Here is a 53,361-nt window from a genome sequence, read left to right on the forward strand (position 1 = left end):
ATCAGGTCGTTCCAGTAGGGCGCGGCAAAGAGGGGCTCGTCCACAAGGTCGATCAGCCCCTCTTCCTCGGCGGCGGTCACGTCCAGGATCATGTCCCCGATCGCCACGCCGCAGCGCGGCTCGTCCTCGCCGACAGAAAAGACCCCGTAGGGCAGGTTGTTCAGCGGGAAATCGCAGGTCTCGGCATTGGCGCTGTCGAGCCAGCTTTTCATCAACGGCATGAAAGGATCCTTCGTCGTTCACTTGCCCCCACGGTGCGCCCCCGCGCGCGCAAGGGCAATGGCGCAATCCGCCAACCCGCCGCCGGGAGACCGAAGGAGCAGGGCGGCCCGGCATCTTCCGGCGCAGCCCTTTCTTCATCTTTGCAAAAATACCTCATCCGAGCCATCCGACCGCGCTACCGCCGGGGCAGCGCGGCCGGCAGGCTCATTTCTTCCCGGGCGTGCCGTCGAACTTCTTCTCCAGGCTGTCCCAGCAGTCGATGTAATCGTCCTGCAGCGGCGCCTCCTGCGCGGCGAAGGCGGTGAGGTGCTGGGGAAACCGGGTTTCGAACATGAAGGACATCGTGTGGTCCAGCTTGTCGGGGCCCAGGTTGGCATTCGACGCCTTCTCGAACGCGTCCCGATCCGGCCCGTGCGGCAGCATCATGTTGTGCAGGCTCATGCCGCCCGGCACGAAGCCCTGCGGTTTCGCGTCGTACTGGCCATAGATGTTGCCCATCAGCTCCGACATGATGTTCTTGTGGTACCAGGGCGGGCGGAACGTGTCCTCGGCCACCATCCAGCGTTCGCGGAAAAGCACGAAATCGATATTCGCCGTCCCCGGCACGCCCGAGGGCGCGGTCAGCACGGTGAAGATCGACGGGTCCGGATGATCGAACAGGATCGCGCCGACCGGGCAATAGGTGCGCAGGTCATACTTGTAGGGCGCGTAATTGCCGTGCCAGGCGACGACGTCGAGCGGGCTTTGCCCGATCCGGGTCTGGTGGAACTGGCCACACCACTTGATCGTCAGGGTCGAGGGGACCTCGCGGTCCTCGTAGGCGGCCACCGGCGCCTTGAAGTCGCGCGGGTTGGCCAGGGCATTGGCGCCGATCGGGCCGCGGGCCGGCAGCTCGAACTTCTGGCCGTAATTCTCGCAGACGAAGCCGCGGCAGGGGCCTTCCAGCACCTCGACCCGGTAGACGAGGCCACGCGGGATGATGGCGATCTCCTTCGGCTCCACGTCGATGATGCCCAGCTCGGTCGCGAAACGCAGCCGGCCTTCCTGCGGCACCACCAGCAGCTCGCTGTCGGCGGAGTAGAAATATTCGTCCTCCATCGAGGCGGTCACCAGGTAGATATGCGCCGCCATGCCGACCTGGGTGTTCACGTCGCCTGCGGTGGTCATCGTGCGCATGCCGGTCAGCCAGGTCAGGGCCTCGCCCGAATGCGGCACCGGGTCCCAGCGGTACTGGCCCAGCGATCCCACCTCGGGATCCACGTTCGGGGCCGAGCGCCAGTAGGGCAGGTCGATCCGCTCGTAGCGGGTCGAATGCTTGACCGAGGGGCGGATGCGATAGGTCCAGGTCCGCTCGGGCGGGTTGGCGGTGAAGGCGGTCCCCGAAAGCTGTTCGCCATAAAGGCCATAGTTGCATTTCTGGGGCGAATTCATGCCCTGCGGCAGGGCGCCGGGCAGCGCCTCGGTCTCGAAGTCATTGGCCCAGCCGGGCATGTAGCCCTCGGTCGTGCCGACCGGGGTGGCCGCCTGCACCATGCGATGCGGATCGGGATGTCGGTTCATGGCGGGTCGTCCTCCTCGTGTTTCTGCCCCGAGGTATTGGTTGATTTTGTAACTAACAAGGGCTAGCAGGCGCCATGATGGAAAACCCCGACTTCGACCTGCGGGACTTCGTGCCCTACCTGCTGAACCAGGCGGCCGAGGCGAGCTCGCTGGAATTCCAGCGGCTCTACAAGGCCCGCTACGGCATGCTGCGCGCGGAATGGCGGGTGCTGTTCCACCTTGGCATCTATGGCCGCATGACGGCGCGCGAGATCTGCGATCGCAGCGCCATGCACAAGACCAAGATCAGCCGCGCGGTGCAGAAGCTGGCCGACCGGCGGTTCCTGACCCGGGATCCAAGCGACCTGGATCGCCGGGCGGAACATCTGGAACTGACGGCGGCCGGAAGCGCGGCCTATCGCGACCTCATGGCCGCCGCGGCCGATTACGATGCGCGTCTGATGCAGGGGTTCACGGCGGAAGAGACCGCGCTGCTGCGCCAGATGCTGCGCCGGCTCGCCGCGATGCGGTGAGGCCGCCTTCGGGCTGAGCCGTGGCAGACGAAGGCCGCGGAGCCGGATTGTGCGACGGGTCCGGGGCGCTGTCGGGCGGCGGCTAGAAATCCACGCTCACGCCGGGCAGGTTCAGCGTCTTGAGCAGTTCGCGAAGCTCCTGCCGGGCGGCGATGTTGGACATGTTCAGCTGCCGCACGCCGATGTCGCGCAGGTCCAGCAGGGTCAGGCCGCGCGGGAACAATTCGCGGAAGATGACCCGTTCGGAGAACCCCGGGCCCACGCGAAAGCCGACGCGCTTGGCGAGCATGTCGAGCGCGGCTTCCATCTTTTCCTTGTTGGTCATTCGCTGGGCGCCGACCCGGTTGCGGATCACGATCCAGTCGATCGGCTTCAGCCCGGCGCGGGCACGCAGCTGGCGCGCGTTCCAGACCATCTCCGAGTAGACCGAGGGGCCCAGGATCTTCTCGCCCCGGCTGTCGATCCGCGCAAGCAGGTCGAAATCGACGAAACTGTCGTTCAGCGGTGTGATCAGCGTGTCGGCCAGGGAATGGGCCACCTGGCTCAGCCGGGTGTGAGACCCGGGGCAGTCGATCAGGATGAACTCGTGCCCCGGCTCCATCTGCGCGATCGCGGCCGACAGGCGCTGATCGTAGATGTTCTCGCCGTCCTTTAGCGTGGCGGGGTCGATCTCGGGCAGGGGAAAACTGTCGGGGCAGGGCAGGTCCAGCCGCGAGCGCGCGGAGAAGCCCTGGCGGTTCTCGATGTAGCGGGCGCAGGATTTCTGCCGCAGGTCCAGGTCGAGGACGGCAATGGAATGGCCCAGTCGCGCGAGGCCCGTGGCCACGTGCATCGAGACGGTGGATTTGCCTGCGCCGCCCTTCTCGTTGCCGACGACGATGATATGCGCCATGTCCGCTTCAGTCTTTCCAAAGGCCCTTAGGACCTTCTCTATATGGTGCGCCCCTGTCGATGAAAAGCGGTGGCGGCCCGTGTGGCGATCGCAACGCCCAAGTGTTGCGGGGGTGGTTCGGTTCCTGTGCACCGGGCCATGTTGCGTCCCCGGCCGCGCGGCCCACGGGAGTGGTCGGATCGCCGGTGCGGCTTCGGGTCAAGCCGGGTCCGGCGTGGCCTTGTCCGAGACGGTCCGGGGGCCGGGCCAGGGCAGGCGGGCGGGGCGCCGTCAGGCGGCGTGCGCGGTGTCGAACGCGTCCAGAAGCGGACCGATGAAGGGCACATAGGGGCGCCAGCGGCCGCGATTGCCATTGTAGATCTTACGCCGCACCTGGTGGACGCTGGCGGTCAGCACGGCGCGGTCGACCGTTTCGGGATGAAGGCAATCGTCGCTCCATTCCAGCCCGCACCAGTCGACCACGCCGCGCATCGTGGGTTCGGGCGCGTCGACGATATCCTCGTAGCGCAGGGTGCGGATCCGATCCGGGAAGCACTGCGCCCAGTGGGCGGTCAGATCGCTGTAGAGGCGGTGGTAATGGACCAGGTCGGACAGCCCGTAGGCAAAGCCGTTGCCATGGGAGGAGAAGCTGGTGGTGAAGTTGGACCAGCAGGTCTCGACCGGGTCGCGGCGGACATGCAGAACGCGGGCGTCCGGCAGCGCCTTCAGCAAAAGGCCCACCCAGCGGAAGTTCAGCGGCATCTTGTCCAGCACCACGGGCGCGCCGCCCGCCACGGCGGTCAGCCCGCTGCGCAGTTCGGTGGCGTAATGCGCCATCTCCTCGGCCAGGGGGGCCGGCCGCTGCTCGGCCTCGAGCCAGCGCATAATGTCGAGCGAGAGCCGTTCGACCATGGTGAGCTCGCCGGCGGCATGGGCGCCGGGCGCGGCCGAGAGCATCTGTTCGGTCAGGGTCGTGCCCGAGCGGGGCAGGCCGACGATGAAGACCGGGCGCACGCCTTCGGTGACCCCGGTGATGTCGGGCGTGTCGTCCGACATGCGGCGGATGGCCCGGAACAGCGCATCCTGGTTCGCGGGGCTGTACTGGATCAGCTCGCGCCGCTCGGCATTGGCGCGTTCAAGGTGGTCGTAGGCGCGGGCCGGGTCCGTCCCGATCCGATCGAGAAGGCGGAACATGGCGAAGTTGGCCTTGGAGCGGTCCTGCAGCTGCAGTGTTTCCTTCCGCAACAGCTTGCGGGTGCGTCGGACGAGGTCGTCGGTGTCGCCCTCGTGCGCGAGGGTGACGAGGTTGAGCAGCGCATGAACATTGTCGGATTGCTCGGCCAGCGCGGCGCGATAGCGGTCGCGCGCGGCGGAGCGGTCGCCGGAGGCCGAGCAGATGACGCCGATATTGGTCAGGATCTGGCTGCGCTCGCGGGCGCTGCCAGCGTGTCTGAGCGCCTGTTCATGGGCGCCGAGCGCCATGTCCGACCGGCCCATGTCGCGCAGGACCTGGCCCAGCTGGTCCAGCGCGCGGCTGTTGCCCGGATCGCGGCCAAGCGCCTGGGTCAGCGCCTCGTAGGCGGCGGGGCCGTCGCCCATGCGCTGGTGGCAATTGGCCAGCAGCATCCAGCCCGGCAGGCTGTCCGGCGCGATGCGTGTGGCCATGCGCAGACATTCCTCGGCTTCCTTCAGGCGCAGCATCTCGATCAGGGTGCTGCCGCAATTCTGCCAGAGCCCGGCGTCGGCCGCGTCTTCCTCCAGCCGTTCGCGGTAGATCGTCAGAGCCTCCTCGGGGCGGTCGAGCATCCGCAGGCAGGCGGCGCGCAGCTCGCGCGTGGGTTTGCAGGTGGGGTCGTCTTCGAGGATCCCCTCGGCGGCCAAGAGTGCCTTGGAAAACTGTTTCTTGTGATAGAGCGCGTAGATCCATTGCAGGTGATCGGTGCCCTGTCGCCCGGCCGGAGCGGCCGTGGCGCTGATCAGGCTGCCCGTGCCCGAGGCGCCGAAGGCGGAGCCGGTCGCGATGCCGGGGCCTTGATCTGCGTGGCCCTGACCTGCGGCGCCCTGTCCTGCGGAAGTCTGTCCTGCGGAGCCCTGTCCCGGGCTGGCATCGGCCGCCACGCCCGCGCGGTCCAGTGCGGCCAGGGCCGCCTGAGCCTTGCGGTTGCCCGGGTAGGCGGCGAGGATCTCGACATAGATCTCTCGTGCGCGGACCGGGTCACCGCGCTTGGCGGCGGTCTTCGCGTCCGCCAGTTGTCTTGCGACCGATTTTCCCGAACTCGCTTTTGCTGATGTCACCCGACTCGTCCTGCGCCGTTGTCACTGGGGCGCAGACTGGGGCCAGAAGGTTTCCAAACCGTCACCGGAAACGAAAAACGCCGCCCCGGGGGGCGGCGTTTCGACGTCGAAAGAGCAATGGCTCAGAAGCCAAGCCCTTCGTATTTCTTCTTGAATTTCGAGACGCGGCCGCCCTGGTCCATCAGGCGGGTATTGCCGCCGGTCCATGCGGGGTGCGACGTCGGATCGATGTCGAGCGACAGCTGGTCGCCTTCCTTGCCCCAGGTCGATTTCATCTGGAGCACGGTGCCGTCGGTCATCTTGACGTCGATGAGGTGGTACTCGGGATGGGTATCTTTTTTCATCGTCCAGGTCCTCAGGCTTCGGCGCCGCCGGCCTTGTCGGCCTTGGGCTTGTAGTTGGAGACTTCTGCGATCCGGGCCGACTTGCCGCGGCGCGAGCGCAGGTAATACAGCTTGGCGCGGCGCACCTTGCCGCGGCGGACCACGGTGATGCTGTCGATGTTGGTCGAATACAGCGGGAACACGCGTTCCACGCCTTCGCCGAAGGAGATCTTGCGCACGGTGAACGTGCCGGCAATGCCTTCACCGTTCTTGCGGCTGATGCAGACGCCTTCGTAGTTCTGCACCCGGGTGCGCGTGCCCTCGGTCACCTTGTAGCCGACGCGAATGGTGTCGCCGGCCTTGAAATCGGGAATGTCCTTCCCGAGCGAGGCGATCTGTTCCGCCTCGAGTTGCGCGATCAGGTCCATCTGATCCACTCCTAAATCTGCTCGCGGTTTTGTCCGCGAAGGTCTGGCGCCTCAGAGCTCCGGTCTTCTGTCGGGTCCGCCGCAGCGCCCGCCGGAGGGTTCAGGACACGTTTCTTTCGTCACGTCTTGCTCTGGTGGGCCGGCCGGGTGTCCGGAGGAAGAAATCCGGTTCGCGGCAGAACAGCCCGAGCGCCGGTGCCCCCGAAAGGGGCCCGGACCCGCGCGATGTACAGGGAGTCGCCGGGTGGATCAACCCGTTTCGTGCAGGGTCGGGCCAGGGTGTCCCGCCTCGGTCCGGCCGGTCGGCCCCGTCGCCGGCCGTGACCGGCCGTCTCCGTATCCGAGGCGCTCAGCCGAAGACGTCGGACCATTCGGGATGGCGGCCATATTGCGCCTTCACGAAGGGGCAGAGCGGGATGACCTTGTAGCCGGAGGCGCGGGCATCGGCCACCAGCGCCTCGACCAGCGCGCGGCCCACACCCTTGCCCTTGAGCTCTTCGGGCACGCCGGTGTGGTCGGCGATGACCAGGGTCGGGCTGGTCTTGGAGAAGGTCAGTTCGGCCTCGTGGCTCTCGACAACGGCGACGAAACGGCCCTTCGTCTCGCCCTCTTCGCGGGTTACTGTGATGTCGGTCATTCGGTGCCTTCCGTGGCAGGGGCGGTGAAGCCCGCTTTCTTGTGACTGCCGTCGCAGAACGGCTTGTTGGCCGAGTGCCCGCAGCGGCAGAGAAAGGCGCTCTTGCAGGTGGTGACGCGGCGGCCGGAGGCGGCGACGATCTCGAGGTTGCCGGAGACGCGGACCGGGCCGTCCTCGAACGCGGTCAGCTCGATGGGTCCGTCGCGGGCCTCGAGCTCGGCCTGTTCGTCGCGGGTGTCGGGCTCTCCGGTGGCGGCGAAGCCGGCCTTTTCGTGGCTGCCGTCGCAATAGGGCATGTTCGACGACGCGCCGCAGCGGCAGATCAGGGTGCGCTTGCGCGGCGGCTCGCCGGGGATGCGCAGGTCGGCGCGGAATTCGTTCGGGCCGTTTTCCCAGGTGCGCAGCGCGTTGACGCGGGGGACGGGCTCGTCCTGGCCGCCATCGTGGCGCGTGTAGCTCAGCGCGCCGGAGGGGCAGGCGTCGATCACGCGGGCGATCTCTTCGGTGGGGGCCTCTTCGGGGAAGATCCAGCCGCCCCTGGTGCCGGGGCGGAAGACGTCCGGCAGGCCGAGGACGCAGCGGCGGGCGTGGATGCACGTCTTGCCGTCCCAGTGGACGGTGATCGTATCGCTTGAGGTGTCGGACATGGCGGGGCTCCTGTCGGAAAGCTTGGCTGTCCCCGGAAACCTAGCCCGGATTGCCACGCGACCAACGCGGAATCCTACCGCGCCGGCTTGCGGCCCCGGTACTCTGCCCAGAGATCGGGCCGGCGGGCCTTGGTGATGGCCTCGGCCTGGTCCTGGCGCCACGCGGCGATGCGGCCGTGGTGGCCGGACATCAGCACCTCTGGGATGGGGTGGCCCTGCCACTCGGCCGGGCGGGTGTAGTGCGGATGTTCCAGCAGCCCGTCGGAGAAGCTTTCGTCCACCGCCGAGCTGGCGTTGCCGAGCACGCCGGGCATCAGGCGGACGGTGGCGTCGATCAGCGCCTGCGCGGCGATCTCACCGCCGGTCATGACGAAATCGCCAAGCGAGACCTCCTGCACGCCGTAATGCTGCAGGACGCGTTCGTCGACGCCTTCGAACCGGCCGCAGATCAGGGTCATGCCGTCGGTGCGGGCGAGATTGCGCATCATCGGCTGGTCCATGCGGCGGCCGCGGGGCGACAGGTAGATCAGAGGCCAGTTCGGCGTGGTGCCGGCCATGGCCTGTTCGATCGCGGGGCCCAGCACGTCGGCGCGCAGAACCATGCCGGCGCCGCCGCCGGCCGGCGTGTCATCGACATTGCGGTGCTTGCCGATCCCGAAGTCGCGCAGGTCGATGGTCTGCAGCTGCCAGAGCCCGTCCTTCAGCGCCTTGCCGGTGAGGCTTTCGCCCAGCACGCCGGGGAAGGCGGAGGGGAAGAGGGTGATGATCCGGGCCTGCCAGACGCCGTGCAGGTCCGGCGTCGCGGTCATCAGCTCGCGCGGCTTGGCCGAGACGCGCACGGCCTTGCGGCCGAGGGACCGGCCGGGGGAAGGCGTGTCGCTCATCTGGACCTCTCGGGGACGGGGCGCATGGCGGTCAGAACAGACCGTCGGGCGGATCGGCGACGATCCGGCCCGAGGCGAGATCGACGGTGGGCACGGCGGCCAGGGTGAAGGGCAGCAGCACGGTGTTCTTCAGGCCGGGGCCGTGGATTTCCAGCAGGTCGGAGGCGCCGTGGTTGAGCACCGATTTGACCCGGCCGAGCCGCGTGCCGCCGGTGTCGAAGACATCGAGGCCGATCAGGTCGGCATGGTAATATTCGTCGTCGGGCAGCTCGGGCAGGCGGTCGCGGCCGACATAGAGGCGCAGGCCCTTCAGCGCATCGGCCTGTTCCTTGGTCGAGACCCCGCCGAGGCGGGCGGCGAAACCGTTCTTGACGCTGCGCACGAGGCGCACGTCGTATGTCGTGGTGCCGTCCTCGGACGCGAGCGGGCCGTAGGTGGCGATATCGTCGGGGATGGCGCAGAAGCTCTTGAGCCGCACCTCTCCGCGGACGCCGAAGGAGCCGGCGATGGCGCCGACGCAGACCCGGTCGGCGGTTTCGGGGCCGGGTGGCGAACCGGCAGTCGGGCCGGATGTCGGGGCAGCCGCCTTGCCGGCGGTCTTGCGGCCGCGGGGGGGCTTTGCGGATCCGGAGCTGTCGGGGTCTGTCATGCCGGGCCTCCCTGCAGGGTCACGGGGGAGGATATCCCCCGGACCGGAACTCGGGACGGGGGTGGACGCTTGCCTGCGGCATCGCCCCACCCGCCGTCCCGCAACGGGCTCATTCTGCCGCGGCTTCCTCGGCCGGAGCGTTGGCGGCTTCGGCCGCTTCGGCTGCCTTGGCGGCCTTCTCGTCGGCGCGTTCCTGGGCCTTCTTGCCCGGGGTGCCCTTGTTGGGGTTGTTGCGCTCGGCCTTCTCGCGGGTGCCGGCGGCTTCGAGCATGCGGGCAATCCGGTCGGTGGGCTGGGCGCCCTGGTCGAGCCAGTACTGCACGCGTTCCATGTTCATCTGGACGCGCTGCTCGTTGTCCTTGGGCAGGAGCGGGTTGTAGGTGCCCAGCTTCTCGATGAAGCGGCCGTCGCGCGGCTTGCGGCTGTCGGCCGCGACGATGCGGTAGAAGGGGCGCTTCTTGGACCCGCCACGGGCCAGTCGGATCTTCATAGCCATTGTCTGTTCTCCTTATCGAATGGCGTTGGGTCGGTGGCATCTGCCACCGGTTCTTCCGGGGTCGGCGTTATGCCTTGTGCTTCCGGTGATGCCGGATCACCTCCTGAATGATGAAATTCAGGAATTCCTTCGCGAATTCCGGGTCGAGGTCGGCCTCGCGGGCCAGCGCCTCGAGCCGGGCGATCTGTTTCTCCTCGCGCGCGGGGTCCGACGGCGGCAGATCGTGTTCCGCCTTCAGCCGGCCGACCGCCTGCGTGTGCTTGAACCGCTCGCCCAGCGTGTAGACGAGGATCGCGTCCAGCCGGTCGATGCTTTCGCGGTGCTCTTTCAGGATCTCCGCCGCGCGGGCGACTGTGTCTTCAGTCAATGGACCATCCTTTCGGCTTGAACAGCGGATCGCGGTAATGGCTGATCTCCATCTCGATCCCGTGGGCGAGCTGGCTGTCGTCGAGCGCGGCCGGCGCCGGATGGCGGTAGACCGCGTCGTTGCCGTCGATCGTCGCGGCGTCGTGGTCCTTCCAGGCGCCGAGCCGTTCGGCCAGCCGGATCGAATCGAGGTTCTTCGGGTCGATGTAGCTGACCGCGCCCTCCCAGCCGAGCTGGTCGTAGAGATAGTGGCGCGCGGCATGGACCGCTTCCAGCGCATAGCCGCGGCCGGCCTTCTCGGGCCAGATCACCCAGGCGATCTCGGGCTCGGGCCATTTCGCGGGCTTCCAGCCGCCGGCCATGCCGTAGGTCTCGTCGGTGGCCTTGTCGTGGATCATCCACATGCCATAGCCGCGGATCTGCCAGTGGCCGATCTCGGCGGCGTAGAGCATCCAGGATTCGTAGGGGTTCAGCGGCCCGCCCATGAACCGCGCGCGGTAGCTGGTGAAGGTGGCCTTGAAATCCGGGTAATCCTCGGCCTCGGGCCCGCGCATCACGAGGCGCGCGGTTTCCAGCACGGGAATGTTCATCGCGGTCATGCCGACACCCCCGGGGTGTGGCGGAAGACCAGCGTGCCCTCCCAGCCGTCGAGGTCGGGGTGGGCCCCGTCGGGATCGTGCACGGCGCCAAGGCGTTCGGCCAGGGCGATGGAGCGGGCGTTGTCCTGATCGATGTAGCTGACGGCGGTGGTCCAGCCCAGGTTGTCCCAGGCCCAGTCGCGCGCGGCGGCGGCGGCCTCGCGGACGATCCCCTTGCCCTCGGTCTCGGGTGACCAGGCGGACCAGCCGAATTCGGGTTCGACCCAGCCTTCGGGGAAATAGGGGCCGGTGGCGCCGAGCGGCTCGCCGGTTTCCCTGTCGCAATAGATGAACATGCCGTAGCCGCGCATCACCCAGTGGCCCGTCACGTGGCCCATGGTGCGCCAGGCCTGGAACCGGCTTTGCGGCCCGCCCATATAGCGCGACCGGTCGTCCATCAGGAAGGTGATGCCGGGCTCGACATCGCTGGCCTGCGGGGCGCGCAGCACCAGGCGCTCGGTCTCGATCACCGGGGTGTTGAAGAGGGTCACGCTCATGCCAGCGACTCCCGCGAGGGGTGGCGCCAGATGTAGAGCTCGCCGTAATCGGCGGAGCGGAAGGTGCCGTCGCGCAACGCGCCCATGCGCTCGGCCAGAGCCATCGACCGGGTGTTGTCGGGCGTGGTGCAGGAAATGACCGTGTCCCAGCCCAGCGTATCGTAGACAAAGGCGCGCGCGGCCAGGGCAGCCTCAAAGGCGATGCCGCGGCCCTCGGCGGCCTCGAAGACCGTCCATGCGATTTCCGGTTCCGGCCAGCCGACCGGGAAGTACGGGCCGGTGATGCCAAGCGGCGCGTTGGTCTGCTTGTCGGCGATCATCCAGCGGCCATAACCGCGCAGCGACCAGTGGCCGATGATGGCCGACAGCTTGTGGAAGGCGTCACCGGCCGTGAAGGGGCCGCCGACGCCGGCCGACCGCTCGGACAGGCAGAACTCTGTATAGGCGTCGAGATCCCGCGCATTGGGGGCGCGCAGCACCAGCCGCTCGGTCTCGATCGTGGGGATGAGGGGCGCATGGCTCATGCCGGCACCTTCGTCAGGTCGTGCACGATCACCACGTCGCCGGGATCCTCGCCCTTGGCGTCCGGGTCGATCACGCCGCCCAGGCGCTGCCCCAGCGCGATGGAGCGCGCGTTTTCAGGGTCGATGATGTTGATCAGGCGGGTCCAGCCAAGGCTGTCGCGGGCCCAGCCCATGACGGCGCGGGCGGCCTCGGCGGCGATGCCGCGGCCTTCCGCCTGCGGGACCACGAACCAGCCGAGCTCGGGCTCGGGGAAGCTGTCGGGCTCGTAGATGCCGACCTCGCCCAGGTAGGCTCCGGTCTCGCGGTCATCCACGCCGAAGGGGCCGTAGCCGCGCAGCTGCCAGATGGCCACGTCCGAGGCCCAGACACGCCAGGCCTGGCTGCGATCCATCATGCCCCGTTCGTGGATCGAACGGGGCGAGGCGAAGAAGGCGGCCCAGTGCGGGAAATCCGTGATCTTCGGTGCGCGCAGGACCAGGCGGTCGGTGGTGAGCGTGGGGATGGTCAAGGTGGGGGTCATGCCGCGGCCTCCCCGCAGGGCACGCATGCGGAGGGGGCGCAACCCAGCGGACGCGCTGCCGCGCGACAGCACATATCAGCGGGAATGCGACGCGATACGCCGACCCGCGACCAGGGATATGTGGCGGCCCGGGTCATCACTTCTTCTTGCCGAAGCCCGAGAGGCCCGGGGGCAGGCCCGCGCCGCCGCCCAAGCCCGGCAGGCCGCCGCCCGGCATCTTGCCGGCCTGTTTCGCGGCCGCTTCCAGCATCTTGGGATCCATGCCGGCGGCCAGGTCGGCGGGGTTGCCGCCCTTGCCCATCATCGCCTTCATGGCCTGTTTCATCATGCCGCCCTTGGACTTGCCCATCTTCTTCATCATGTCGCCCATCTGGCGGTGCATCTTCAGAAGCTTGTTGAGGTCCGACACCTCCTGCCCGGCGCCCGCGGCGATGCGCTTCTTGCGCGAGGCCTGCAGGATCTTCGGGTTGGCGCGTTCCTTCTTGGTCATCGACTGGATCAGGGCGATCTGCCGCGTGATGATCTTGTCGTCAAAGCCGGCCTCTTCGACCTGCTTGGCCATCTTGCCCATGCCGGGCATCATCGACATCATGCCTTCCATGCCGCCCATCTTGAGCATCTGCTCGAGCTGCATCTTAAGGTCGTTCATCGAGAACTGACCCTTGGCCATGCGGCGCATCATCTTCTCGGCCTGCTCGGCCTCGATGGTTTGCTGGGCCTTCTCGACCAGCGCCACGATGTCGCCCATGCCGAGGATCCGGCCGGCGATGCGCTCGGGCTCGAAGGTCTCGATGGCGTCCATCTTCTCGCCGAGGCCGACGAAGCGGATCGGCTTGCCGGTGACGGCGCGCATCGACAGTGCGGCGCCGCCGCGGCCGTCGCCGTCCATCCGGGTGAGGACCACGCCGGTCACGCCGATCTTGTCGTCGAATTCGGTCGCCACGTTCACCGCGTCCTGGCCGGTCAGGCCGTCGACCACCAGCAGGGTTTCACGCGGGTTGGCCACGTCGCGCACGGCGGCGGCCTGGGCGATCAGTTCCTGGTCGATATGCAGGCGGCCGGCGGTGTCCAGCATGTAGACGTCGTAGCCGCCGAGGCTCGCCTGCGTCTTGGCGCGCCTGGCGATGGTGACCGGGTCCTCGCCCTTGACGATCGGCAGGGTGTCGACGCCGATCTGGGTGCCCAGGATCGCCAGCTGTTCCATCGCGGCGGGCCGGTTGGTGTCGAGCGAGGCCATCAGCACGCGCTTGCCTTCGCGGTCCTTCAGACGCTTGGCGAGCTTGGCGGTGGTGGTTGTCTTGCCCGAGCCCTGCAGGCCGACCATCAGGATCGGCGCGGGCGGGCTGTCGATCTTGAGCGCGCCGGGATCGGCATCGCCGGTCAGCGTGTCGACCAGCGCATCGTGGACGATCTTGACGACCTGCTGGCCCGGGGTGACCGACTTGGTCACGGCCTGGCCGGTGGCGGCCTCCTGCACGCGCTTGACGAAATCGCGGGCCACGGGGAGCGAGACATCGGCCTCGAGCAGGGCGACGCGAACCTCGCGCAGGGCGGTCTTGACGTCCTCTTCCGAGAGCGCGCCCTGTTTCGTCAGCCGGTCGAAGACGCCTGACAGGCGCTCGGACAGATTTTCAAACATGTCTTCGGCCTCCTGCGCCGTTACGTCCCTTGCCGGTCCGAATGTAGGAACCGACGGCTCAATGCACAAACGCCCCCACGGGCGCAACGCGCTGGTGGAGGGCGATCCCGGCATGCGCCGGGACCGGAAGGCTGGCTTCCGGTGGATGGCTGCGTCGGATAGAGGGCGAGGGCGGATGAGTCAAGCGGGAATGGCGCGGGGGGCGGCCGTGCAGGAGGGGCGGGGCTGGATCTGCCGGGCCAGCGTCCCCGAGGCGCGGCGGACAGGGTCGAATGCGGGACAGCGAGCCGGGGGCGGGTCCTGTCCCGGTGGAGACGGCGGATCGCGGGCAAGGCTCCCGCCCACCCACCCCGCCATGCCCGCGATCCTCGGCGCGGTGCGGAGATCCCGGAATGCGGAAGGCGCGGTGCAGGAGTGTCACAAGTGTATAGTGTCGAGCGCCGGCCCTGCGGATCACCCGGTGCAGGCGTTCAGGCCGGCCGCGCCCGTGCGGCAGGTCGGATTTTTCCCGCGTCCCGCTCTTCAGTCACCTCCCTGACGGCGTCAAAGCCCGGTCCAGCGCCGCGGCGACATGGGCGGCGGAGGAGTTGATGAAGACGTAGCCGTCCGCCTTGAACACCGGGTCGTCCAGGTGGTCGGGGAAGGCCAGCGGCAATTCGGTGCAGGCCAGCACCACCGCTGTCCCCGGGGGAGCGTGGCGGCGAATGAAGCCCATGAGCTTGTCGCGGGCCTGCCCGGACGCGCCGCCGTAGAAATCGGTGTCGATCATCGCCTGCATCTCGGCGATATCGGCATCGGGCAGCCGCGTGTTGGCGGCCACGCATTCCCGCTCCAGCGCCAGGGCGTAATCCCGCGCCTCCATCGTCACCGAGGTGCCCAGAACCAGCGCCCGTTCGGCGCCGGCATCGGCGGTCGCCGTCGCCGTCACGTCAAGGATCGACAGCACGTCCAGGTGCACGCCCTTGCGGATCGACGCCAGCCGGGCATGGGGCGTGTTCGAGGCGATGATTGCAAAGGCACAGCCGACCCGGTCGAGGTTGATCAGCGCCGTACGGAAGACCGCGTCGAAGGCCTCCCAGCTGCGATCGTCGCCCGGGCGGCCGCGCAGCGCGCGGGTCTGGCTCTGGACCACGCTCTCGATCGCCATGGGCGGCATCGGGTAGGGCGCCACGTGTCCCCGGGCGGCATAGAACCGGCCCGCGCCCTCGGCGATGGCGCGGTAATAATCGATGGTCGATGCCCAGCCGACCCCGCCGACGATCCCGATCTTGCGCATGTGCCGCTCCCTTCCCTTGCCCGGGCACAGCATGCGACAGCCGGCGTCCCGCGGCTACCTCCGAATTCCATCCCGGCGGAGCGGTGTCATGCGAACGGGCAATATCCGCCCGGCCGGCGGTCTTCCGGGGAAACCCCCTTGAACCGTCGAACATCTCTGCGCAAAAGCGGGGTAAGGTGTGAGTATCCGCACAGAGAGAAGACGATGGACAATTGGGACGAGGTCCGGACGGCCTACCAGGTGGCGCGGCTGGGAACGGTGAGCGGCGCGGCCGAGGTGCTGGGCGTGCACCATGCGACGGTGATCCGCCATATCGACGCGCTCGAGGCGCGGCTGGGCGTGAAGCTGTTCCAGCGCCATGCGCGGGGCTACACCGCGACGGAGGCCGGCACCGACCTGTCGCGCGTGGCCCAGGCGACCGAGGACCAGTTCAACCAGCTGGTCGGGCGGCTGAAGGGACAGGGCGAGAGCATGACCGGCGAGCTGGTCATCACCTCTCTGGAATCGCTGGCGCCGCTGATGGTGCCCGCCCTGGCCGAGTTCCAGGAGCAGCACCGGGACCTGACCGTGCGCTACCTGACCGGCGAACGCCTGTTCCGGCTGGAATACGGCGAGGCACATGTGGCGATCCGCGCCGGAAATGCGCCGGAACAGCCGGACAATGTTGTCCAGCCCTTCGCCCAGCAGCGCATGGCGATCTATGCGGCGCAATCCTATGCCGACCGGCACGGCCTGCCGAAGGGGCCGGAGGACTTCGCAGGCCACCGCTTCGTCGGCCATGACGACGACAAGTTCCGCGCGCCGCACGCGCGCTGGATGCGAGCGCATGCGCCTCATGCGACCGTGATCTTCCGCTCCACCGACTTCCGCGCGCTGGAGGAGGCGATCGCCTCGGGCACCGGTATCGGTTTCATACCCTGCTACGAGGCCGCGCGGCGCGGCGGGCTGATCGAGGTCATGCCCTCGGTTCCCGAATGGTCGGCCCCCCTCTGGCTGGTGACCCACGTGGACCTGCACCGGACCCACAAGGTGCAGACCTTCCAGACCTTCCTGAAGCAACGGGCGAAGGACTGGGGCCTGTGAGCCGCGCGGGCGTGGCGTCCAGGCTGGGGTCCAGCCCGGCGCTGCAGGGTCACCTGGCGATGTTGCTGTTCTCGGCGCTGGTGGCCGGGTCGTTCTCGCTCGGCGCGCAGGTCGCGGCGGAAATCGCCCCGGCGGCCATCAACGCCGCGCGCTTTGCCATCGCTGCCGTGGTCATCGGGGGCGTGGCGCTGGTCACCGGCGGCGGTATCCCCCGGTCCGCCGCCCGCGCGCCCTGGCGCTACCTGGTGTTGGGCGGGCTCTTCGCGGCGTACTTCGTGCTGATGTTCGAGGGGCTGAAGACCGCGCCCGCGCTCTCCACCTCCGCCGTCTTCACGCTGACGCCGATCCTGTCGGCGGTCTTCGGCTACCTGCTGCTGCGCCAGGTCACGACGCGGCAGATGGCGCTGGCCCTGGCGATCGGCGCCGGCGGCGCGGTCTGGGTGATCTTCCGCGGCGACTGGACGGCGATGCGCGCGATGGAGATCGGGCGGGGCGAGATGATCTATTTCGTCGGCTGCATCAGCCACGCGATCTACACGCCGATGGTGCGCAAGCTGAACCGGGGCGAGCGGCCCGTGGTCTTCACCTTCGGCATGCTGATCGCGGGTTGCGCGGTGCTGCTGGCCTGGGGCTGGTCCGATATCCGCGCCACCGACTGGTCGGCGCTGCGCCCATTGATCTGGATCACGCTGCTCTACCTCGCGATCTTCGCCAGCGCCTCGACCTTCGTGCTGCTGCAATTCGCGACGCTGCGCCTGCCCTCGGCCAAGGTCATGGCCTACACCTACCTGACGCCAAGCTGGGTCATCCTTTGGGAACTGGCCCTGGGCAACGGCGCGCCGCCGGCAAAGGTGCTGATCGGCATCGTGATGACGGTGGTGGCGCTGATCCTTCTGCTGGAACAGGACCCCGAACCCAAGGCGACCCCAAGACGGACGGGCTGACCGCGCCACGGCCCGGCGCTTACGGCCGGTTCGCGACCTGATCCTCGATCCCGTCGCCCAGCTCGGCCGTCAGGAAGCGTTCGAAGGCATCGAGATGCACCGGCTCGAACTGGCCAAAGCCCTGCATCCAGACGCTTGCCGATTTCAGCGCGTCGGGCTTCAGCTTGCACCACTTCACCCGTCCGCGCTTTTCCTGCGCGATCAGCCCGGCGCGGGTGAGGATGACAAGGTGCTTGGAAATCGCTGCCAGGGACATGTCGAAGGGCTCGGCCACGTCGGTCACGGCCATGTCGTCCTCCAGCAACATGGCCAGGATCGCCCGACGGGTCGGGTCTGCCAGGGCGGCAAAGACGGTGTCGAGCGGATCGGCCATGATCCTGCTGTGCCGTAGCCCGAAGGCATCGTCAACCATCCGGTTGAATATGGGAAACCTGTCCGTTTGCGCCACCGGGGCGGTGCGGCGCGATGACCCCCTTCTTCATCTTTGTAAAAATACTCCAATAAAACAATGGCATACCCGCGCCACCGCCAGTCATTTCAGGCAATTGACTCGGACACGTTTCCTCCTTAGCAACCATGCCAACACCTGCGTGAGGACCCTCCTTGACCGAGCCGGATGGCGACCAGACCGAAGAGCAGCGCCGGGCCGAGAAGATGGCGCAGCTCGAGGCACGGATCGCGGCGGCGAAGAAGTCGAGAGAGCCGGGACCGCGCAAGGAGGATCACCACTCCCAGGCACAGCTGGCCTGGCGCATGGTGATCGAACTCGTGGCCGGTCTTGGGATCGGTTTCGGCATGGGGTACGGGCTGGACAGCCTTTTCGGGACGATGCCGTTCCTGCTCGTGCTGTTCACATTTCTGGGTCTCGCCGCCGGCATCAGGACGATGATGCGCTCGGCGGAGGAGGTCCAGCTGAAACAGGTTTCCGCCGAGGCGGAGGCAGACGGTAACACGGCGCCCGACACCCGGGATATCGCCGACGATGATGACAGGAGCTGAGACGTGGCTACGGAAACGGTCGACACCCACGCAGCGGATGCCGCCCATGGCGCTGAAAGCAGCCTGAGCTTCCACCCGATGGATCAGTTCATCGTCAAGCCGCTGTTCGGCGGCGACACGGTGAATTTCATCACCCCCACCAACGTCACCTTCTGGCTGGCGATCACGGTGCTGGCGATCATCGGCCTGCTGGTGCTGACCACGTCCAAGCGCGCGATCGTGCCGGGCCGCGGCCAGTCGATCGCAGAGCTTGCCTATGGCTTTGTCCACAAGATGGTCGAGGACGTCACCGGCAAGGACGGCCTGAAGTACTTCCCCTACATCATGACGCTGTTCATGTTCATCGTGGTCGCGAACTTCATCGGCCTGGTCCCGATGGCCTTCACCACCACCTCGCATATCGCCGTGACCGCGGTGCTGGCGCTGGCGGTGTTCCTGACCGTGACCATCCTGGGCTTCGTCAAGAACGGGACCGAGTTCCTGGGCCTCTTCTGGGTCTCGAGCGCGCCGCTGGCGCTGCGCCCGATCCTCGCGATCATCGAACTGATTTCCTACTTCGTGCGCCCCGTCAGCCACTCCATCCGACTTGCCGGCAACATGATGGCCGGGCACGCCGTGGTGAAGGTCTTCGCGGGCTTCGCACAGGTATCTGCCATCGCGCCCATCGCGGTGCTCGGCGTGACCGCGATCTACGGGCTGGAGCTGCTCGTGGCCTTCATCCAGGCCTACGTGTTCACGATCCTGACCTGCGTCTACCTGAAAGACGCGCTTCACCCGCATCACTGACGTAACGGTGGGGCAAGCCCCACCCTACAAAGACAAAACCAACTTCCAATCGTAAGGAGAAACACAATGGAAGGCGATCTCGCACACATCGGCGCAGGCCTGGCAGCAATCGGTTCCGGCGCAGCCGCAATCGGTGTGGGCAACGTGGCAGGCAACTTCCTGTCCGGCGCACTGCGCAACCCGTCGGCGGCCGCAGGCCAGACCGCGACCCTCTTCATCGGCATCGCATTCGCCGAGGCTCTGGGCATCTTCGCCTTCCTCGTCGCGCTGCTGCTGATGTTCGCCGTCTAAGTCCACCCGACTTAACGACCGAACCAATCCTTACGACGGGCGGCGCCGCGACACAGCGGGCCGCCCGATGGATGCAACAGATCACGACCGGAGGACGTCATGGCGACTGAACCCATCTACGAAGAAGCCGCCGGCATCTGCGTGGATTCCCACGGCGCCGCGATCGGCATGCCGCAGCTTTGCGGCGAGTGGATGCCAAACCAGATCTTCTGGCTCGTCATCGCGCTGATCGTCATCTACCTGGTCCTGACGCGCGTGGCCCTGCCGCGCATCGCCGGCATCCTCGCCGACCGCGCCGGGACGATCACCAATGACCTGGCAGCCGCCGAGGATCTCAAGGCCAAGGCCGTCGACGCCGAGAAAGCCTATGAAAAGGCCCTCGCCGACGCCCGCTCCGAGGCACAGCGCATCGCCACCGAGACCCGGGCCGAGATCCAGTCCGACCTCGACGATGCGATAGCCGAGGCAGACAAGAAGATCGCTGAAAAGAGCGCCGAGTCGGAGAAGGCCCTGGCCGAGATCCGCGAAGGCGCGATGGAAAGCGTTCGCGAGGTCGCCCGCGAGACCGCTGCCGCGCTGGTCGCCGCCCTGGGCGGGACACCCGACCAGAAGGCCATCGATTCGGCCGTTGCCGAACGCGCGAAAGGATGACCCCGATGCGGATGACCCTTGCTGCCCTGCTTGCCGTGACCGCCGCCAGCCCCGCGCTGGCCGCGACCGGCCCGTTCTTCTCGCTGTCGAACACGAACTTCATCGTGTCGATCGCGTTCCTGCTTTTCATCGGCATCCTGTTCTATTTCAAGGTGCCGGCCAAGGTCGGCGGGCTTCTCGACTCGCGCGCCGAAGGCATCCAGTCCGAACTGGACGAGGCCCGCGCCCTGCGTGAAGAAGCCCAGACCCTGCTGGCCTCTTACGAGCGCAAGCAGGCCCAGGTCCAGGACCAGGCCGACCGCATCGTCGAAGCCGCCAAGGCCGATGCCAAGGCCGCGGCCCAACAGGCCAAAGCGGACCTCGAAACCTCCATCGCGCGCCGGATCGCCGCCGCCGAGGACCAGATCGCATCGGCCGAAGCCGCCGCGGTCAAGGAAGTCCGCGACCAGGCCATCCAGGTTGCCGTCGCGGTGGCCCGCGAGGAAATGGCCCGCCAGATGAGCAAGTCGGACGCCAGCGCGCTGATCGATGCCTCGATCGAGGAAATCGGCACAAAGCTGCACTGAGCCGATCCGGGGGAGACCCCGTGTCAGACCGTTAATGCCCGGCCCTTCGCGGCCGGGCTTTTTCGTTTCGATGGGGAATGAACCGTGCCGGGTCGCGCTCAGCCGGTGCCGGTCTCGTGGTCCAGCCTCTGGCGCGCGATCTCCTCGTTCGCCTCGGCCCGCCGCCCGTCGGCCAGGGCGCGTTCGACGAAATCCAGATGAGATTCCACCGCTGCACGCGCCGCCTGGGGCTCGCGGGCCTGCAGCGCGTCGTTGATGGCCCGGTGCTGGTCCAACAATGCGTCCCGCGCCTCGGACCGGGCAAAGACCGCCTGGCGGTTGTAAAACACCCCCTGCCGCAGCAGCTCATACATGGACCGCATCATGTGCAGCATCACCACGTTGTGGCTCGCCTCGATGATGCTCATGTGGAATTGCGCGTCCAGCGCGGCCTCCTCGGCCGGCATGGACCGATCATGGGCCGAGATCATCTTGTCCAGCACCGTGCCGATCACCTTCAGATCGCTGTCCGAGCCCAGCCGCGCCGCGCGCTCGGCGGCCAGCCCCTCCATGTCGCGGCGGAAGGACAGGTAATCCGACATCGCCGTCTCGTGGGTGCCCATCAGCCGCACCAGCGCCGGCGAGAAGGCCGAGCCCAGGACATCGGCGACAAAGATCCCCGATCCGGCCCGGGCCGTGAGCAGGCCCTGCGCCTGCAGTTCGGCCACCGCGTCTCGCAGCGAGGGGCGCGAGACGCCCAGCCGTTCGGCCAGGTCCCGTTCGGAGGGCAGGCGCTCTCCGGGCCGCAGGATGCCGCGCAGGATCAGCAGTTCGATCTGGCGGACGATGGCGGCAGAGATCTTTTCGGGCAGGACTTTCTGAAAGGGCATCGCACGGTCTTTGAAGAATTGGTCAAATCATATGACCACGCGCGGGGCGGCGCAACCAACGCGGCCATCGGCCGTGCCATGCGGTGATGGCGGTGGGGCCTCTGCCTCCTGACGGGCGCCGGCTGGATGGGGCGGCAGAGGTCTCCATCTTCCCTTAACCATGGTGGCCGACGATACCAGCATGCGCCGGGTGCCGATTCTCCTGCTGGGCCTGCTTGCCGCCTGCGATGCGCCCAGCCCCTACTTCGCGGGCCAGCCCGTCACCCGCGTCGCGGTCGACGGCAGCGTGTTCGACGTCCGCATCCGGGGTGACCTGGCCGAATCCGTGCGCATCAGCCCGGAATACGCGCCCCGCCTTGGCCCCATCGGCGGCCGGGCCGCCCTGGCGATGGAACAGGCCAGCGGCTGCCATGTCCGGCGCCTGCTGGGCGATCAGGCGCTGCAGCTGGGCCAGCTGACCTGTGATGACGACCGGAGGCAGGCGCCGGTCCTGCGCCCAACGCCGCAATACGATTGCCTCGAAACGCCCTCGGGTGTTTACCGCGAGGATGGGCTGGAATACCTCGACTACGATTGCGCGCCCTACTAGATAGGCGCCGGTCCGGTGCGATCCATGCGACCCACTTCCGGACAGGCATAGATCAAAGCCCAATATCTTGTGGAAAAGCCGCCTGTCTGCGCCATATCTGCGGCGAACGCGTTGACAGGGCGGCGCCCGACCCGCAACCTTGGACAAACCGACCTGAATCGGCTCAAAGGGCAGATCATTGCGTTTCACAAAGCTGCGTCTCACCGGGTTCAAGAGCTTCGTGGACCCGACCGACCTGATCATCCACCAGGGCCTGACCGGCGTGGTGGGCCCCAACGGCTGCGGCAAGTCCAACCTGCTGGAGGCGCTGCGCTGGGTCATGGGCGAAAATCGCCCCTCCGCCATGCGCGGCGGCGGGATGGAGGACGTGATCTTTGCCGGATCGGGCACCCGCCCGGCCCGGAACTTTGCCGAGGTCTCTCTGCATATCGACAATTCCGACCGGCTGGCGCCCTCGGGCTTCAACGACCAGGATCAGCTGGAAGTCATCCGCCGGATCACCCGCGACGTCGGGTCCGCCTACAAGGCCAATGCCAAGGACGTCCGCGCCCGCGACATCCAGATGCTTTTTGCCGATGCCTCCACCGGTGCGCATTCGCCGGCGCTGGTGCGGCAGGGCCAGATCTCCGAGCTGATCAACGCCAAGCCCAAGGCGCGGCGCCGGATCCTCGAAGAGGCCGCCGGGATCTCGGGCCTCTACCAGCGCCGGCACGAGGCCGAGCTGAAGCTGAACGGGACCGAGCAGAACCTGACCCGCGTCGATGACGTGATCGAACAGCTGGCCTCGCAGCTGGCCCAGCTGGCGCGCCAGGCCAAGCAGGCGGCGCGCTACCGCGCCATCGGCGAGGCGCTGCGCCAGGCCGAGGGGCTGCTGCTGTATCGTCGTTGGCGCGAGGCCGACGATGCCCGGTCCGCCGCCGCGGAAGGGCTGAAGACCTGCACGACCGAAGCCTCGCAACTGGAACGCGCGGTGCGCGAAGCGACGGCGGCCCGCGAGGCGGCCGAAGAGGCCCTGCCGCCGCTGCGCGAGGAAGAGGCCATTGCCGCCGCCGTCGTGCAGCGCATGACCGTCAAGCGCCACGCGCTGGACGACGAGGCCAAGCGCGCCGAAGAGACCATCCGCACCCTGACCGGCCGCATCGAACAGTTGACCAGGGACATCGACCGCGAGGCCGGGCTGAACCGCGACGCGAACGAGACGATCGAACAGCTGGAATGGGAAATGCGCGAGCTCGCCAAGGCGGGCGAGGGCCACGAGGACAAGCTGGAAGAGGCCTCGGACCAGGCGCAGGAGGCCGCGGCGGTCCTGTCCGACCGCGAGGCGCATCTGAGCACGGTCACCGAGGATGTCGCGCGCCTGGCCGCGCGGCACCAGTCTGTCGCGCGCCTGCTGGCCGACAGCCAGAAGACCCTCGACCGGTCCGAGGCCGCGGCCGAACAGGCGGAGGCCAACATGGCCGAGGCCCGGCAGAAGCTGGGCCAGGCCACTGTCGCCTGTGACGAGGCCCGCGCGAACGAAGCCTATGCCCAGCGGGCCGTCGAAAAGGCGGAGGCCGCGCTGGAGGCCTCTGACGAGGCCCTTGGCGAGACACAGGACATGGAGGCCGAAGCCCGTGCCGCACGGTCCTCTGCCGAGGGCGAGGTCGGCGCGATCCAGGCCGAGGTCACCGCGCTGAAGCGCCTGGTGGACCGCGACACCGCCGAGGGCGGGCAGGTGATGGACGAGATCCGGGTCGAGGCGGGGTACGAGAAGGCGCTTGGCGCCGCCATGGCCGACGACCTGCGCGCGCCGCATGTGGGCGCCGACGGGCCTTCGGGCTGGCTGGATCTGCCGGGCTACGAGGCTGCGCAGCCGTTGCCGGACGGCGTGCGCCCTTTGTCGGATGTGGTCGAGGTGCCCGGGGTTCTGGCGCGCCGGATCGGCCAAATCGGCGTGGTGAGCGCGGACGAGGGCGCCCGGCTGCAGCCGCAGCTGCGCCCCGGCCAGCGACTGGTCACGCGCGACGGCGACCTCTGGCGCTGGGACGGCTACCGCGCCTGGGCCGAAGATGCGCCGTCGGCTGCCGCGCTGCGGCTGGAGCAGATGAACCGTCTGGACCAGCTGAAGCAGGACCTTGAAGAGGTCAGCACCCGCGCGGCCGCGGCGACGCAGGCGCATGAGTCGCTCAAGATGCGCCTGAAAGAGCTGGCCGAGGCCGACGCCGCGGCCCGTGCCGCCCGACGCGAGGCAGACCGTGCCGTGGCCGATGCCGGCCGGGCGCTCAGCCGCGCGGATTCCGACCGCAACCTCGCCGAGGGCAAGCTGGAGACGCTGGGCCTGGCGCTGGCCCGTCACCGAGACGAGGCGACCGAGGCCCGACACCAGCTGCGCGAGGCGCAGCGGTCGATGGACGGGCTCGAGGATCTGGAGACCGCGCGCGGCGCCGTCGAGGACCTGAAACAGGTGGTCGAGGCCGCGCGGATCACCATGATGACCCGGCGCTCGGCCCATGATGAATTGCGCCGCGAGGGCGAGGCCCGGCTGAAGCGCAGCCAGGTCGTCACCAAGGAGCTCAGCGGCTGGCGCCACCGGCTGGAGACCGCCGGCACCCGCATCGCCGAGCTTGAAGAGCGGCGCGCCGGGACCGAGGCGGAGCTGCGCGAGGCCAAGGCGCGCCCCGAGGCGCTGGCCGAGGAGCAGGAGGAGCTGCTGGCCGAGCTGGAGACCGCCGAGCTGCGCAAGTCCGATGCCTCCGGCGCGCTGGCCGCCGCCGAGGCGCGGCTGCGCACCGTGGTCCAGACCGAGCGCGACCAGGAGCGCGCCGCCTCGGAGGCGCGCGAGAACCGCGCCCGTGCCGAGGCCCGCGCCGAAGCCGCGCGCGAGGCCGTGCTGCACGCCGCCGACCGCATCGCCGAGGACCGCCAGATGACCCCGGCCCAGCTGCTGACCGCGCTGGAGACGGACCCGTCGGACATGCCCGATGCCGAGACGCTGGAGGCCGAGGTCAACCGCCACAAGCGCCAGCGCGATGCGCTGGGGGCGGTGAACCTGCGGGCCGAGGAAGATGCGCGCGAGGTGCAGGAGGAGCATGACGCGCTGGTGCAGGAGAAGGCCGACCTCGAGGAAGCGATCCGCACCCTGCGGTCGGGTATCGCCAGCCTCAACCGCGAGGGGCGCGAGCGGCTGCTGACCGCCTTCGAGCAGGTGAACAGCAATTTCTCGATGCTCTTCACCCATCTCTTTGGCGGGGGCGAGGCCAACCTGGTGATGGTCGAAAGCGAAGATCCGCTGGATGCCGGGCTGGAGATCATGTGCCAGCCGCCGGGCAAGAAGCTGTCGACCCTGTCTCTGCTGTCGGGCGGGGAACAGACGCTGACGGCCATGGCGCTGATCTTTGCGGTGTTCCTGGCCAACCCGGCGCCGATCTGCGTCCTCGACGAGGTCGACGCGCCGCTGGACGATGCCAACGTGACCCGGTTCTGCGACCTGCTGGACGAGATGTGCCGCCGGACCGAGACACGGTTCCTGATCATCACCCACCACGCGGTCACGATGGCGCGGATGGACCGGCTGTTCGGTGTGACCATGGCCGAGCAGGGCGTGTCGCAACTGGTCTCGGTCGACCTGCGCAAGGCCGAGGCGCTCGTGGCCTGATCCTTGGGGCGGCTGGACGGCGCTCGCCTTCGGCATCGCCCCGGCCGCCGTCCCGCTTCACACTTGGTTAACCACGATAACCCACCTTGGCTCCGTCGCGACCCTTCGCGGCGGAAGGAGGTGATGATCCTGAAACAGGACGCTTATTGGAAGTGGATGGTGATCCTGACGGCGGCTGCGCTGCTCGTCTCCATCATCCGGCTCATCTCCGGTCTCTGACCGGGTATGAGAAGCCCCGCAGAGCGGCAACTCTGCGGGGCTCGTTTCGGTGATGAACCTGAAACACTTACTGGAATGGCCAGGAAACTACCATTTCCTTATCATCCGGTAAAGATCCACGCCCCGTCACAGCGCATTCAGCAGCTCCACCGTCGGCCAGGCATCCGCCGGCATCCCCAGCCGCTGCTGCTCGGCCTGCACCGCCGTCCGTGTGCCCGCGCCCAGAATGCCGTCCACGCCGCCCACGTCATGGCCCCGCGCGGCCAGCCGGCGCTGCAGCTCCATCATCTGCTTGGCCCTCAGCCCGGGATCGGGATCGCCGGCCAGGTAGATCGGCGCCCCTTCCAGCCGCGTCGCGAAATAGGCGGCCGTCATCACGTAGACGAAGCTTTGGTTCCACTCGAAATAGACGTCGAAATTCGGATAGGCGAGGAACGCCGGGCCGTTGCGCCCCTGCGGCAGCACCAGTGACGCCGGCAGGTCCGCCAGCTGTCCCTCGCGGGCCTCGACCCCCAGTGCCGCCCAGTCGGCGGAGGGGCGGGGCTTGCCCGGGCCGGAGAGAGACCAATCCAGCCCGTCTGGCACGACAACCTCCTGGATCCAGGGCTCGCCCGGGCGCCAGCCGAGGCTGGAGAGCAAATTCGCCCCCGACATCAGCGCATCCGGCGCCGAGCTCTTCAGTGTCACGTGGCCGTCGCCATCGCCGTCCACACCGTTTTCAAGGATGTCGCCGGGCAGCATCTGCACCATGCCGATCTCGCCCGCCCAGGCGCCGGTGGTCGTGTCCGGGTCGAAATCACCGTTCTCGTAGAGCTCAAGCGCCGCGAAGACCTGGGGCCGGAACAGATCGGGCCGGCGGCAATCGTGTGACAGGGTCACCAGCGCGTTCAGCGTGTTGAAATCGCCCTGGACGGCGCCGTAATCCGTCTCGAAGGCCCAGAAGGCCAGCAGCACGCCGCGCGACACGCCGTATTGCGCCTCGATCCGGTCGAAGACCCCGGCGTAGCGCTCCGCGTTCTGGCGGCCGCGCTGGATCCGGTTCTGGCTGATCAGCCGTCGCGAGAAATCGAGGAACGGGCGCTGGAACACGCCCTGGGCGCGATCGGCCCGCAGCACCGCGGGATCCTGCCGCGCGGTGGCGAAGAACCGGTCCACCGTCTCGGGCGCGTGGCCCCGGCTGACCGCCTCGGATTTCAGCCCGGCGACGAAGCTGTTGAAGGGGCCGCCGCATTGGGCGGAAACAGGGCCGGCCAGCAGCGTGGCGGCACAGGCGAGAAGAAGGCGGCGCATGGCGGATCCGGTGTTGCAGAGGTTGCCCCTGCCTACACAAGCACCAGCACAAAGACCAGCAACAGCCCCACCGCCCAGGTCGCCCAGAGGCAGGAGATCGCCGCCTCCACGTCTGCCGCGCCGATCTCGCGCCGGCCGTCCGGGTTGACCCAGGCGAGATCGCGCATCTGCCCGTCGTAGCTGCGCGGGCCGGCCAGTGCCACGTCGAGCACGCGCGCCATGGTCGCCTCGGGCCAGCCGGCGTTGGGGGATTTGTGCCCGCGCGCATCGGCGACGATATCGGCCAGCGGCAGGCGGCGGCGGGCGCCGATCGCGATCATCAGCGCGGTCAGCCGCGAAGGCGCCAGGTTCAGCAGGTCGTCGAACCGGGCGGCGGCCCAGCCAAAGGCCTCGTGCCGGGGGGTGCGGTAGCCGATCATGCTGTCGGCGGTGTTCACCACCTTGTAGATCAGGATCCCGGGCAATCCGCCCAGCAGGAACCAGAAGGCCGGCGCCACCACCCCGTCCGAGAGGTTCTCGGCCGCGCTTTCGATGGCAGACCGGGCAATGCGGGGCGCATCCATGTCGGTCGTGTCGCGGCTGACGATCATCGAGACGGCCCGCCGCCCCTCGGGCAGGCCCTGCCGCAGGCCATCGGCCACCGCGCGGACGTGATCGACCAGGGACCGCTGCGCCAGAAGCACCGCGGCGCCCAGGATCTCGACCACAGGTCCGCCAAGCGCGAGGCACCAGCCCAGCAGCCCCGCACCCGCCACCAGCAGCACCAGCGCCAGCACGCCCCGGGCCCGGCGCGCGGCGTCGGACAGCGCGTGGTGGTTCAGCCGCCGGTCGAGCGCCGCAACAGCGCGGCCCATCAGCACCGCCGGATGCGGCAGCCGCGACCACAGCCAGCCGGGTTCGCCCATCAGGGCATCCAGCAGCAGGGCCAGGGAGAGGCACAGCGGTGTCGTCATGGTCTTGTCTGCCTTCGGGTGGTCGTTTCAATTGTTCAGCAAGGCACTGTTCCCGGGCAGGGCAAGCATGAAACCGCCATATTAATGCCGGGCTCACATATATTAATGGTTTGTTAACACACGAAGCCCACGATCATCGAGCCTGGAGGAACCGGATATCCGAAAGCAGTGGTTATGAAAGTCCTGATCGTCGAGAGCAAATCAGAACTCGGGAGCATGTGGCAAAGGCATCTTCAGCGTCTCGGCTCCGAGGCGGACCTGGTCCGCTCGCAGGCGGCCGCGATCGAGGCCTTGCAGGAAAGCGACTATGACATCCTGATCCTCGATCTCGTCCTCAGCGACGGAAGTTCGCTGTCGGTGGCGGATTTCGCCAATTACCGCTGCCCGAAAGCGCGGGTTATCTTTGTCACCAACACCACCTTCTTCTCGGACGGGTCGATCTTTGCCCATTCGCCGAATGCCTGCTCCTATGTGCCCTCGGGGACCAGCCCCGAGGACCTGGCCGCCATGGCCGAGCATTACGCCGCGCTGCGTTGATCCCGGCCGTGCGGCGCGGTGAAATCGGGCCGCGGGGTGATCGGGATGATCCGGTAGGGGTTAACCGACTCGTGGCTGTAATGGTAATGGCGCACGATATGGTCGAAATGCGTGGTCTCGGCCACGCCGGGCCACTGGTACAGCTCTCGCGTGTAGCCCCAGAGGTTGGGGAAATCGATGATCCGGTCGCGGTTGCACTTGAAATGCCCGTGGTAGACCTTGTCAAACCGCAGAAGAGTCGTCAGCAGGCGCCAGTCGGCCTCGGTCACGCGGTTGCCCATCAGGAAGCGGTTGGTGGACAGGCGATCCTCGATCCAGTCGAGCGAGTCGAAGAGCGCGTGCACCGCCTCGTCATAGGCGCTTTGCGAGGTGGCGAAACCGGACTTGTAGACGCCGTTGTTCACCGTGTCGTAGATCCGCGCGTTCACCGGCTCGATCGCCTCGCGCAGCTCTTCGGGCCAGTAATCGTCGGTGTTGCCCGTGAGGCCGTTGAAGGCGGAGTTGAACATGCGGATGATCTCGGCGCTTTCGTTCGACACGATGGTCTCGCGCTGCTTGTCCCATAGCACGGGCACGGTGACCTTGCCGGTATAGGACGGATCGGCCTTCTGGTAGACCTTGTAGAGATGGCTGAGCCCCATCAGCGTGTCGCCGGTGGCGCCATCGAACCCGGTGTCGAAGGTCCAGCCCTTGTCGAGCATGTCGGGATGCACGACCGAGACGCTGATATGCGGCGTCAGGCCCTTCAGTATGCGGAAGATCAGGGCGCGGTGGGCCCAGGGGCAGGCATAGCTGACATAAAGGTGGTAGCGCCCGAGCTCGGCGGGAAAGCCGCCTTCGCCCGAGGGGCCGGGCGCGCCGTCGGGGGTCACCCAGTTGCGGAAATCCGAATCCTTCCGCTTGAAGGCGCCGTCCTCGGATTTCGCGATCAGCGCGCTGTCTTTCCATTCACCGTCGACAAGCTGTCCCATGGGGTCTCCTCTCGCTCTATTCAGGGATAAACCTAGGGGTTCTGGCGCGAATGTCAGCCGTGCCGCTGCGCGCAGCCCCTCTGCAATGCCACACGGAACGCGGTTCGAAGGCTTCAGAGGTGCATGTCCGCAACAATACGTGGAACCACGTAGGGGCAGACTTGTTAACCGGTCACGTGGCAGGCTCACTGCCACAAAACCCTGTCCGGAGATTCGATCATGACCACCTATCTTCCCAAGGATGTACGGGACGGTCTGGATGCCGCGCGGCTTGCCGAGCTGCGCCGGAAGAACCGTCTGCGCGTGATGGCCGGTGGCAAGACCTGGCCTGTCCTGCGCCTGTGGCGCACCGGTTTCTCGGTCGAAAGCGCGGTCGTGCCTGCGCTGCGCGGGCTGGTCGACGTCTATGACGGGGCCGAGCATCTCTATCAGTGTCTGATCGTCGCCAGCGGCGAGGAGGGCGGAGAGATGTGCTATGAATTCAAGCGCAACACCGCAGCGACCCAGACGCCGCCTCTGGATCACTTCCGCGAGCCCAACGGGCCTGTCGCGCTGCTGCCGCGATAACGCGGGTCCGCAGGGGCAGGGGGATGACCGCCCTGCCGCATGTTGAGATTGTCCGACGCGCCGCTCGCCCCGCCTAGCGGCGCGTCTCGCTTTCGGGGCGCCTGTTTCCTGAACGCCCGCCTGTTGACCGCCCCGCCTGTTGACCGCCTGTCTACTGCAGGTCCGCGAAGGCCTTCGTCATCCGGTCCACGGCGGTTTCGACCTGGGCTCGGGGCATGGCGATATTGAACCGCATGAAGCCCTCGCCGCCCGTCCCGAAGGCCGGGCCGTCGTTCACGGCGATCTTCGCGTCCTCGGCGATGCGGCGGGCGATCTCGTCCTGCGTCATGCCGGTGGCGTTGAAATCCACCCAGCTCAGGTAGGTCGCCTGCATCGGCATGGAGCGCAGCCCGGGGATCGCGTTGATCCCGGCGTCAAAGACCTTCCGGTTGCCGTCGAGATAGTCGGTCAGCGCGTCGACCCAGTCGGCGCCGGCGGGCGAATAGGCGGCGGTGGCGAATTCCACGCCGAAGATGTTGCTCGAGACCCGCAGCGCCTCCTTGCGCCTGGCGAATTGCGCGCGCAGGGCGTCGTCCTCGATGATGACCAGCCCGGTGTGCAGCCCGGCCAGGTTGAAGGTCTTCGACGGCGCCACCAGGGTCACCAGCCGGTCGGTCACGCCCTCGATCAGGTTCATCGGGATGTGCTTTTGCCCCGGCAGGATGAGGTCGTGGTGGATCTCGTCCGAGATCAGCAGCAGGTCATGGCGCTTGGCGAAGGCGGCGATGGCCTCCAGCTCGGCCCTGCTCCAGATCCGGCCGCCGGGATTGTGCGGCGAACACAGGATCAGCACCTTCTCCGACCCGTCCATCTGCGCGTCCCAGGCGTCGAAATCCAGCGCATAGACGCCATCTTCGATCGGCATCACGCATTCGACCACCTTGCGGTCGGCGCCGAGGATTGTCTTGGCGAAGGCATGGTAGACCGGCGTGAACAGCACGATCCCGTCGCCGGGCTGCGTATAGGTGTCGAGGCAGAGCGCCACGGCGTTCACGATCCCCGTCGTGGTGAACATGTGCGCCGGATCGGCGGCCCAGCCGTGGCGCGCCTTCATCCACCAGGCGGCGGCGTCGAACAGGCCGCCGTCGCCGGTGGTGTAGCCGAAGAACCCGTGCTCGACCATCTCGCGCCCGCGGTCCAGCACGACCTGCGGCGAGCGGAAGTCCATGTCGGCGACCCACATCGCCATGCCATCCTCTGCCGCGACGCCGCTGAACTTCTCCATCGCGTCCCACTTGGCACAACCCGAGCCGCGGCGGTCGATGATCTGGTCAAAATTCGGGGCGGTGCTCATGCGGTGTCCTTTCGTGCGTCCTGCGCGGACGCTAGGGCTTTTGCGCGCATGTGCAAGGGGACGTTGCGACTGACCCTGCGATCGCTTACATCCCATTTCATGATGCGCCCTATTCTCATTCACCCCGATCCGCGGCTGAAGAAGGTCTGCGCCCCGGTCGAGGATATCTCGGACGAGCTGCGCCGCCTGGCCGACGACATGCTCGTGACGATGTACGACGCGCCCGGCATCGGGCTGGCCGCGCCTCAGGTCGGCGTGCTCGACCGGCTGATCGTGCTGGATTGCGTCAAGGAAGAGGATCAGCCGCCGCGCCCGCTGGTCATGTTCAACCCCGAGGTGATCGCCGCGTCGGACGAGACGAACACCTACGAGGAAGGCTGCCTGTCGATCCCCGAGCAATATGCCGATGTCACCCGACCCAAGGTCGTCGACGTCCGCTGGATCGACCGGGATGGCCGGGAACAGGTGGAAACCTTCGACGGGCTCTGGGCGACCTGCGTCCAGCACGAGATCGACCACCTGAACGGCAAGCTCTTCATCGATTACCTGACGCCGATGAAGCGGCAGATGATCACCCGCAAGATGCAAAAGCTCAAACGCGAGAAGGCCCGCGCCTGATGGCCGTGCGCCGGATCCTGACCTGGCCGGACCCTGGGCTTTCGGTCGTGTGCGAGCCCGTGGGCTGGAACGAGGATGTCGATGCGCTGATCGCCGACATGTTCGACACGATGTACGATGCCCCGGGCCGCGGGCTGGCCGCGCCCCAGGTGGGCGTGGCCAAGCGGCTCTTCGTGATGGATCTGACCTGGAAGGCGGGGCCGCGCTCGCCCGTCGTGATGATCAACCCGCAGATCATCGACAGCGCGCCGACGCTCCAGTCCACGCCCGAGGGCTGCCTGTCGATCCCGGGCCTTCTGGTCGATGTCGAACGCCCTGAGGCGGTGATCATGGCCTGGACCGATCGCAGCGGCCTGCTGCGCGAAGAGGAATTCACCGGGTTCGGCGCGGTCTGCGTCCAGCATGAACTGGACCACCTGGACGGCATCGTCACCTTCGATCGTATCACGCCCGAGGCCCGCAAGGCCGCCGAGGCCAGCTATGCCGGGAGCCCCCAATGAAAGTCGACGAACGCTTCCTCATCTATCCCGACAAGCGTCTGCGCACGCCCGCCGAGCCGGTCGAAAAGATCGACTACGAGATCCATGGGCATTGGGTCGACATGATCGACATCATGGAGAAGATGCCGGGCCTGGGCCTTGCGGCGCCGCAGATCGGCCTGATGCTGCGCCTGGCCGTGGTGGACGCATCCGAGGAACGCGGCCAGGCCGTGCGGCTGGCCAATCCCGAGGTCATCGACGCCTCCGAAGAGACCATGGCAGTTGACGAGGCCAGCCCGAACCTTATGGGCGTCGCGGCCAAGATCAACCGGCCGGAGCGCGTCACCGTGCGCTTCCTGAACCAGCATGGCGAGATCGAAGAGCGCGATTTCGAGGGGGTTTGGTCGATCTCGGTCCAGCACCAGATCGATCACCTGAACGGCAAGATGTATATCGACCACCTGGGCCGCACCAAGCGCGAAATGCTGATCCGCAAGGCGCAGAAGCAAGCGCATCTCTGGGGCCGCTGATGCGGGTCATCTTCATGGGCACGCCGGAGTTCTCCGTGCCGGTGCTCGACGCGCTGGCCGGGGCGGGCCACGAGATCGCGGCGGTCTATTGCCAGCCGCCGCGCCCCGCCGGCCGCGGCAAGAAACCCCGCCCGACGCCTGTCCATGCCAGGGCCGAGGCGCTGGGGCTGAAGGTCCGCCACCCCGTTTCGCTGAAGGGCGCCGAAGAGCAGGCCGCCTTTGCCGCGCTGAAGGCCGATGTCGCCGTCGTCGTGGCCTATGGCCTGATCCTGCCTCAGCCGGTGCTCGACGCGCCGCGCCACGGGTGCCTGAACATCCACGCCTCGCGGCTGCCGCGCTGGCGCGGCGCCGCGCCGATCCACCGCGCGATCCTCGAAGGCGACGCCGAAACCGGGATCTGCATCATGCAGATGGAGGCCGGGCTCGACACCGGCCCTGTCCTGCTGCGCGAGGCGACGGCCATCCGCCCCGAGGAGACCACCGCCACGCTGCACGACCGTCTCAGCGCCATGGGTGCGGCGCTGATCGTCACCGCGCTGGACCGGCTGGATACTCTGGTGCCCCAGCCGCAGCCCGACGAGGGCGTCACCTATGCCGCCAAGATCGACAAGTCCGAGGCCCGCATCGACTGGACGCAACCGGCCGAGGCCGTCGACCGGCAGATCCGTGGCCTGTCGCCCTTTCCCGGCGCCTGGACCGAGATCGATGGCGAGCGGGTGAAACTCCTGGCCTCGCGTGTGGCCACGGGGCAGGGGGCGCCCGGCACGGCGCTGGATGACGCGCTGACCATCGCCTGCGGCAGCGGCGCGGTTGAGATCCTGCGCTTGCAACGCGCGGGCAAGGGGGCGCAGGATCGCGACGCGTACCTGCGCGGCCGCCCGCTGCCCGCCGGCACGCAGCTGCAGGCATAAGGAGAGATCCATGTTCCCTACCCTCATCGGCACGGTCGTGATCGCGGGGATCGTGGGCTATGCCTCGGAAAAGACGGGCTGGACCAGGAACGGCGTGCTGCCTTCGATCATCATCTGCGTCGGCGGGGCGTTCCTGTTCTATTTCCTTCGGGTGATGTTTGGCATCGGCTTCGGCAGTCCCGGGCTGAACGCCATCGTCTCCTCGATCGGTGCGCTGATCATCGTGCCGTTCCACTGGCGCCCCCGGAAGTGAGGCCGCAGCGATGCCCATCCTCCTTCTGATCATCGTCGGCGCGGCCGCGGGCTTCATCGCCACCCGCCTCATGCGGATCGAGGCGGATATCGTCACCACGATTGCCATCGGCATCTTCGGCGCCCTGATCGGTGGCCTCGTCCTGCGCTTCCTGCTGACGATCGCCGGTGCCATGGCCGGCTTCGTCGGCGCCGTCCTCGGCGCGATCCTTTTGATCTGGCTCTGGCAGACCTACGGACCGAAGCGCTGACACACGGCTCCGGGGGCCGGAGCTGCAACGGTCATGACATCCCCGGCGCCGCTGACCCGCGACCCCGGCCAAACGCCGCCTCCGGCCACGTTCAATCCGGTGGACTGTGCGTCAGGCCGGCCGGGCCTCGATCACCACGAAGGCCTGGGCCCAGGGGTGATCGTCGGTCAGGGTGACATGGATGACCGCAGCGTGGCCCGGGGGGGTCAGCGCGTCAAGCCGGTCCTTCGCCCAGCCGGTGACCTCCATGACAGGCTGTCCGGTGTCGATGTTCGACACGGCCATGTCCTTCCAGGCGATGCCCATGCGCAGGCCGGTGCCAAGCGCCTTGGAACAGGCCTCCTTCGCGGCCCATCGTTTGGCGTAGGTGCCGGCCACGTCCTGCCGGCACTCGGACTTGCGCTGCTCGGTCTCGGTGAAGACACGGTTGCGGAAGCGGTCGCCAAAGCGGTCGAGGGTGCGCGCGATCCGGTCGATATTGGCGAGGTCGGTGCCGATGCCGAGGATCATGGTGCGGGGTGCCGAGAAAATTCGGCGAATTTTCTTGGTCCCCGAATGCGAGGTGTCACGCGCGGGCCTCGTCCATCAGGCGGCGCATCTCGCGGATCGCCGGGTCGAGCCCGAGGAAGATCGCCTCACCGATGAGGAAATGGCCGATGTTCAGCTCCATCACCTCGGGGAAGGCGGCGACGGGCTTGACCGTGTCGTAGGTCAGCCCGTGGCCGGCGTGGATCTCCAGGCCCAGGGAATGGCCATAGGCGGACATCTCGCGCAGGGCGTCAAGCTCGCGGTCGCGGTCGGCTTCGCGCCCCTCGGCATGGGCGTCGCAATAGGCGCCGGTGTGCAGCTCGATCACCTGGGCGCCGATGCGGTGGGCGGCGTCGATCTGGCGGCGGTCGGCGGCGATGAAGATCGACACCCGGCAGCCGGCCTCGCGCAGTGGCGCGATGAAATGGGCCAGGCGGTTTTCCTCGCGGGCAACCTCCAGCCCGCCCTCGGTCGTGCGCTCCTCGCGCCGTTCGGGCACGATGCAGACGGCGTGGGGGCGGTGGCGCAGGGCGATGGCCTGCATCTCCTCGGTGGCGGCCATCTCGAAGTTCAGCGGCACGGACAGCTCGGCGGCCAGCGCCTCGATATCCGCATCCGAGATGTGGCGGCGGTCTTCGCGCAGATGGGCGGTGATCCCGTCGGCGCCGGCGGCCTCGGCGATGCGGGCCGCGCGCAGCGGATCGGGATAGGCGCCGCCGCGGGCGTTGCGCACGGTGGCCACGTGGTCGATGTTCACGCCAAGGCGCAGGGGGCCGGTTGGGGACATGGGATACTCCTGCCGTCGGGATTCATCACCGCTTCTAGCGCGCATCCGATCCCGCGTCAGCCGACCTTTTCGGCGCGGCGGCGGCATTGGCCTTCAGCTCGTCGAACTTCTTGCGGATCTTCATCGCGCGGCGGTTCTGGTAGGCGCGGATCACGGGCACCGTGATGTAGTAGCAGACCGTCGCGGCGATCAGCCCGGGCAGCAGCCCGCCGACCAGGTAGGGAAAGAAGATCTCGTGATAGAACACGATCAGCCCGGTCCAGTCGGTCGTCGCATCGGTGAAGAGCGCGAAGAAATTGTGGACAAGGTCGTTCCCCGCATCCGCGAACTTGCCCCCGAAAGAGCGTTCGGTCAGGTGCCGCGCGTTGGTCCCCAGCAGGAAATGCCCGGTCTGGAGCGAGATCACCGCGATCGGGAAATAGGTCAGCGGGTTGCCCACGAAGGTGCCCATCAGCGACGCCAGAATGTTGCCGTTCATGATCCGCGCCAGCAGCATCGCGACGATGAAATGCAACCCGTAGAACGGCGTGAATGCGGTAAAGACCCCGGCCCAGATGCCGCGCGCGATGCGCTCGGGCTTGTCCGGCAGCCGCCGCACCCTATGTTTCGCATACTGAAACGCGCGCGCCCAGCCACCCGGCGGATAAACGAAATCCGCCGCCTGCCGAAGCCGTCCCCGTCTGTCTCGTCGTTTGAACACGACGCGCGTACCTCTTCCCGCTCGTTCAGATGCCTCAGCGCAAACCGGTGTCCCGGCGCGGCGGCTCGCGGAACCTTGCGACCGAGGCCACGTCGCTTTCGGCTTCGAGCATGAGCATGAGCGAATGCAGCTGTTCGATGTCGCGCAGTTCCACGTGAACATGTAGGCGGTAAAAATCGGGTTTCCGATCCACAAAGTTCAGATCCGAGATATTGGCCTTTTTTTCTCCGATCAATGTGCAGATTCGCCCCAGTACGCCCGCATCGTTGCCGATCGTGACATCAAGCGTCGCCTCGTAGACCGCCGGGTGGGTGCCTGCGTGCCAGTGCAGATCGACCCAGCGCTGGGGCTGGTCCTCGAATTCGCTGAGACGCTCGCAGTCGATGGCGTGCACCACCACGCCCTTGCCCCGATAGGTGATGCCGACGATGCGCTCGCCCGGCAGCGGCTGACAGCAGGGCGCGCGCTCAAAGCTCTGCCCGGCCTCCAGACCGATGACCGCGCGGCGCGGTTCGATCTGGTCGACCTCGTTCGCGGTCAGTTCCGGATAGACAGCCTGGACCACTTCGTGGGACGTCAGCTCGGCACTGCCGAGGCGGGCCAGCAGCGTTGCGCGATCTTCCAGCCGCAGGTGGCGGGCGGCGGTTTCCAGCACCTTGTCGGTGGCCTTGCGCCCGACATGTTCGAAGGCCGCGCGGGCCAGCTCCTGCCCGAGCCGGACAAAGCGTTCGCGGTCGGCTTCGCGCAGGGCGCGGCGGATCGCGGTGCGGGCCTTGCCGGTGGTCGCGATGTCAAGCCAGCTGGCCTGGGGCGTCTGGCCCTCGGCGGTGATGATCTCGCAGCTTTGTCCGTTCTTCAGCCGGGTCCACAGCGGCACGCGGATGCCGTCGACCTTGGCGCCGACGCAGGCCGAACCGATGCGGGTATGGATCGCGTAGGCATAGTCGATCGGGGTCGCCCCGCGCGGCAGCTTCACCACGTCGCCCTTGGGCGTGAAGCAGAAGACCTGGTCCGAATACATCTCCAGCTTGACCGCTTCGAGGAACTCGTCGTGATCCTCCTCGGCGTCGAATTGTTCGGTCAGCTGGGAAATCCACTTTGCCGGATCGACGGCAAAGGGGTTCTCCGAGCGCACGCCGTCCCGGTAGGACCAGTGCGCCGCGACGCCGGTTTCGGCCACGTCATGCATCTGGCCGGTGCGGATCTGCACCTCCACCCGCTTGCCGTCGCGGCCCGACACGGTGGTGTGGATCGACCGGTAGCCGTTGGATTTCGGCTGGCTGATGTAATCCTTGAACCGCCCCGGCACGGCGCGCCAGCGGGTGTGGATGGCGCCGAGCGCGCGATAGCAATCCTCGTCCGAGGTGGTGATCACGCGGAAGCCGTAGATGTCGGAGAGCCGCGAGAAGCCCTGCTTCTTCTCCTGCATCTTGCGCCAGATCGAATAGGGTTTCTTGGCGCGGCCGAAGACCTCGGCCTCGATCCCGACCTTCTCCAGCTCGTGGCGCATGTCGCCCGTGATGCGGTGGATCACGTCGCCGGTTTCGCGCTGCAGCGTGATGAAGCGCCGGATGATCGACTGGCGGCCTTCGGGGTTGAGCACGCGGAAGGCGAGATCCTCAAGCTCTTCGCGCATCCACTGCATGCCCATCCGGCCGGCGAGCGGCGCATAGATGTCCATCGTCTCGCGCGCCTTCTGCATCTGCTTGTCGGCGCGCATCGCCTTGATGGTGCGCATGTTGTGCAGGCGGTCGGCCAGCTTGACCAGGATCACCCGCAGGTCCTTGGACATCGCCATGAAGAGCTTGCGGAAGTTCTCGGCCTGCTTGGTTTCGCGCGACGAAAGCTGCAGGTTGGTCAGCTTGGTCACGCCGTCGACCAGCATGGCGATTTCCTCGCCGAACAGCTTGCTGATCTCGGTATACGAGGCCTTGGTGTCCTCGATCGTGTCGTGCAGCAGGGCGGTGATGATCGTCGCATCGTCCAGCCGCTGTTCCGTCAGGATCGCGGCGACGGCGACGGGGTGGGTGAAATAGGGTTCACCCGAATGCCGGAACTGGCCTTCGTGCATGGCCTTGCCGAAGCCATAGGCCTCGGCGATCAGGTCGGCGTTGGTCTTTGGATTGTAGTTGCGGACCAGTGCAATCAGATCTTCAGCCGCAATCATCTGGTCCGCATGCCTTTCAGGAGCAGGAGGTCAGCCCTGTCCCTGCGCCTCCATCAGCGCCCGGAGGAGTTTCTCCTCGGACATGTCGTCCTCGGCCGGCTTGTCGGGCTCGGCCCCCATGAGAAGCGCCATCGCGTCCTCTTCGGGCTCGTCGACCTCGATCTGGTTCTGGTTCGACTCGATCAGCCGCTCGCGCAGCTCCTCGGCGCTCTGGGTTTCCTCGGCGATCTCGCGCAGGGCGACGATGGGGTTCTTGTCATTGTCGCGGTCCACCGTGATCGGCGCGCCGGACGACACTTCGCGCGCACGATGTGCGGCGAGCAGGACGAGCTCGAACCGGTTCGGAACCTTGTCAACGCAATCTTCAACCGTCACGCGGGCCATGGGAGTACTCCAGTACTGAATATGTCGGGGCCGGAAACGAATGCCTAACGGCGAATCTATCGCTTGACAAGCGGAGATTTCACGTCAAAGCGGACGAACCGCGTCGATGTCGGCCTCGGGCAGGGCTGCGACCATGGTCCGGATTGTCAGGCCGGACACGGGGTGGCGCCAGTCCGGCGCGATATCCATCAGCGGCACCAGCACGAAGGCACGGTCCTGCATCCGGGGGTGCGGCAGCACCAGCCGGTCCGGCGCCGAAAGCTGCTGCCGGTCGACAGGCAGGCTTTCCCACGCGTGATACCCTTCCAGATCGGGCAAGATACGGTCACCGAACGCAATCAGGTCCAGGTCGAGTGTCCTCTGGCCCCATCTCGTTTTGCGGTTTCTTCCGAACTCCGTTTCGATTTCATGCAAAAGCTGCAGGAGTATGTCAGGCGACATACGGCTAGTTGCCGTAATGGCCGCATTGACGTAATCTGGCCCGGCGCCCGCCGGAAAGCACGGTGTCAGGAAGAAACGGCTTACAGCATCGACACTTACGCCCTCCTGGGCCAATCGGGCGATCGCTTTGCGAAGTGTATCATCAGCCGAATCCGTACGTAGCGGCAGGTTTGCACCGAGACAGATGATTACGCTTGACCATGGGTCGGTCATGTTTTTCACTATTTCCCAGGGTTCACGGGGTTTCTTGCCCTTATTCATCCTTAATATTTGGAAAGCCGTATCGCCGCGAATTTCGAAGACCACTAGGATGGGTTGAAGGCGGGCGCGCTACCGGAAGGACATATTGATGTTTTACAAGGACGAACGGCTTGCGCTGTTCATCGACGGATCAAACCTTTACGCAGCGGCAAAGGCGCTCGGATTTGATATCGACTACAAGCTTCTCCGTATGGAATTCATGCGGCGGGGAAAGCTGCTTAGGGCGTTCTACTATACCGCTCTGCTGGAAAACGACGAGTATTCCCCGATCAGGCCGCTGGTGGACTGGTTGCACTACAACGGGTTCACCATGGTGACGAAGCCCGCCAAGGAATACACTGACAGCATGGGGCGCCGCAAAGTCAAGGGCAACATGGACATCGAACTGGCCGTCGATGCTATGGAACTTGCGCCGCGGGTCGATCACATCGTGCTGTTCTCCGGCGACGGGGATTTCCGCCCGCTGGTCGAAAGCCTCCAGCGTCAGGGTGTGCGGGTGTCCGTCGTCTCCACGATCCGCAGCCAGCCGCCGATGATCTCCGATGACCTGCGCCGGCAGGCCGACAACTTCATCGAGCTCGAAGAGCTCAAGGAAGTGATCGGACGCCCCCCGCGCGAAAATCAGTCGGATCGCAACATTACCGTGGCCGGCGGCAACGCCTGAGCCTCGCCGCAGCCTGTCCACGACGCCTGTGGCCCCCGGGGGCGGTAACGGGCGTCTCGTATGTTCGGGGGGCGAAAGACGGATCGGGTCAGGCCCGCGCCCGAACGCGGCGCGGGCCTTGCCGTTCCAGGCCTCATGCACCGGTGCTCTCCTGCCCCGCCCGCCCCCCGCACCCGGGCGGCAGCATGGCGCGACCTGGCAAAGACCGGGTTGACGCCGGGCCGATGTGGAGGGACCAAGGGGACCGACAGGCGCCGCCGTTTCGCGGGCCGAGGAGACGATGGAATGACCAGACCACCTCTCACCATACACATGGCCGCCCCGCGCGGCTTCTGCGCCGGCGTGGACCGGGCGATCAAGATCGTCGAGATGGCGCTCGAGAAATGGGGCGCGCCGGTCTACGTGCGTCACGAGATCGTGCACAACAAGTTCGTCGTCGACGGCCTGCGCGAGAAGGGCGCCGTCTTCGTGGAAGAGCTGGAAGACTGCCCCGACGACCGGCCGGTGATCTTTTCCGCCCATGGCGTGCCGAAATCCGTCCCGGCCGAGGCCGGTCGTCGCGAGATGCTTTTCGTCGATGCCACCTGCCCGCTGGTCAGCAAGGTCCATATCGAGGCGCAGCGCCATTTCGAGAACGGGCTGCAGATGATCATGATCGGCCATGCCGGCCACCCCGAGACCGTCGGCACCATGGGCCAGCTGCCCGAGGGCGAGGTCCTGCTGGTGGAGACGGTCGCCGACGTGGCCCATGTGGACGTGCGCGACGCCGAACGGCTGGCCTTCGTCACCCAGACCACGCTGTCGGTCGATGACACCCGCGACATCGTCGCCGCGCTCAAGGCGCGGTTCCCGGCCATCGTCGGGCCGCACAAGGAAGACATCTGTTATGCCACCACCAACCGGCAGGAGGCCGTGAAGGCCATCGCCGGCAAGGTCGACGCGATGCTGGTCGTCGGCGCGCCGAATTCGTCGAATTCCAAGCGCCTGGTCGAGGTCGGCGCGCGCGAGGGCTGTTCCTATGCCCAGCTGGTGCAGCGCGCAGGCGATATCGACTGGCGCGCGCTCGAAGGGATCTCGGCCATCGGCATCACCGCCGGGGCCTCGGCGCCCGAGGCGCTGGTGAACGAGGTGGTAGATGCCTTCCGCGCGCATTACGACGTGACGGTCGAGACGGTCGAGACCGCCAAGGAAACGGTCGAGTTCAAGGTGCCGCGCGTGCTGCGCGTGCCCGCGTGACGCCGATGTCGCTGCAGTTTCTCCTGACCGCCTTCGTTGTCGTGCTCGTTCCGGGCACGGGTGTCATCTATACGCTGGCCATCGGGCTGGGGCAGGGGGCGCGCGCCTCGGCCTGGGCCGCGCTGGGGTGCACCTTCGGGATCGTGCCGCACCTGCTGGCGGCGACGCTGGGGCTGGCGGCGGTGCTGCATTCCTCGGCCGTCCTGTTCCAGGCGGTGAAATTCGCGGGCGTGGCCTATCTCCTCTACCTCGCCTGGCAGGCGTGGAAGACCGACGGCACCATGTCCGTCAGCGCCGACAAGTCGGGCGAGCCCGGCTGGCGCGTGGCCCGGCGCGGCGCGCTGATCAACATCCTGAACCCGAAACTCTCGCTGTTCTTCCTCGCGCTGCTGCCGCCGTTTCTCTCGGGCCGGACCGAGACGGCCACGGCCGAGATGGTGGGCCTGGGCGCGGTGTTCATGGGCCTGACCTTCGCGGTCTTCCTGGTCTACGGCGCCTTCGCCTCCACCGCCCGGCGCTGGCTGCTGGAAAGCGAAACGGCGCTGCGCTGGATGAGCCGCAGCTTCGCCGCGATCTTCGCGGCGCTGGCGGCGCGGCTGGCGGTGGAACGGGCATGATCGGCATTCCGAAGGCGCCGCTGGCCCTGGGGCTTGCCGGGCTGATCCCCTTTGTCTGGGGCGCGCTGACCTACCTCAGCCCCGCGCTGTCCGGCTGGGGGATCGAGGTGCTGGGCGGCCGGTTCGTCGGCCCCTACGTGCAGCTCTTCTATGGCTCGGTGATCCTCAGCTTCATGTCCGGCGTTCTGTGGGGCTTTGCGACCAAGGCGCAGGGGCGGCTGGCACAGGTGTGTTACGCGCTGTCGGTGCTGCCGGCGCTCTGGGTCTTCTTCATGACCGGCGGCGGCCCGACCAGCGCGGGGATGAACCTGATCTTCGGCTTTGCCGGGCTGCTGCTGCTCGACATCGCCTTTTCCGTCTGGGGGCTGACCCCCGGCTGGTGGCTGCGCCTGCGTGTCGGGCTGACCGCCGTGGTGATCCTGTGCCTGTCCGTGGGAGTAATCTGGTGAGCGACGACGACACGATCCGCGTCTACGACGAGAAGGCGCAGGATTACGCGCGCATGGTCGACACGCTGAAGGACCCGGCGCTGGACGAGTTCATGGCCGCCCTGCCGCCGGGCGCGCGGGTCCTGGACCTGGGCTGCGGGCCGGGCAATGCCGCGGACGTGATGGCGCGGGCGGGGTTCTCGGTTCTGGCGGTCGATGCCTCGGCCGAGATGGTGCGGCTGGCAGCTCGGGTCGAGGGGATCGAGACGCGGCAGGCCCGGTTCGACGAGATCGACGAGGTCGACGCCTATGACGGGATCTGGGCGAGCTTCTCGTTGCTGCATGCGCCCCGGGCAGCGTTCCCCGGACATCTGGCCGCTCTGAAGCGGGCCCTGCGGCCCGGCGGGCTGCTGTTTCTGGGGCTGAAACTGGGAGACGGAGAGAAAGTGGACAAGATCGGGCGGTTCTATTCCTATTACCGGGAGGATGAGCTGAAGGCGCTGCTGCGCGACGCGGGCTTCACCCTGTCCAGCGCGCGAACCATGACGGTCACCGGCATGACCGGTGCGCCCGAGGATGCCATCGCGGTGCTCGCCCATGGCTGAGATCTTTGCCTATACCGACGGGGCCTGTTCCGGGAACCCCGGCCCCGGTGGCTGGGGCGTCCTGTTGCAGGCGAAGGACGGCGAGACGGTCAAGAAGACGCGCGAGCTTTCGGGCGGCGAGGCGGCGACGACCAACAACCGGATGGAGCTGATGGCCGCGATCACCGCGCTTGAGACGCTGGGCAAGCCGTCGAAGATCACCGTGGTGACCGACAGCGCCTATGTGAAGAACGGCGTGACGGGCTGGATCCACGGCTGGAAGCGGAACGGCTGGAAGACCTCGGCCAAGAAGCCGGTAAAGAATGTCGAGCTCTGGCAGCGGCTGGACGAGGCGCAGGCCCGCCACGACGTGACCTGGAAATGGGTCAAGGGCCACGCCGGCCATCCCGAAAACGAACGCGCGGACGAGCTGGCGCGCGCGGGCATGAAGCCCTTCAAGGGCTGAGATCCCGTTGCTCCGGCCGAGCCGCGCGACCGGGACCCTCGCGTCCGCCGCGCCCCGCGCCGGGCGCAAGGATCGCCTCCGCACAAAGGCGTGACTGGGCGCCGGAAAACACATCCCCCGGGGAAAACACCGCAGGCGCGCAAAGCGGCGCCCCCGATCCCCCGGGTTGACTTGCCCCAAGCCCGGTCGCATGAAGCCCCCGACACACACGCCAGGCGGAGCAGCACATGGCCGAAAAGACCAAATCCGGAAACGCCATAGTCGAGACGATCAAGACCATCGTCTACGCGCTTCTGATCGCCGGCGTCTTCCGCACGCTGTTCTTCCAGCCGTTCTGGATCCCCTCCGGATCCATGAAGGAAACCCTGCTGATCGGGGATTTCCTCTTCGTCAACAAGATGGCCTACGGCTATTCCTACGCGTCGTGCCCCTCGGTCATCATCCCGCGCTTCGGCGTGGACATCGACGCCGAGGACATCTGCGGCTTTGCCAAGGGCGGCAACACCCGCCTTTTCGGCGGCGAGCCCGAGCGCGGCGACGTCGTGGTCTTCCGCCACCCGGTGACGGGGCGCGATTTCATCAAGCGGCTGATCGGCCTGCCGGGCGACCGGATCCAGGTGACAAACGGCGTTCTCATCATCAACGACGTGCCGGTCGAACTTCAGGATGACGGCGTGTTCGAAGAGATCATGGACCCCCAGGGACCCCAGGGCCTGCGCCCGCGCTGCGAAAACGGCCCGGTCGGCGACGGCGGGGTCTGCCTCAAGGAGCGCCAGATCGAAACCCTGCCCAACGGGGTCTCTCACGAGATCCTCAACATCGGCAACACCTCGCTCGACAACACCGGCGTCTATACCGTCCCCGAAGGGCATTTCTTCTTCATGGGGGACAACCGCGACAACTCCACCGACAGCCGCGTGCCGCAGACGGCCGGGGGCGTCGGCTTTGTGCCCTACGAGAACCTGATCGGGCGCGCGGATCGCATCATGTTCTCCTCCGCCGGGCGGTCCATGCTGTATTTCTGGACCTGGCGCGGGGATCGTTTCTTCAAGAGGATCGATTGAGACTGTCGGCCGAGCTGAAATCCTTCGAGACGCGGATCGGGCATCGCTTCGCGAACCCCGAACTGCTGGTCCAGGCGCTGACCCATGGCTCCATCGCCACGGCGACGCGGCCGGACAACCAGCGGCTTGAATTCCTGGGCGACCGGGTGCTGGGGCTGGCGATGGCCACCGCGCTGCTCGATGCCGATGCCGGCGCGCGCGAGGGCCAGCTGGCGCCGCGCTTCAACGCGCTGGTGCGCAAGGAGGCCTGCGCCGATGTCGCGCGCGAGATCGGGCTGGGCGAGGTGCTGAAGCTGGGCCGGTCCGAGATGCTCTCGGGCGGGCGCCGCAAGGAGGCGCTGCTGGCCGACGGGCTGGAGGCGCTGATCGCCGCGGTCTACGTGGACGCGGGCTTTGACGCGGCGCAGGACCTGGTGATGCGGCTTTGGGGCGACCGGGTGAACCGGGTCGATGCCGATGCCCGCGACGCCAAGACCGCGCTGCAGGAATGGGCCCAGGCGCGTGGCCAGACGCCGCCAAGCTACGTGGAACGGGCGCGCTCGGGCCCTGACCATGCGCCGCGCTTCACCATTGCCGTGCGGCTGGCCGACGGAACCGAGGCGCAGGCCGAGGCCGGGTCGAAACGCCAGGCGGAACAGGCCGCCGCCAAGGCGCTGCTGGATCGGCTGCTGCAGGGCTGACGCCCTTTCGTCGCCCCTGCGGGAGTCGGGCCTTCGGCCCGGTGCGGCAAGGCGCTCCCTTCGGTCGCGGGGTGGGGGGCGCTCCCTTCGGTCGCGCGGAAGGGGCGGGCTCCCTTCGGTCGCCCGGTCCCGGTGGCTGCCGCTGCGCTGACACTGGATAATCCCGCCACTTTCGCCTAGATCTGCAGTTCCTGAACCCGAAGGTCCGTTTCCATGTCCACTCGTGCCGGCTTTGTCGCCCTGATCGGAGAGCCCAACGCGGGCAAGTCCACGCTTCTCAACCGCATGGTGGGGGCGAAGGTGTCGATCGTGACCCACAAGGTCCAGACCACACGCGCCCGCATCCGCGGCGTCGCGATGGAGGGCGACAGCCAGCTGGTCTTCGTCGACACGCCGGGCCTCTTCCGCCCGCGCCGCCGGCTGGATCGCGCCATGGTCGCGGCGGCCTGGGGCGGGGCGGCGGATGCCGATATCATCGTCCTGCTGGTCGAGGCGCATCGCGGCGTGACCGAAGGGGTGGAACGGATCCTCGAAAACCTCTCGGAGGTGATCGGCGACCGCCCCGTGGCGCTGGCGATCAACAAGATCGACCGGGTGAAGGCCGACGCGCTGCTGGGGCTGACAAAGGACCTGAACGAACGCTTCTCCTTCGTCGAGACCTTCATGATCTCGGCCGAGAAGGGGCATGGCGTGAAGGACCTGCGCCAGTGGCTCGCCGCCAAGCTGCCCGAAAGCCCCTGGCTCTACCCCGAAGACCAGATCGCGGACCTGCCCATGCGCATGATCGCCGCCGAAATCACCCGCGAGAAGCTGACCCTGCGCCTGCACCAGGAACTGCCCTACCAGCTGACGGTCGAGACCGAGAGCTGGGAAGAGCGCAAGGACGGCTCGGCCCGGATCGACCAGGTGATCTATGTCGCGCGGGACGGACATAAGGGCATCGTGCTGGGCAAGAAGGGCGAGACGATCAAGACGGTGTCGACCCAGGCCCGCGAAGATCTGGAGGAGTTCCTGGGCCGCAAGGTGCACCTGTTCCTGCAGGTGAAGGTGCGCGAGAAATGGATGGACGAGGCGGAGCGCTATTCCGAGATGGGGCTCGATTTCAAGGACGGCGGGGAGTGAGGCAGGGGCTTTTCATGACCTCCGGTTCTGAAGTGCCGTGTGAGCCCTGCCCCCCGAAGCTGTCCTGTCAACGAGCCGGCACGCTCGAACGATGCGCCAAGGGCAGCCGGGCCGGCGACCTGAACGACGCGCGGCCCTATGTGGCGAGGTTCGATGCAGGGTGCCTCTTGTCAAACCGGCTTCCTCGAAACCCGAGATCTCAGCGCCGCAGGGCTCAAAACACCTCTCGCCGATATCGCCCCGCAGGGGCGCCACCGACACCCCGCCCCGCAGGGGCGCCTCCCCCGGCCCGGCCCGAAGGGCCGCCTCCGCCCGAAGGGCGCCCCGCATGCGCCTGACCACCTCCTTTTGGGTCTCCGCCTACCGCCAGATCCTGTCGCTCAACGGCATCCCCGCCTTCGTCACCGCCCATGGCGACGACACCGCCGGCGCCGTCCTCATCAAGCTCAACACCCTCGACGGCACCGCCACGCTCTACCAGCGCAGCGTCGATCTCATGACCGGCAACCGCAAGTGGATCGAACTCGCCCAGGGCCCGGAACCCGACGTCGACGCCTCTGTCACGAAACAGCGCGGCTTTGATCCCGACCTCTGGGTGATCGAGGTCGAGGACCGCCGCGGCCGCCACTTCCTTGACGATCCGGCGCTGGAATAGCCCATGGACTGGCGCGACACCGGTATCCTCCTGCGCACCCGCAAACACGGCGAGACCTCGGTGATCCTCGATGTCTTCACCGAAACCCGCGGCCGCCATGCCGGTGTCCTGCGCGGCGGCACCTCGCGCAGGATCGCGCCCAGCCTGCAGCCCGGCGCCCAGCTTGACGTCGCCTGGCGCGCCCGGCTCGAAGATCACATCGGCGCCTACACGGTCGAGCCCATCCGCTCCCGCGCCGCCAACGCGCTCTCGGGGCGCCTGGCGCTCGCCGGGCTGAACGCCGTCACCGGCCTGCTTGCCTTCTGCCTGCCCGAACGCCAGCCCCATGCCGCGCTTTACACCCGCACCGAACGCCTGCTGGATCTGCTCGGCCAGGACGAGGTCTGGCCGCTGGCCTACCTGCAATGGGAACTTGCCCTGCTGGACGAGATGGGCTTCGGCCTCGACCTGACGCGCTGCGCCGTCACCGGCGCCACCGACGGGCTGATCGGCGTCTCGCCCCGCACCGGCCGCGCGGTGACGGCCGAGGGCGCCGGAGACTGGGCCGAACACCTGCTGCCCCTGCCGCCCTGCCTGCGCGGACAGGGCGAGGCGGAGGATGCCGAGATCGCCGAGGCGCTCACCGCCACCGGCTATTTCCTCGACCGGCACCTCGCGCCCGAACTGGGCGACAAGCCCCTGCCGGAGGCCCGCGCCCGCCTCATGGCGGCCTTCGCCCGCAGGCTCTGAGCGCGCTCACTCGCGCTCACTCGGCGGCGCGGAACACCATCTCGTCGCCGTCCTCGGACCGCAGCACCATCACGTCGTCCAGAACCTCGACCTCGCGCATCGTTTTCAGCGCCTGGAAGAACGTCCGCTCGGCCGCATCCTCGGGGCACATCATGCGCGTCGACATGATCGGCCCGGGCTCAAAGGACGGATAGGCCGCCTCCATCGCGCCGGTGTAGCTGTTGCAGGGCGCCTTGCCCGCGATGCGCCCGTCCTCGGACACGATCAGCGTGGCCTCCGCGGTGAAGGGCTCTCCGCCGATGGCCTCCAGCACCCAGGTCCGGTCGCCGGCATGGGTGTGCAGGCTGTCCGCCGCAAAGGCGGTGCCGGCCAGCAGGGACAGGGTCAGGGCGGTCAGGATGCGTTTCATGATGGGTCCTCCGATGATCTCCGCAACAGCGCGCAGGACATGGGGCCCGCGCCACCGGTGTTTCAAGGACGCCCCGTCCGCCCGTGGCGGCGGCGCGACGTCACGTGGCCCGTGACGCCACGTCCCGACCCAGGGGCCGCGCGCGCCCATGCTCCGTCCTGCATCCGGACCGGTCAAGGCTTTTCCAGCATCCCCTTGGCCACCAGGTCCAGCGCCGTTTCCCGGATCGATTCCGGGGCCGAGATGAACTCCATCCCCATGTCCGCCCGCGCCCGGCGGTTCGACATCGGATAGCTCTTGCCCCAGCCGGCGGCCATCGCCCGCGCCTCGGGCCGGAAGACGCCGGCCAGCTTCAGCATCAGCTTCGGCACCTTCCGCGCCGGCACCGGGCGGTCCGGGCAGGTCTCGCGCAGAAGCTCGGCGATCTCGATCCAGTTCATCTGGCTTTCGCTGCAGATGTACCGCTTGCCCTCGGTCACGGGCAGATCCATCGCCAGCACATGCATCCGGGCCGCGTCGCGCACGTCGACGATGGGCAGGTTGACGTTCGGCAGCCCCGGGTCCACCCCGTCGAGCAGCCGCGCCACGATGTTGAGCGACGATGGCACCTTGCCCTTGCTCAGCGGCGGGCCCATCACGAAGGCCGGGTTGATCGTGGTGACCTTCGCCTCCGGCGCCTCGGTCTCCACCCACTCCCACAGCGCGCGTTCCGACAGGGTCTTGGACTTCGAATAATTGTTCGCGTTCGGCCGGTTCGGATCCGACCAGTCGCTTTCGTCGAAATCCTCGCCGTTGTCATGGCCCGGCGCGCCCATGATCGCCGCGATGGACGAGGTCACGATGATCCGCCGGATGCCGCTGGCGTAAGCCGCCTTGCAGGCCCGCAGCGTGCCGCCGATGGCGGTGGTGATGAAATCCTCGCCGATCTCGCCCTTGCCGTCGGGCACCGGCGAGGCGGTGTGCATCACCACGTCCACGCCCTCCATCGCTTCCATCCAGCCGTCGTTGGCGTCCATGTCCAGCTCCACCAGCCGCAGCCGGTCGAGCGTGGCTGGATCGGCCAGCTTCTCCGCCAGCGCCGCGCGCAGCTCGGTTTCGGACGACAGGCTGCGCACCGATCCGACGACGGAATGCCCCGCCTCCAGCAGCTGAAGCACGATATGGCGTGCGATGAAGCCGGTCGCGCCGGTGACGAGAACAACGTGTTGGGTCATGAAATACCGTCCGATCCGAAAACTGCCGCCACCCTAGCAAAAGCGCCCGTGAATGCGAGCGCCTCCGGGCGGCGGGGCCGCAGGGGGCGCCGATTGTCGCCGCCTCGGCGGGGATCTATGATGCCCCGATCATCACGGGAAGGGGCGGGGCCCATGGAAAACATCTACGGCGATCTGAGGCAGCTGGGCAGCGACACCCGCCTGCCCGAAAGCCCCGAGGCCGCCGAGCTGGAGCGTGTCCCCAACCCGCAGTCCGACGTGGCCTATTGCGTCCGCTTCACCGCGCCCGAATTCACCTCGCTCTGCCCGATGACCGGCCAGCCCGATTTCGCGCATCTGGTGATCGACTACGTGCCCGGCGGCTGGCTGGTCGAAAGCAAGTCGCTGAAGCTCTACCTCGGGTCCTTCCGCAACCACGGCGCCTTTCACGAGGATTGCACGATCTCGATCGCCCGCCGTCTGGTGGATTTCCTCGATCCGCAATGGCTGCGCATCGGCGGCTACTGGTACCCGCGCGGCGGCATCCCGATCGACGTGTTCTGGCAGACGGGTCAGACGCCTTCGGATGTCTGGATCCCCGACCAGGGCGTGCCGCCCTATCGCGGACGCGGCTGACGCGACCTGCGGGGCAGGGGGGCGTTGCACGGCGCCCGCTCCATGAACTTTTCTGCGCCTGCACAGCCCGCCGGTTTCTGCAGGTGCAAATCCCCGCAAGGCCACCATTCGCCCCCCCCGATCAGGGCCGGTTCACCACCAAATCCCCGCCGATTTCGCTTTGTACAAAACGGACAAAAGCCCCCGAGGGGGCTTTTGAGATTTGTACAAAACGGTCAATTCAGCCCAGCAGGCGCCGGGCGATGACCTGGGCCTGGATCTCGGCGGCCCCTTCGAAGATGTTCAGGATCCGCGCATCGCACAGCACGCGGCTGATCTTGTATTCCATCGCAAAGCCGTTGCCGCCGTGGATCTGCAACCCGTTGTCCGCCGCCGCCCAGGCGATGCGTGCGCCCAGCAGCTTGGCCATCCCGGCCTCGACATCGCAGCGATGGCCCTGGTCCTTTTCGAAGGCCGAGTAATAGGTCAGCTGCCGCGCGATGGTCGTCTCCACAGCCATCATCGCCAACTTGTTGGCAACACGGGGAAATTCTATCAGAGACTTGCCGAATTGCTTGCGGTCCTCGGCATATTGCATCGAAATGTCCAGCGCCGATTGCGCCACCCCGATGGCACGTGCGGCGGTCTGGATCCGGGCGCTCTCGAAGGTCTCCATCAGCTGCTTGAAGCCGCGGCCTTCTTCGCCGCCCAGCAGGTTCTCGCCCTTCACGTGGAAGTTGTCGAACCCCAGCTCGTATTCCTTCATGCCGCGATAGCCCAGCACCTCGATCTCGCCGCCGGTCATGCCCTCGGTCGGGAAGGGCTCTGCATCCGTACCCGGCGTCTTCTCCGCCAGGAACATGGAAAGCCCTTTGTAATCAGTGGTTTCCGGGTCCGTCCGCGCCAGCAGTGTCATGACGTGCGTGCGCGCGGCATGGGTGATCCAGGTCTTGTTCCCGGTCACCCTGTAATCGCCGTTCTCGTCCTTCACTGCCCTTGTCCGCAGGCTCCCAAGGTCCGATCCGGTGTTCGGCTCGGTGAAAACGGCGGTCGGCAGGATCTCTCCGCTGGCCAGTTTCGGCAGCCATTTCGCCTTCTGCTCCTCGGTGCCGCCGGCCATGATCAGCTCGGCCGCGATCTCCGACCGCGTGCCAAGGCTGCCCACGCCGATATACCCGCGCGACAGCTCCTCCGACACCACGACCATCGACGCCTTGGACAGCCCGAAGCCGCCGTGCTCTTCGGGAATGGTCAGGCCAAAGACGCCCATTTCCGCAAGCTCTTCAATGACTTCCATCGGGATAAGCTCATCCTTCAGGTGCCATTCGTGGGCAAAGGGTTCCACCTTGTCGACGGCATAGCGGCGGAACTGCTCCCGGATCATCTCCAGCTCTTCGTCGAGCCCCGACGCCCCAAAGATCGTCTCGGCCCGCCGGTCGCGCATCAGCGCCACCAGCCGCAGCCGCGCCGCCTGGCTGTTGCCCTTCTGGCTCAGCTCCATCACCGGCTCGATCATCAGCCCGCGCATGTCGTCCTGGCTCAGCCCAAGGTCCTGAAGCCGCAGGATTTCTCCCTGGCTCATCGGGATCCCGCCGTAGATCTGCCAGAGGTATTCGCCAAAGGCGATCTGGTGGATCAGCTGCTCCATCTCGCCGAACCTGCCGTCGCGCTCCAGCTTCTCTGCCCAGGCCTGCATCTGCTGCAGCACCTGCACGTAGGTCGCCAGCCACGCAAATCCGTGCGCCGCGGTCTGATGCGCCTCCACCAGCTTCGCCGAAACCCGGTCCCCCTCGCTGACCATCGCCCGCACCCTCGCGCGCGCGACCCCAAGGATCTCCTCCGCCGGCGTCACCGCCGCCTTCGTAAGCGTCAGAAGGTCCGGCAGCAGCGCCTGGTCCTCGACAATCGGGTCCTGTCCGTCATGAGCCATGTTCACATCCTCTTACCGCGCGCCCGGGTGTAGGGCCTTCGCAGGTGCAGCGCAAGAAAAATTCTTTGTGACCTGCGTTTGTTGCGGAAAATTACGCAGCCGATTTCCTGCGGCATCCGCCAGCCCGGAGTGCTAAAGCCACCCACATGGCCGAGCTCTTTCCCTTCCTCACACCCTCGCAAATGATACTGGCCTTCATGGTGGGTCTTCTGGCCGGAACCGTGAAGGGGCTGGTGGGCTTTGCCATGCCGATGGTGCTGGTCTCCGGCCTAAACCTTTTTCTTCCAACGGATATTTCCCTGGCGGGGCTGATCCTGCCGACCCTGGTCACCAACGGGATCCAGGCCTTGCGGCAGGGTCTGGCGGCGGCCTGGTCCTCGGTGAAACGGTTCCGGCTGTTTCTGGGAATCGGGGCAATCTTCCTGTTTTCCAGCGCCCAGCTCGTGCGCATCCTGCCGGGTGACGTGATGCTTCTGATGATCGGCATCCCGATCACCCTCTTCGCCGCATCGCAGCTACTGGGCCGCGAGGTCCGCCTTCAGTCCCCCAATGCCCGGACCGAGGCGATCGTCGCCGCCGTCGCCGGCTTCATCGGCGGCTTCTCCGGCGTCTGGGGCCCGCCTACGGTGGCCTACCTGACCGCGCTGAACACCGAGAAATCAGAGCAGATGCGCGTCCAGGGCGTGATCTACGGCATGGGCGCCGTCGCGCTGGTGGCCGCACACCTGACCTCGGGCGTGCTGCGCCCCGAAACGCTGCCCTTCTCGGCGGTGATGGTCGTCCCCGCGGTCACCGGCCTGATGATCGGCCAGGCCCTGCACGACCGCATCGACCAGCGCGTCTTCCGCAAGGCCACGCTGGCAGTCCTCACCGTCGCCGGCTGCAGCCTCATCCTGCGCGGCCTTTCGGGCTAAGCGCCACGCCCCTGCTTCTTCTTGGCTGAAATACCTCCGGGGGAGTCCTCCAGCGGAGGACGGGGGCAGAGCCCCCAAAGAAAACGGGCGCCCCAAGTGGGACGCCCGCCAATTCCTTGAAACCGTTCAGCTTCAGCCGATCGCCACGGCCTTTACGTCGTCGTCGATAAAGGGATCGTACTGCGCGAAGTTGTCGGCGAACATCTGCACCAGCTTGGTCGCCTGCGCGTCATAGCCCTCCGGATCGCCCCAGGTGCGGCGCGGATCCAGAAGCAGGTCCGGCACGCCCGGCACCGAGACCGGCACTTCGAAGCCGAAGTTCGGATCCTTGCGGAAGGTCACCTTGCCAAGGCTGCCGTCCAGCGCCGCGGTCAGCAGCGCGCGGGTCGCCTTGATCGGCATGCGCGAGCCGGTGCCATAGGCGCCGCCGGTCCAGCCGGTGTTAACCAGCCAGCAGGTCGCGCCGTGCTGGGCGATCT

65 protein-coding genes (2 of these 65 only partly in view) are annotated in these 53,361 nt (G+C 67.3%); 31 read left to right on the plus strand and 34 right to left on the minus strand.

The features are described from left to right. Nucleotides 1-221, minus strand: partial view of a fumarylacetoacetase gene (gene fahA / locus ATO3_RS17895; protein ID WP_088651261.1) — the 5' portion only. It extends 1,033 nt beyond the left edge of the window; the window shows 221 of its 1,254 coding nt (coding positions 1-221); its start codon is at nt 219-221; the stop codon falls past the left edge of the window. Nucleotides 222-426: 205 nt separating this feature from the next. Beyond that, nucleotides 427-1,782, minus strand: coding sequence for a homogentisate 1,2-dioxygenase (gene hmgA, locus ATO3_RS17900; protein ID WP_088651262.1), 1,356 nt, complete (start codon nt 1,780-1,782; stop codon nt 427-429). 74 nt (nt 1,783-1,856) lie between these two features. Here hmgA and ATO3_RS17905 point away from each other — a divergent pair, with 74 nt between their 5' ends. After that, complete coding sequence (locus ATO3_RS17905) at nt 1,857-2,294, plus strand: MarR family winged helix-turn-helix transcriptional regulator (RefSeq protein WP_088651263.1); 438 nt, start codon at nt 1,857-1,859, stop codon at nt 2,292-2,294. A gap of 82 nt (nt 2,295-2,376) precedes the next feature. Here ATO3_RS17905 and ATO3_RS17910 read toward each other — a convergent pair whose 3' ends face one another. The 16 genes from ATO3_RS17910 to ATO3_RS17985 all read right to left on the minus strand — a co-directional run bounded on the left by ATO3_RS17910 (nt 2,377) and on the right by ATO3_RS17985 (nt 14,985). Further along, nucleotides 2,377-3,186, minus strand: coding sequence for a division plane positioning ATPase MipZ (locus ATO3_RS17910; protein ID WP_088651264.1), 810 nt, complete (start codon nt 3,184-3,186; stop codon nt 2,377-2,379). A gap of 270 nt (nt 3,187-3,456) precedes the next feature. Further along, nucleotides 3,457-5,460, minus strand: coding sequence for a tetratricopeptide repeat-containing sulfotransferase family protein (locus ATO3_RS17915; protein WP_088651265.1), 2,004 nt, complete (start codon nt 5,458-5,460; stop codon nt 3,457-3,459). Between the two features lie 122 nt (nt 5,461-5,582). Further along, nucleotides 5,583-5,804 carry a 50S ribosomal protein L31 gene (gene rpmE, locus ATO3_RS17920; protein WP_088651266.1) on the minus strand — a complete coding sequence of 74 codons (222 nt, stop codon included), beginning with the start codon at nt 5,802-5,804 and terminating at the stop codon, nt 5,583-5,585. Between the two features lie 11 nt (nt 5,805-5,815). Continuing rightward, the gene (rplS, locus tag ATO3_RS17925; protein WP_088651344.1) at nt 5,816-6,211 is read right to left on the minus strand and encodes a 50S ribosomal protein L19; all 396 of its coding nucleotides are present in this window, start codon (nt 6,209-6,211) and stop codon (nt 5,816-5,818) included. 349 nt (nt 6,212-6,560) lie between these two features. Next, complete coding sequence (locus ATO3_RS17930) at nt 6,561-6,848, minus strand: GNAT family N-acetyltransferase (protein ID WP_088651267.1); 288 nt, start codon at nt 6,846-6,848, stop codon at nt 6,561-6,563. Continuing rightward, the gene (locus ATO3_RS17935; protein ID WP_088651268.1) at nt 6,845-7,495 is read right to left on the minus strand and encodes a CDGSH iron-sulfur domain-containing protein; all 651 of its coding nucleotides are present in this window, start codon (nt 7,493-7,495) and stop codon (nt 6,845-6,847) included. The genes ATO3_RS17930 and ATO3_RS17935 overlap by 4 nt, the downstream gene beginning before the upstream one ends. Nucleotides 7,496-7,569: 74 nt before the next feature. Continuing rightward, nucleotides 7,570-8,379, minus strand: coding sequence for a tRNA (guanosine(37)-N1)-methyltransferase TrmD (trmD, locus tag ATO3_RS17940; protein ID WP_088651269.1), 810 nt, complete (start codon nt 8,377-8,379; stop codon nt 7,570-7,572). A gap of 31 nt (nt 8,380-8,410) precedes the next feature. Beyond that, the gene (gene rimM / locus ATO3_RS17945; protein WP_088651270.1) at nt 8,411-9,028 is read right to left on the minus strand and encodes a ribosome maturation factor RimM; all 618 of its coding nucleotides are present in this window, start codon (nt 9,026-9,028) and stop codon (nt 8,411-8,413) included. Nucleotides 9,029-9,137: 109 nt separating this feature from the next. Then, nucleotides 9,138-9,524, minus strand: coding sequence for a 30S ribosomal protein S16 (rpsP, locus tag ATO3_RS17950; protein WP_088651271.1), 387 nt, complete (start codon nt 9,522-9,524; stop codon nt 9,138-9,140). A gap of 67 nt (nt 9,525-9,591) precedes the next feature. Further along, on the minus strand, nt 9,592-9,891 hold the full coding sequence (locus ATO3_RS17955) for a chorismate mutase (protein ID WP_088651272.1): 300 nt from the start codon (nt 9,889-9,891) through the stop codon (nt 9,592-9,594). After that, on the minus strand, nt 9,884-10,489 hold the full coding sequence (locus ATO3_RS17960; RefSeq protein ID WP_088651273.1) for a GNAT family N-acetyltransferase: 606 nt from the start codon (nt 10,487-10,489) through the stop codon (nt 9,884-9,886). Before ATO3_RS17960 ends, ATO3_RS17955 begins: the two co-directional genes overlap by 8 nt. Continuing rightward, nucleotides 10,486-11,025: a GNAT family N-acetyltransferase gene (locus ATO3_RS17965; protein ID WP_088651274.1), complete on the minus strand. Its 540-nt coding sequence runs from the start codon at nt 11,023-11,025 to the stop codon at nt 10,486-10,488. Before ATO3_RS17965 ends, ATO3_RS17960 begins: the two co-directional genes overlap by 4 nt. After that, nucleotides 11,022-11,549 (minus strand): GNAT family N-acetyltransferase, encoded by a 528-nt coding sequence (locus ATO3_RS17970; RefSeq protein WP_088651275.1) that lies wholly within the window; start codon nt 11,547-11,549, stop codon nt 11,022-11,024. Before ATO3_RS17970 ends, ATO3_RS17965 begins: the two co-directional genes overlap by 4 nt. Beyond that, nucleotides 11,546-12,070 (minus strand): GNAT family N-acetyltransferase, encoded by a 525-nt coding sequence (locus ATO3_RS17975; protein ID WP_233152204.1) that lies wholly within the window; start codon nt 12,068-12,070, stop codon nt 11,546-11,548. Before ATO3_RS17975 ends, ATO3_RS17970 begins: the two co-directional genes overlap by 4 nt. A gap of 136 nt (nt 12,071-12,206) precedes the next feature. Next, nucleotides 12,207-13,709 (minus strand): signal recognition particle protein, encoded by a 1,503-nt coding sequence (gene ffh, locus ATO3_RS17980; RefSeq protein WP_088651277.1) that lies wholly within the window; start codon nt 13,707-13,709, stop codon nt 12,207-12,209. A gap of 526 nt (nt 13,710-14,235) precedes the next feature. Then, nucleotides 14,236-14,985 (minus strand): aspartate/glutamate racemase family protein, encoded by a 750-nt coding sequence (locus ATO3_RS17985; protein ID WP_088651278.1) that lies wholly within the window; start codon nt 14,983-14,985, stop codon nt 14,236-14,238. A 204-nt stretch (nt 14,986-15,189) separates the two neighbouring features. Here ATO3_RS17985 and ATO3_RS17990 point away from each other — a divergent pair, with 204 nt between their 5' ends. After that, nucleotides 15,190-16,068, plus strand: a complete 879-nt coding sequence (locus tag ATO3_RS17990; RefSeq protein ID WP_088651279.1) for a LysR family transcriptional regulator — start codon at nt 15,190-15,192, stop codon at nt 16,066-16,068. Nucleotides 16,069-16,127: 59 nt separating this feature from the next. Next, nucleotides 16,128-17,012, plus strand: a complete 885-nt coding sequence (locus ATO3_RS17995; protein ID WP_088651345.1) for a DMT family transporter — start codon at nt 16,128-16,130, stop codon at nt 17,010-17,012. 19 nt (nt 17,013-17,031) lie between these two features. Here ATO3_RS17995 and ATO3_RS18000 read toward each other — a convergent pair whose 3' ends face one another. Continuing rightward, entirely contained in the window at nt 17,032-17,385 is a 354-nt protein-coding gene (locus tag ATO3_RS18000; protein ID WP_088651346.1) for an ArsR/SmtB family transcription factor, read from the minus strand. Between the two features lie 230 nt (nt 17,386-17,615). Here ATO3_RS18000 and ATO3_RS18005 point away from each other — a divergent pair, with 230 nt between their 5' ends. The 5 genes from ATO3_RS18005 (at nt 17,616) to ATO3_RS18025 (ending at nt 20,305) form a co-directional block, all read left to right on the plus strand. Further along, entirely contained in the window at nt 17,616-18,011 is a 396-nt protein-coding gene (locus ATO3_RS18005; protein ID WP_088651280.1) for an AtpZ/AtpI family protein, read from the plus strand. A 3-nt stretch (nt 18,012-18,014) separates the two neighbouring features. Continuing rightward, nucleotides 18,015-18,797: a F0F1 ATP synthase subunit A gene (locus ATO3_RS18010; RefSeq protein ID WP_233152205.1), complete on the plus strand. Its 783-nt coding sequence runs from the start codon at nt 18,015-18,017 to the stop codon at nt 18,795-18,797. Between the two features lie 66 nt (nt 18,798-18,863). Continuing rightward, nucleotides 18,864-19,088, plus strand: coding sequence for a F0F1 ATP synthase subunit C (locus ATO3_RS18015; protein WP_043744635.1), 225 nt, complete (start codon nt 18,864-18,866; stop codon nt 19,086-19,088). 99 nt (nt 19,089-19,187) lie between these two features. Further along, nucleotides 19,188-19,739 (plus strand): F0F1 ATP synthase subunit B', encoded by a 552-nt coding sequence (locus ATO3_RS18020; protein ID WP_088651281.1) that lies wholly within the window; start codon nt 19,188-19,190, stop codon nt 19,737-19,739. Nucleotides 19,740-19,744: 5 nt separating this feature from the next. Next, nucleotides 19,745-20,305 carry a F0F1 ATP synthase subunit B gene (locus ATO3_RS18025; protein ID WP_088651282.1) on the plus strand — a complete coding sequence of 187 codons (561 nt, stop codon included), beginning with the start codon at nt 19,745-19,747 and terminating at the stop codon, nt 20,303-20,305. Nucleotides 20,306-20,403: 98 nt separating this feature from the next. On the opposite strand, the gene ATO3_RS18030 is transcribed toward ATO3_RS18025, so the two are convergent. Continuing rightward, nucleotides 20,404-21,174 (minus strand): FCD domain-containing protein, encoded by a 771-nt coding sequence (locus ATO3_RS18030; protein ID WP_088651283.1) that lies wholly within the window; start codon nt 21,172-21,174, stop codon nt 20,404-20,406. 181 nt (nt 21,175-21,355) lie between these two features. On the opposite strand from ATO3_RS18030, the gene ATO3_RS18035 reads away from it, so the two are divergent. Next, nucleotides 21,356-21,763 (plus strand): hypothetical protein, encoded by a 408-nt coding sequence (locus ATO3_RS18035; protein WP_088651348.1) that lies wholly within the window; start codon nt 21,356-21,358, stop codon nt 21,761-21,763. A gap of 178 nt (nt 21,764-21,941) precedes the next feature. Then, nucleotides 21,942-25,397 (plus strand): chromosome segregation SMC family protein, encoded by a 3,456-nt coding sequence (locus ATO3_RS18040; RefSeq protein ID WP_088651284.1) that lies wholly within the window; start codon nt 21,942-21,944, stop codon nt 25,395-25,397. Between the two features lie 345 nt (nt 25,398-25,742). On the opposite strand, the gene ATO3_RS18045 is transcribed toward ATO3_RS18040, so the two are convergent. Then, nucleotides 25,743-26,906, minus strand: a complete 1,164-nt coding sequence (locus ATO3_RS18045; protein WP_088651285.1) for a lytic murein transglycosylase — start codon at nt 26,904-26,906, stop codon at nt 25,743-25,745. A gap of 32 nt (nt 26,907-26,938) precedes the next feature. Next, nucleotides 26,939-27,859, minus strand: a complete 921-nt coding sequence (gene cbiB / locus ATO3_RS18050; protein WP_088651286.1) for an adenosylcobinamide-phosphate synthase CbiB — start codon at nt 27,857-27,859, stop codon at nt 26,939-26,941. 174 nt (nt 27,860-28,033) lie between these two features. Between cbiB and ATO3_RS18055 the strand changes: the two genes are divergently transcribed. After that, the gene (locus ATO3_RS18055) at nt 28,034-28,396 is read left to right on the plus strand and encodes a response regulator transcription factor (protein ID WP_088651287.1); all 363 of its coding nucleotides are present in this window, start codon (nt 28,034-28,036) and stop codon (nt 28,394-28,396) included. Here ATO3_RS18055 and ATO3_RS18060 read toward each other — a convergent pair. Continuing rightward, nucleotides 28,378-29,367: a glutathione S-transferase family protein gene (locus tag ATO3_RS18060; protein WP_088651288.1), complete on the minus strand. Its 990-nt coding sequence runs from the start codon at nt 29,365-29,367 to the stop codon at nt 28,378-28,380. The genes ATO3_RS18055 and ATO3_RS18060 overlap by 19 nt on opposite strands. Before the next feature lie 219 nt (nt 29,368-29,586). Here ATO3_RS18060 and ATO3_RS18065 point away from each other — a divergent pair, with 219 nt between their 5' ends. Continuing rightward, nucleotides 29,587-29,934: a hypothetical protein gene (locus tag ATO3_RS18065; protein ID WP_088651289.1), complete on the plus strand. Its 348-nt coding sequence runs from the start codon at nt 29,587-29,589 to the stop codon at nt 29,932-29,934. 151 nt (nt 29,935-30,085) lie between these two features. On the opposite strand, the gene ATO3_RS18070 is transcribed toward ATO3_RS18065, so the two are convergent. Further along, nucleotides 30,086-31,267 (minus strand): MalY/PatB family protein, encoded by a 1,182-nt coding sequence (locus ATO3_RS18070; protein ID WP_088651290.1) that lies wholly within the window; start codon nt 31,265-31,267, stop codon nt 30,086-30,088. Between the two features lie 99 nt (nt 31,268-31,366). Here ATO3_RS18070 and def (ATO3_RS18075) point away from each other — a divergent pair, with 99 nt between their 5' ends. The 6 genes from def (ATO3_RS18075) to ATO3_RS18100 are packed head-to-tail and all read left to right on the plus strand — an operon-like array spanning nt 31,367 to nt 34,308. Beyond that, complete coding sequence (gene def / locus ATO3_RS18075) at nt 31,367-31,885, plus strand: peptide deformylase (protein WP_088651291.1); 519 nt, start codon at nt 31,367-31,369, stop codon at nt 31,883-31,885. Then, nucleotides 31,885-32,385, plus strand: coding sequence for a peptide deformylase (def, locus tag ATO3_RS18080; RefSeq protein WP_088651292.1), 501 nt, complete (start codon nt 31,885-31,887; stop codon nt 32,383-32,385). The genes def (ATO3_RS18075) and def (ATO3_RS18080) overlap by 1 nt, the downstream gene beginning before the upstream one ends. Then, complete coding sequence (gene def, locus ATO3_RS18085; RefSeq protein WP_088651293.1) at nt 32,382-32,894, plus strand: peptide deformylase; 513 nt, start codon at nt 32,382-32,384, stop codon at nt 32,892-32,894. The genes def (ATO3_RS18080) and def (ATO3_RS18085) overlap by 4 nt, the downstream gene beginning before the upstream one ends. Further along, the gene (gene fmt, locus ATO3_RS18090; RefSeq protein WP_088651294.1) at nt 32,894-33,805 is read left to right on the plus strand and encodes a methionyl-tRNA formyltransferase; all 912 of its coding nucleotides are present in this window, start codon (nt 32,894-32,896) and stop codon (nt 33,803-33,805) included. Before def (ATO3_RS18085) ends, fmt begins: the two co-directional genes overlap by 1 nt. Nucleotides 33,806-33,815: 10 nt before the next feature. After that, the gene (locus ATO3_RS18095) at nt 33,816-34,058 is read left to right on the plus strand and encodes a hypothetical protein (protein ID WP_088651295.1); all 243 of its coding nucleotides are present in this window, start codon (nt 33,816-33,818) and stop codon (nt 34,056-34,058) included. 10 nt (nt 34,059-34,068) lie between these two features. Continuing rightward, complete coding sequence (locus ATO3_RS18100; RefSeq protein ID WP_088651296.1) at nt 34,069-34,308, plus strand: GlsB/YeaQ/YmgE family stress response membrane protein; 240 nt, start codon at nt 34,069-34,071, stop codon at nt 34,306-34,308. 111 nt (nt 34,309-34,419) lie between these two features. Here ATO3_RS18100 and acpS read toward each other — a convergent pair whose 3' ends face one another. The 6 genes from acpS to folK form a co-directional block, all read right to left on the minus strand. Continuing rightward, on the minus strand, nt 34,420-34,818 hold the full coding sequence (gene acpS, locus ATO3_RS18105; protein ID WP_088651297.1) for a holo-ACP synthase: 399 nt from the start codon (nt 34,816-34,818) through the stop codon (nt 34,420-34,422). Nucleotides 34,819-34,873: 55 nt separating this feature from the next. Beyond that, nucleotides 34,874-35,623, minus strand: coding sequence for a pyridoxine 5'-phosphate synthase (locus tag ATO3_RS18110; protein ID WP_088651298.1), 750 nt, complete (start codon nt 35,621-35,623; stop codon nt 34,874-34,876). 34 nt (nt 35,624-35,657) lie between these two features. Beyond that, nucleotides 35,658-36,323, minus strand: a complete 666-nt coding sequence (locus ATO3_RS18115; RefSeq protein WP_233152206.1) for a DUF2062 domain-containing protein — start codon at nt 36,321-36,323, stop codon at nt 35,658-35,660. A gap of 34 nt (nt 36,324-36,357) precedes the next feature. Continuing rightward, on the minus strand, nt 36,358-38,490 hold the full coding sequence (locus ATO3_RS18120) for a RelA/SpoT family protein (protein ID WP_088651300.1): 2,133 nt from the start codon (nt 38,488-38,490) through the stop codon (nt 36,358-36,360). A gap of 30 nt (nt 38,491-38,520) precedes the next feature. Beyond that, nucleotides 38,521-38,874, minus strand: coding sequence for a DNA-directed RNA polymerase subunit omega (rpoZ, locus tag ATO3_RS18125; protein ID WP_088651301.1), 354 nt, complete (start codon nt 38,872-38,874; stop codon nt 38,521-38,523). A gap of 84 nt (nt 38,875-38,958) precedes the next feature. Continuing rightward, nucleotides 38,959-39,528: a 2-amino-4-hydroxy-6-hydroxymethyldihydropteridine diphosphokinase gene (gene folK, locus ATO3_RS18130; RefSeq protein ID WP_088651302.1), complete on the minus strand. Its 570-nt coding sequence runs from the start codon at nt 39,526-39,528 to the stop codon at nt 38,959-38,961. Nucleotides 39,529-39,664: 136 nt separating this feature from the next. On the opposite strand from folK, the gene ATO3_RS18135 reads away from it, so the two are divergent. The 11 genes from ATO3_RS18135 (at nt 39,665) to recO (ending at nt 47,821) form a co-directional block, all read left to right on the plus strand. Next, nucleotides 39,665-40,240, plus strand: a complete 576-nt coding sequence (locus ATO3_RS18135; RefSeq protein ID WP_088651303.1) for a LabA-like NYN domain-containing protein — start codon at nt 39,665-39,667, stop codon at nt 40,238-40,240. A 285-nt stretch (nt 40,241-40,525) separates the two neighbouring features. Beyond that, entirely contained in the window at nt 40,526-41,476 is a 951-nt protein-coding gene (gene ispH / locus ATO3_RS18140) for a 4-hydroxy-3-methylbut-2-enyl diphosphate reductase (protein WP_088651304.1), read from the plus strand. Nucleotides 41,477-41,481: 5 nt separating this feature from the next. Continuing rightward, nucleotides 41,482-42,093, plus strand: coding sequence for a LysE family translocator (locus ATO3_RS18145; protein ID WP_088651305.1), 612 nt, complete (start codon nt 41,482-41,484; stop codon nt 42,091-42,093). Then, nucleotides 42,090-42,542: a DUF3429 domain-containing protein gene (locus ATO3_RS18150; RefSeq protein WP_088651306.1), complete on the plus strand. Its 453-nt coding sequence runs from the start codon at nt 42,090-42,092 to the stop codon at nt 42,540-42,542. Before ATO3_RS18145 ends, ATO3_RS18150 begins: the two co-directional genes overlap by 4 nt. Then, complete coding sequence (locus ATO3_RS18155; protein ID WP_088651307.1) at nt 42,539-43,126, plus strand: class I SAM-dependent methyltransferase; 588 nt, start codon at nt 42,539-42,541, stop codon at nt 43,124-43,126. The genes ATO3_RS18150 and ATO3_RS18155 overlap by 4 nt, the downstream gene beginning before the upstream one ends. Next, nucleotides 43,119-43,571, plus strand: a complete 453-nt coding sequence (rnhA, locus tag ATO3_RS18160) for a ribonuclease HI (RefSeq protein WP_088651308.1) — start codon at nt 43,119-43,121, stop codon at nt 43,569-43,571. Before ATO3_RS18155 ends, rnhA begins: the two co-directional genes overlap by 8 nt. A gap of 227 nt (nt 43,572-43,798) precedes the next feature. Further along, nucleotides 43,799-44,635, plus strand: a complete 837-nt coding sequence (gene lepB, locus ATO3_RS18165) for a signal peptidase I (protein WP_088651309.1) — start codon at nt 43,799-43,801, stop codon at nt 44,633-44,635. Next, nucleotides 44,632-45,315, plus strand: a complete 684-nt coding sequence (gene rnc, locus ATO3_RS18170; protein WP_088651310.1) for a ribonuclease III — start codon at nt 44,632-44,634, stop codon at nt 45,313-45,315. The genes lepB and rnc overlap by 4 nt, the downstream gene beginning before the upstream one ends. 213 nt (nt 45,316-45,528) lie before the next feature. Then, nucleotides 45,529-46,437 carry a GTPase Era gene (gene era / locus ATO3_RS18175; RefSeq protein WP_088651311.1) on the plus strand — a complete coding sequence of 303 codons (909 nt, stop codon included), beginning with the start codon at nt 45,529-45,531 and terminating at the stop codon, nt 46,435-46,437. A 328-nt stretch (nt 46,438-46,765) separates the two neighbouring features. Further along, nucleotides 46,766-47,092 (plus strand): DUF1491 family protein, encoded by a 327-nt coding sequence (locus ATO3_RS18180; RefSeq protein ID WP_088651312.1) that lies wholly within the window; start codon nt 46,766-46,768, stop codon nt 47,090-47,092. A gap of 3 nt (nt 47,093-47,095) precedes the next feature. Further along, on the plus strand, nt 47,096-47,821 hold the full coding sequence (recO, locus tag ATO3_RS18185; protein WP_088651313.1) for a DNA repair protein RecO: 726 nt from the start codon (nt 47,096-47,098) through the stop codon (nt 47,819-47,821). A gap of 16 nt (nt 47,822-47,837) precedes the next feature. Here recO and ATO3_RS18190 read toward each other — a convergent pair whose 3' ends face one another. Together ATO3_RS18190 and ATO3_RS18195 are read right to left on the minus strand one after the other, a co-directional pair. Continuing rightward, complete coding sequence (locus ATO3_RS18190) at nt 47,838-48,230, minus strand: META domain-containing protein (protein WP_158217995.1); 393 nt, start codon at nt 48,228-48,230, stop codon at nt 47,838-47,840. A gap of 173 nt (nt 48,231-48,403) precedes the next feature. Next, the gene (locus ATO3_RS18195) at nt 48,404-49,444 is read right to left on the minus strand and encodes an SDR family oxidoreductase (protein WP_088651315.1); all 1,041 of its coding nucleotides are present in this window, start codon (nt 49,442-49,444) and stop codon (nt 48,404-48,406) included. 153 nt (nt 49,445-49,597) lie between these two features. On the opposite strand from ATO3_RS18195, the gene queF reads away from it, so the two are divergent. Beyond that, nucleotides 49,598-50,059 (plus strand): preQ(1) synthase, encoded by a 462-nt coding sequence (gene queF / locus ATO3_RS18200; RefSeq protein WP_088651316.1) that lies wholly within the window; start codon nt 49,598-49,600, stop codon nt 50,057-50,059. A gap of 220 nt (nt 50,060-50,279) precedes the next feature. On the opposite strand, the gene ATO3_RS18205 is transcribed toward queF, so the two are convergent. Further along, nucleotides 50,280-51,968: an acyl-CoA dehydrogenase family protein gene (locus ATO3_RS18205; protein WP_088651317.1), complete on the minus strand. Its 1,689-nt coding sequence runs from the start codon at nt 51,966-51,968 to the stop codon at nt 50,280-50,282. A 146-nt stretch (nt 51,969-52,114) separates the two neighbouring features. Between ATO3_RS18205 and ATO3_RS18210 the strand changes: the two genes are divergently transcribed. Beyond that, complete coding sequence (locus ATO3_RS18210) at nt 52,115-52,882, plus strand: sulfite exporter TauE/SafE family protein (RefSeq protein WP_088651318.1); 768 nt, start codon at nt 52,115-52,117, stop codon at nt 52,880-52,882. Nucleotides 52,883-53,014: 132 nt separating this feature from the next. Here the strand turns inward: ATO3_RS18210 and ATO3_RS18215 are convergent, their stop codons facing one another. Beyond that, nucleotides 53,015-53,361, minus strand: partial view of a phosphoenolpyruvate carboxykinase gene (locus tag ATO3_RS18215; protein ID WP_088651319.1) — the 3' end only. The gene runs 1,252 nt beyond the window's last position; only the last 347 of its 1,599 coding nucleotides appear in the window; the start codon falls outside the window, past its right edge — the gene reads right to left on this strand; the stop codon is at nt 53,015-53,017.

Source organism: Marinibacterium profundimaris (genome assembly GCF_002210095.1).
Taxonomy (GTDB): Bacteria; Pseudomonadota; Alphaproteobacteria; order Rhodobacterales; family Rhodobacteraceae; genus Marinibacterium; species Marinibacterium profundimaris.

Bases quoted from the DNA above. Each gene is read 5' to 3' on its own strand.
- hmgA (WP_088651262.1), bottom strand. From the start codon at position 1,782: ATGAACCGACATCCCGATCCGCATCGCATGGTGCAGGCGGCCACCCCG.
- ATO3_RS17905 (WP_088651263.1), top strand. From the start codon at position 1,857: ATGATGGAAAACCCCGACTTCGACCTGCGGGACTTCGTGCCCTACCTG.
- ATO3_RS17910 (WP_088651264.1), bottom strand. From the start codon at position 3,186: ATGGCGCATATCATCGTCGTCGGCAACGAGAAGGGCGGCGCAGGCAAA.
- rpmE (WP_088651266.1), bottom strand. From the start codon at position 5,804: ATGAAAAAAGATACCCATCCCGAGTACCACCTCATCGACGTCAAGATG.
- rplS (WP_088651344.1), bottom strand. From the start codon at position 6,211: ATGGACCTGATCGCGCAACTCGAGGCGGAACAGATCGCCTCGCTCGGG.
- ATO3_RS17930 (WP_088651267.1), bottom strand. From the start codon at position 6,848: ATGACCGACATCACAGTAACCCGCGAAGAGGGCGAGACGAAGGGCCGT.
- ATO3_RS17935 (WP_088651268.1), bottom strand. From the start codon at position 7,495: ATGTCCGACACCTCAAGCGATACGATCACCGTCCACTGGGACGGCAAG.
- trmD (WP_088651269.1), bottom strand. From the start codon at position 8,379: ATGAGCGACACGCCTTCCCCCGGCCGGTCCCTCGGCCGCAAGGCCGTG.
- rimM (WP_088651270.1), bottom strand. From the start codon at position 9,028: ATGACAGACCCCGACAGCTCCGGATCCGCAAAGCCCCCCCGCGGCCGC.
- rpsP (WP_088651271.1), bottom strand. From the start codon at position 9,524: ATGGCTATGAAGATCCGACTGGCCCGTGGCGGGTCCAAGAAGCGCCCC.
- ATO3_RS17960 (WP_088651273.1), bottom strand. From the start codon at position 10,489: ATGACCGCGATGAACATTCCCGTGCTGGAAACCGCGCGCCTCGTGATG.
- ATO3_RS17965 (WP_088651274.1), bottom strand. From the start codon at position 11,025: ATGAGCGTGACCCTCTTCAACACCCCGGTGATCGAGACCGAGCGCCTG.
- ATO3_RS17970 (WP_088651275.1), bottom strand. From the start codon at position 11,549: ATGAGCCATGCGCCCCTCATCCCCACGATCGAGACCGAGCGGCTGGTG.
- ATO3_RS17975 (WP_233152204.1), bottom strand. From the start codon at position 12,070: ATGACCCCCACCTTGACCATCCCCACGCTCACCACCGACCGCCTGGTC.
- ffh (WP_088651277.1), bottom strand. From the start codon at position 13,709: ATGTTTGAAAATCTGTCCGAGCGCCTGTCAGGCGTCTTCGACCGGCTG.
- ATO3_RS17985 (WP_088651278.1), bottom strand. From the start codon at position 14,985: ATGCGCAAGATCGGGATCGTCGGCGGGGTCGGCTGGGCATCGACCATC.
- ATO3_RS17990 (WP_088651279.1), top strand. From the start codon at position 15,190: ATGGACAATTGGGACGAGGTCCGGACGGCCTACCAGGTGGCGCGGCTG.
- ATO3_RS17995 (WP_088651345.1), top strand. From the start codon at position 16,128: ATGTTGCTGTTCTCGGCGCTGGTGGCCGGGTCGTTCTCGCTCGGCGCG.
- ATO3_RS18000 (WP_088651346.1), bottom strand. From the start codon at position 17,385: ATGGCCGATCCGCTCGACACCGTCTTTGCCGCCCTGGCAGACCCGACC.
- ATO3_RS18015 (WP_043744635.1), top strand. From the start codon at position 18,864: ATGGAAGGCGATCTCGCACACATCGGCGCAGGCCTGGCAGCAATCGGT.
- ATO3_RS18020 (WP_088651281.1), top strand. From the start codon at position 19,188: ATGGCGACTGAACCCATCTACGAAGAAGCCGCCGGCATCTGCGTGGAT.
- ATO3_RS18025 (WP_088651282.1), top strand. From the start codon at position 19,745: ATGCGGATGACCCTTGCTGCCCTGCTTGCCGTGACCGCCGCCAGCCCC.
- ATO3_RS18030 (WP_088651283.1), bottom strand. From the start codon at position 21,174: ATGCCCTTTCAGAAAGTCCTGCCCGAAAAGATCTCTGCCGCCATCGTC.
- ATO3_RS18035 (WP_088651348.1), top strand. From the start codon at position 21,356: ATGCGCCGGGTGCCGATTCTCCTGCTGGGCCTGCTTGCCGCCTGCGAT.
- ATO3_RS18045 (WP_088651285.1), bottom strand. From the start codon at position 26,906: ATGCGCCGCCTTCTTCTCGCCTGTGCCGCCACGCTGCTGGCCGGCCCT.
- cbiB (WP_088651286.1), bottom strand. From the start codon at position 27,859: ATGACGACACCGCTGTGCCTCTCCCTGGCCCTGCTGCTGGATGCCCTG.
- ATO3_RS18055 (WP_088651287.1), top strand. From the start codon at position 28,034: ATGAAAGTCCTGATCGTCGAGAGCAAATCAGAACTCGGGAGCATGTGG.
- ATO3_RS18060 (WP_088651288.1), bottom strand. From the start codon at position 29,367: ATGGGACAGCTTGTCGACGGTGAATGGAAAGACAGCGCGCTGATCGCG.
- ATO3_RS18065 (WP_088651289.1), top strand. From the start codon at position 29,587: ATGACCACCTATCTTCCCAAGGATGTACGGGACGGTCTGGATGCCGCG.
- ATO3_RS18070 (WP_088651290.1), bottom strand. From the start codon at position 31,267: ATGAGCACCGCCCCGAATTTTGACCAGATCATCGACCGCCGCGGCTCG.
- def (WP_088651291.1), top strand. From the start codon at position 31,367: ATGATGCGCCCTATTCTCATTCACCCCGATCCGCGGCTGAAGAAGGTC.
- def (WP_088651292.1), top strand. From the start codon at position 31,885: ATGGCCGTGCGCCGGATCCTGACCTGGCCGGACCCTGGGCTTTCGGTC.
- def (WP_088651293.1), top strand. From the start codon at position 32,382: ATGAAAGTCGACGAACGCTTCCTCATCTATCCCGACAAGCGTCTGCGC.
- fmt (WP_088651294.1), top strand. From the start codon at position 32,894: ATGCGGGTCATCTTCATGGGCACGCCGGAGTTCTCCGTGCCGGTGCTC.
- ATO3_RS18095 (WP_088651295.1), top strand. From the start codon at position 33,816: ATGTTCCCTACCCTCATCGGCACGGTCGTGATCGCGGGGATCGTGGGC.
- ATO3_RS18100 (WP_088651296.1), top strand. From the start codon at position 34,069: ATGCCCATCCTCCTTCTGATCATCGTCGGCGCGGCCGCGGGCTTCATC.
- acpS (WP_088651297.1), bottom strand. From the start codon at position 34,818: ATGATCCTCGGCATCGGCACCGACCTCGCCAATATCGACCGGATCGCG.
- ATO3_RS18110 (WP_088651298.1), bottom strand. From the start codon at position 35,623: ATGTCCCCAACCGGCCCCCTGCGCCTTGGCGTGAACATCGACCACGTG.
- ATO3_RS18120 (WP_088651300.1), bottom strand. From the start codon at position 38,490: ATGATTGCGGCTGAAGATCTGATTGCACTGGTCCGCAACTACAATCCA.
- rpoZ (WP_088651301.1), bottom strand. From the start codon at position 38,874: ATGGCCCGCGTGACGGTTGAAGATTGCGTTGACAAGGTTCCGAACCGG.
- folK (WP_088651302.1), bottom strand. From the start codon at position 39,528: ATGACCGACCCATGGTCAAGCGTAATCATCTGTCTCGGTGCAAACCTG.
- ATO3_RS18135 (WP_088651303.1), top strand. From the start codon at position 39,665: ATGTTTTACAAGGACGAACGGCTTGCGCTGTTCATCGACGGATCAAAC.
- ispH (WP_088651304.1), top strand. From the start codon at position 40,526: ATGACCAGACCACCTCTCACCATACACATGGCCGCCCCGCGCGGCTTC.
- ATO3_RS18145 (WP_088651305.1), top strand. From the start codon at position 41,482: ATGTCGCTGCAGTTTCTCCTGACCGCCTTCGTTGTCGTGCTCGTTCCG.
- ATO3_RS18150 (WP_088651306.1), top strand. From the start codon at position 42,090: ATGATCGGCATTCCGAAGGCGCCGCTGGCCCTGGGGCTTGCCGGGCTG.
- rnhA (WP_088651308.1), top strand. From the start codon at position 43,119: ATGGCTGAGATCTTTGCCTATACCGACGGGGCCTGTTCCGGGAACCCC.
- lepB (WP_088651309.1), top strand. From the start codon at position 43,799: ATGGCCGAAAAGACCAAATCCGGAAACGCCATAGTCGAGACGATCAAG.
- era (WP_088651311.1), top strand. From the start codon at position 45,529: ATGTCCACTCGTGCCGGCTTTGTCGCCCTGATCGGAGAGCCCAACGCG.
- ATO3_RS18180 (WP_088651312.1), top strand. From the start codon at position 46,766: ATGCGCCTGACCACCTCCTTTTGGGTCTCCGCCTACCGCCAGATCCTG.
- recO (WP_088651313.1), top strand. From the start codon at position 47,096: ATGGACTGGCGCGACACCGGTATCCTCCTGCGCACCCGCAAACACGGC.
- ATO3_RS18190 (WP_158217995.1), bottom strand. From the start codon at position 48,230: ATGAAACGCATCCTGACCGCCCTGACCCTGTCCCTGCTGGCCGGCACC.
- ATO3_RS18195 (WP_088651315.1), bottom strand. From the start codon at position 49,444: ATGACCCAACACGTTGTTCTCGTCACCGGCGCGACCGGCTTCATCGCA.
- queF (WP_088651316.1), top strand. From the start codon at position 49,598: ATGGAAAACATCTACGGCGATCTGAGGCAGCTGGGCAGCGACACCCGC.
- ATO3_RS18205 (WP_088651317.1), bottom strand. From the start codon at position 51,968: ATGGCTCATGACGGACAGGACCCGATTGTCGAGGACCAGGCGCTGCTG.
- ATO3_RS18210 (WP_088651318.1), top strand. From the start codon at position 52,115: ATGGCCGAGCTCTTTCCCTTCCTCACACCCTCGCAAATGATACTGGCC.